The sequence below is a fragment of the Streptomyces sp. cg36 genome (genome assembly GCF_041080675.1).
Taxonomy (GTDB): Bacteria; Actinomycetota; Actinomycetes; order Streptomycetales; family Streptomycetaceae; genus Streptomyces.
This window is the reverse complement of record NZ_CP163520.1, coordinates 1694183-1751652: the sequence shown is the minus strand read 5'-3', so window position 1 is coordinate 1751652 and position 57470 is coordinate 1694183. Positions and strand designations below refer to the sequence as shown.

Genomic DNA, 57470 nt, shown 5'->3' with positions numbered 1-57470 from the left:
ATCCCCACGATCCTCGACACGCCGACCATCCCCGTCGACGTGCTCGAACTCGCCGACGAGCACGCCCCGTACGGGCTGCGCGGCATCGGCGAGGCCCCGACCCTGTCGTCCACCCCGGCCGTCCTCGCGGCGATCCGGAACGCGACGGGTCTGGAGCTCAACAGGACCCCGGTCCGCCCCGAACACCTCACGGGCACCGAGTCGTCCTGACCCCCTGAACCCTCCGGGCGGTGCGCCGCGCCCAGGAACGTCACACTTCCCCGCCCGCACCGCCCGGAGCACAGGAGTACCGCACCGCTCGCGGTCCTTCACCCCCACCACCGGCACCACCCGCACCATCACCGGCACCACCAGGCAGTACCCGAATGACCAGCACCAACCCCGTACCGCGGTACCGCCACCGGTACCCCCGCGCTACGCGGAAACGTTCGTCTCGGGCCGTCCCCCGGGTCGTGCAGCCCACGCACCATCCCAAATCCCGCAGCTTGTCCGACTGAGATCTCAAGTCTTATGCGGGTGCCCCTTTGAACCTTGGGAGTAGGCACCATGACCCAGCAGTCTGTGGAGCCCAAGACCACCGCCGAGGAGGCGGGCCCCGGCTCGCGCGTCCCCGCCGGAAGGTCCTGGCTCGACCGGTACTTTCACATAACGGACAGAGGATCCACGGTCGCGCAGGAGGTGCGCGGCGGCATCACCACCTTCATGGCGATGTGTTACATCCTCCTGCTCAACCCGCTGATCCTCTCGACGCCCGACGTCGACAAGCACACCCTGGGCCACGCCGGCCTGGTCACCGCCACCGCCCTCGCGGCGGCGGCCAGCACGCTCCTGATGGGCTTCATCGGGAAGGTGCCCCTCGCGCTCGCCGCCGGCCTGAACGTCTCCGCGGCCCTGACCACCCAGGTGGTCCCCAACATGACCTGGCCGCAGGCCATGGGCATGTGCGTCATGTACGGCGTGGTCATCATGCTGCTGGTCGTCACCGGCCTCCGCGAGATGATCATGAACGCCATCCCGCTGCCCCTCAAGCACGCGATCACCATGGGCATCGGCATGTTCGTCGCCCTGCTCGGCCTGGTGAAGGCCGGGTTCGTCGGCAAGGGCCAGGGCGGCCCCGTCACCCTCGGCGCCACGGGCGAGCTGGTCGGCTGGCCGGTCCTCTTCTTCGCGGTGACCCTGCTCCTGATCTTCGCCCTCCAGGCGCGCAACATCCCCGGCGCGATCCTGATCGGCATCGTGACCGGCACGGTCCTCTCGCTCGTGGTCACCAAGGCCGCCGGTCTGACCGACAAGGACTGGGGCGGTCTCGCCCCCGGTCTGAAGGGCAGCGCGGTCGCCAAGCCCGACTTCGGCCTCTTCGGGGACGTCGAGTTCGGCGGCTGGGGCCAGATCGGCGCCATCAGCGTCGGCATGATCGTCTTCACCCTGGTGCTGGCCGGTTTCTTCGACGCGATGGCCACCATCATCGGCGTCGGCCAGGAGGCCAAGCTGGCCGACGACAAGGGCCGGATGCCGGGCCTGTCCAAGGCGCTGTTCATCGACGGCGCGGGCGGCGCGATCGGCGGCGTCTCCGGCGCCTCCGGCCAGACCGTCTTCATCGAGTCCGCGACCGGCGCCGGCGAGGGCGCGCGCACCGGCCTCTCCTCGGTCGTCACCGGCCTCTTCTTCGCGGCCTGTCTCTTCTTCACCCCGCTCACCCAGCTGGTTCCGGCCCAGGTGGCCGCCGCCGCGCTGGTCGTGATCGGCTCCATGATGATGAGCGCGGCCAAGCACGTGGACTGGAACGACCGCTCGGTGTCGATCCCGGTGTTCCTCACCGTGGCCCTGATGCCGTTCACGTACAACATCACCGCCGGTGTCGGCGCGGGAGTCATCTCCTACACCGTCATCAAGGCGTCGCAGGGCAAGTGGCGGGAGATCGGCGGGTTCATGTGGGCCCTGTCCGGCATCTTCCTCGTCTACTTCGCGCTCAGCCCCATCGAGAGCTGGCTGGGCGTCAAGTAGGCCACGACAGGGCGTACGACCGGACGCCCTCCATCATCCGCTCGTGAAGGAGACCGAACATGCTGGACATCGCCGAAGAGCTCAACCGGTGGGTCGAGCAGGGCCGTGCCTTCGCCGTCGCCACCGTGGTGGCCGTCGGCGGCAGCGCGCCCCGGCAGCCGGGTGCGGCCCTCGCCGTCGACGACGAGGGCACGGCGATCGGTTCGGTCTCCGGCGGATGCGTGGAGGGCGCGGTCTACGAGCTGTGCCAGCAGGCCCTGGCGGACGGCGAGCCCGTCCTCGAACGCTTCGGCTACAGCGACGAGGACGCCTTCGCGGTCGGTCTGACCTGCGGCGGAATCATCGACATCCTGGTCACCCCGGTGCCCGTCGACTCCCCGTCCCGGGAGGTGTTCGCGGGCGCGCTGCGGGCGGCGGCCAAGGACGGGGCCGCGGCGCTGGCCCGGATCACCGAGGGCCCGGCCGAACTGGTCGGACGCCCGCTCCTGGTCCACCCCGACGGTACGTACGAGGGCGCCCTCGGCGGCCACCCCGAGCTGGACCGGACGGTGGCGGGCGAGGCCGGCGCCATGCTGGACGCGGGCCGCACCGGCACCCTGACGCTCGGCGCCGACGGCCGGCTGTGCGGCCGGCCGATCACGGTCCTGGTCGAGTCGAGCGTCCCGCCCCCGCGCATGATCGTCTTCGGCGCGATCGACTTCGCGTCCGCGCTGGTGCGGGTGGGCAAGTTCCTCGGCTACCGCGTCACGGTCTGCGACGCGCGCCCCGTGTTCGCCACCGCGACCCGCTTCCCCGAGGCGGACGAGATCGTGGTGGAGTGGCCGCACCGCTATCTGGCCTCGACGCAGGTCGACTCCCGTACGGTGCTGTGCGTCCTCACCCACGACGCCAAGTTCGACGTGCCCCTCCTGGAACTCGCCCTGCGGCTGCCGGTCGCCTACGTGGGCGCGATGGGCTCGCGCCGTACGCACGAGGACCGCAACGCACGGCTGCGCGAGACCGGCGTGAGCGAGCTCGAACTGGCCCGCCTGCGCTCCCCGATCGGCCTCGACCTGGGCGCCCGTACGCCGGAGGAGACGGCCCTGTCGATCGCGGCGGAGATCGTGGCGAACCGGCGCGGGGGGAGCGGGGTCTCGCTCACGGGCGCGCACACCCCGATCCACCACGACGGGCCCGAGGGCACGGTCGGGCGCATAGGGTCGGTGGCCTAGCCCGCGGACCGCGCCCGCGGACCGCGCCCGCGGTCCCCGACGGTGGTCACGCCTGCGGGGACGTCGGCGCGTCGCCCAGCCCCGTTCGCGCGTACAGCACCACCCGGCCGCCGGACAGGCGATCGTCGGCGGCTCGTCCGGTCCGACGGGGCTGACGGCGTGCGTGGCGAACGGCGTCGGCACCAGCCAGAACCCGCGCCCCCGCACCGCCGCCCCCAGATGCAGATCGCGGTGGACGAAGAGGGTGAGCTCGCCGTCGCGCCACACCGCCGTCGGATCGAGCGAGGTCAGCAGGGCGGCGGTGCCCTGCTGGGCGAGGAGCCGCGCCCGGTGGACCATGTCGGCCTCCAGGACGGCCCGCATCCTGGGCCAGTGCGGGGCCACCGCCACCTCCCAGTACCCCTCCACCGCCTCCGCGACCGCGTCCCGCAACGCGCGCGGAGCCGGGGCGAGTTCGGCAAGGCGCGGCGGCAGCGCACGGCCCGCGTACGCCGTGCGCACGTCGGACAGGGCCTTCTCCGGCGGGGTTTCGCGCACCCGCCGCAGCTCGTCGCGCACGTCCGGCAGCGGCGAGGCGGGGCGCGGGGTGATGAAGTCCGGTATCCAGCCGGTGTCCTCCACCGCCGGATCGGCCAGGAGCGCGGTGTCCAGGCCGTCGGCCGCGGCCGGCGCGGCCCGCGCCCGCCGCACCCACGGCAGGTGCGGCGCGTACTGGTCGGCGCGCCGCAGCGCCCACAGGCTCGTCGCCGTCTCCAGCAGCGGTGAGCAGGCGAAACGCATGTCGGCGAGGTCGTCCACGCCGAGTCGGTAGCTGAGCGTTGAGCCCCGGCCTAAATGTCTCCCCCCGCGCGCCGGAAGGGCGTTGGCTGGGGACATGTCCTCCACCTCTTCCGGGGTGGCAGCCCTGCTGCCGCCCCGCGGTCCGCTGCGCGCGTACGCCCTCACCACCCTCGTCGACTGGATCGGCAACGGCCTCTTCCACACCGGCGCCGCCCTCTTCTTCACCCGGGTCGTCGGCCTCGGCGCCGCCCAGGTCGGCCTCGGCCTCACCCTCGCCGCCCTGCTCGGCCCGGCCGTCGCGGTACCGGCCGGGCGGCTCGGCGACCGGTTCGGCCACCGCCGGGTGTATCTGGCCACCGTGCTCGTACGGGCCGTCGCCTTCGCGGGCTATCTGCTGGTCGACGGCTTCGCCGCGTTCCTCGCCGTGGTCTGCGCGATCGCCCTGGCCGAGAGCGCCTCGCGGCCGGTGCGCAGCGCCTATCTGGCCCGGATCGCCGACAGCACGGCGCTGGTCGCGGCCAGCGCGTACACCAGGGTGATGCTCAACATCGGCTTCTCGCTGGGCAGTCTGGGCGCGGGCGCCGCCCTCGCCGTCGACTCCCGCGCCGGGTACGCGGCGCTGGTCCTCGGCAACTGCGCCTCGTACGCGATCGTCGCCGCCGTCGTGCTCCGCATGCCCGAAGGGGCCGAGCCGCGGACCGGCCCGGCGGCGCCCGCCCGGCCCGCCGCCCGCCGCGGCGCGCTGCGCGACCGCCGCTTCCTCGCCCTGGCCGCCCTCTCCGGGCTGCTCTACGTCAACGCCGACCTCCTCAACCTCGGCCTGCCGCTGTGGATTTCGGCCCGTACGCAGGCGCCCGCCTGGTCGGTCGCGGCGCTCATGCTGCTCAACACCGCGCTGGCGATCCTGCTCCAGGTGCGGGCCGCGCGCGGCAGCGACACCGTCGCCGGGGCGGCCGGGGCGGGCCGCCGCGCGGGCTGGGCGCTGCTCGCCGCCTGCGCGGTGACCGCCTCCACGGCCGCGCTCCCGCCGGTGGCCGCCGTCCTGGTCCTGGCGGTCGGGGTGGCCCTGCTCACGGCGGGCGAACTGCTCGCCTCGGCGAGCGGCTGGGGCCTGTCGTACGGCCTGGCCGACCCGCGCCGCCAGGGCGAGTACCTGGGCGCCTGGAGCCTCGGCTCCGACCTGGCGCGGGCGGGCGGCCCGCTGCTCGTGGCCACCCTGGTCACCAGCGGGGGCGCGCCGGGCTGGCTGCTCCTGGGCACCCTGTTCCTGGCGGCGGGCACCCTGACGGTCCCGGTGGCGGCCCGGGCGGCGCACCGGCCGGCCGGGGCCGCGGCGGTGGCGGATCCGGTGGGATGAGACGGGGTCGGGGGCCGGACGCGGCGGGCCGTGCGCGGCCCGCCGACCGGCTCGTCCAGCGGCGTTGGTCCTGCTCGAAATAGGGATGACCGCCCGATTCGGCCGGGTTAGTGTCGTGGAATGGATCAACTGCGATTCCGCGATGTTCCCGATGCCCACGTCGACCGCGCCCTCGACCTCGGCTATCTGGCCTTCCACGAGCAGCCCGCCGACGAGGCGATGCGCAAGTACCACCGCGAGGCCCTGCTCGACTGCGACCGGGTCGGCGCCTACGACGGGGAGACCCTCGTCGGCTTCGTCGCCGCCTTCCGCTTCGGCCTCACCGTGCCCGGTGGCGAACTGCCCTGCCCCGGGCTCACGTTCGTCTGCGTCGCCCCCACCCACCGCCGCCGGGGCGTCCTCACCGGCATGGTCCAGGAGCTCTTCCGGCGTCTGGCGGCCCTGGGCCGCCCGATCGCCGCGCTGTGGGCCTCCGAGGCCGTCATCTACGGGCGCTTCGGCTTCGGCGCGGCCACCCACGGCACGGTCGTGGAGATCGACTCCACCCGTCCGCTCGCCCTGCGCATCGACCCCGACGAGGGCCCGCTGCGCCTGGTCGACGCGGCGGACGTGCCCGCGCTGATCGGCCCGTACTACGAGCGGTCCCGCTCCCGCCGGGCCGGGCGGATCGGCCGGGACGAGATCCGCTGGCGCAAGGAGTGGCTGGCCGAAAAGGACGAGGACGACGAGGAGCTGGGCCCGCCCAGAACCGTGGTGCTGGGCGCCGCGGACGGCTCGCCCGCCGGATACGCGATCTACCGCACCAAGGGCGGCGACGGCGTCCCCGGCGTGGTCCGCGTCGACGACCTGGACGCCGACACCCCGGCCGGGGCGGCGGCGCTGTGGCGGTATCTGGCCGCCATCGACCTCACCGGCCGGGTCCGCCGCTGGGGCGGCGCCCCGGACGACCCGCTGCTCCACTTCGCCGCCGACCGCGACCAGGTCAAGGTGGTCCAGCACTACCCGGCGCTGTGGCTGCGCCTGCTCGACGTCCGGGCCGCGCTCACGGCCCGCGCCTGGGCGGCCCCGGTCGACCTGGTGGTCGAGGTGCGGGACGCGACCGTCCCGGCCAACGCGGGCCGCTTCCGGCTCACCGTGGCACCGGGCGCGGACACCGCCTCGTACGAACCGGCCGACGCGCCCGCCGACCTCGCGCTGGACGTGCGCGACCTGGCCGCCTGCTACCTGGGCGGCACCGACCCGGCCGTGCTCGTGGAGGCGGGGCTGGTCACCGAGCACACGCCGGGCGCGGCCGGGGCCCTGGCGGCGGCGCTGCGCACCGGCCGGCTGCCGCACACGGTCGACGGTTTCTGAGGCGGGGCGGCCGGGCCCCGGCCGGCGGGGCTACGCGTCGGGGTCCGGGGGAGTGTCGGACGTCGTCGAGTACGGCTTGATGTCGAGGACCGGGGTGCCGTTCACCAGGTCGACGCCGTCGAAGTGCAGCTCGTTTCCGGTCACTTCGCGGATGCGGACCAGGCTCAGGCCGATGCGGTTGTGCCGGTTGGGCGTACGGGTGGCGTAGACGCCGGTCGTGCGCCCGCTCTTCTCCCAGCCGCGCGGCACCACCTGGAGCGGTGCGGTCTCCTCGTCGGTCTGGTCGTGCAGCCAGGTGAGCAGCCAGACGTACCCGCCCGGGGCGAGACCGTCGAGGCCGCCCGCGTACGGCTCGAACACCGTGACGCGGCCCTGGTCACCGTAGGCCAGGGTCGCCTGCGGGGGTGTCTCCTGGGGGCGGGCGAAACCGGTGACGACATAGCCGATCGGCGACAGCGGCACGACCGCGTCGGCGGCGAGGTGGGCGGGCGGGTGGGACACCGGACATCTCCTCGGACTCGGGACCACGGCGATCCGGGCGGGCCGTGACAACCAATGCTGACCCGGCGCGGGCCGTGCGAAACGCGCCGGTCGTGCGCGAAAGCATCAAGACAGATGCCTGACAATCAATAACGCTGACAATATAGTGGGCAGCCGGGAAGTACGGCCCGGGTCGACGGGCCGGTACGAGGAGGCAGCCCCGTGAGACTGAGCCCGCCGTTACCCGAACCCCCGGGCATAGCCGCCGCCGTGCTGTGGCTGCCCACCCGCCGCCTGGACGCCGAGGAGGCGGTCACGGCCGGGCGCCTCGACCGGGAGACCGCCGACCGGCTCGGCTACCGGTCGCTGACCGAGAGCCCCGACCGGGCGGCCCCCGAGATGGCGGTGCTCGCCGCCCAGAAGGCGCTCGCCGACGCGGGCTGGTCCGCCGACGACCTCGGCCTGGTCGTCCACTCCTGGATCTACCACCAGGGCCACGACTTCTGGTCCGCGCCGCACTACGTGGCCCGGGCCGTCGGCGCCCGCCGCGCCACCCCGCTCGGTGTGCAGCAGACCTCCAACGGGGGCGTGGCCGCCCTGGAGACCGCCGCCGCCCGCCTCGCCCTCGACCCGTCGGTCGACCGCTGTCTGATCACCACCGCCGACCGGTTCGTGGAGCCCGGCTTCGACCGCTGGTCCGGCGACATCGACGTGGCGTACGGGGACGCGGCCACCGCCCTGCTCCTGGACCGCGACGCCGGCCCGTACCGGCTGCTCGCCGTCTCCTCGGTGAGCGCCCCCGAGTACGAGGTGCTCTACCGGGGCGACGACGCCTTCACCCCCGCCCCGCGCAGCGCGTACGGAACGGTCAGCGCCCGCCGCACCAAGCTGGCCTTCCGGGCGGGCGGCGGCTGGCCGAAGTTCGTGGCCGTACTGCGCCGCTCGGTGCAGCGCGTGGTGCTCGACGCCATCGCCGACGCCGGACTCACCCCCGCCGACCCCCGGCTGCGCCACCTCGTCCTGCCGCGCCTGAGCACCGGCGCGCTCACCCAGTTCTACGGGCCCTCCGTCGAGGAGCTGGCCCTGCCGCACGCGGAGATCCTCGACCTGGGCCGCGAGACCGGGCACCTCGGCGCCGGGGACCCGGTGGCCAACCTCGCCGCCCTCCAGGCGGACGACCGGCTCGCACCGGGCGAGGTGGCGCTGTTCCTGAGCGCGGGCAACGGCTTCACCTGGTCGTGCGTCGCGATATCCCACGAGTAGATCGTCCGCGTCACACCTTCCGGGCGCGGAACGTCTTCCTTTTCCGAACGTCTTCCACAGTGAGAGGTGCAGTCGCGTGACGATGCGAAACGAGGCCCTGGTCATCGGCGCCGGAGTGGCCGGGCTGACCACGGCCGTATGCCTGGCGGAGCAGGGGTACACGGTCCGGGTCGTCGCCGAGCGGGCGCCCCGGCAGACGACCTCGGCGGTGGCCGGGGCCATCATCGGCGGCCCGGCGATCGCCGACGCGGCCGAGGCCGAGGCCAAGTTCGCCCCCACGGCGATCACCCGGCCCTGGCACCTGGCGAGCCTGGCCGAGTTCACGGCGCTGGCCAAGCAGCCGGACACCGGCGTGCACCTCACCCGGGGCCGCCTGGTCAACCGGCGCCCCGAGGGCGGCCACGAGTGGGCCGCGCACCTGCCCGGGTACGAGCCGTGCGGGGAGGCGGACAGCGCGGGCTTCCCGGTGGCCTTCCGGGTCGACCTGCCGACCGTCGACATGCCCGTCTACCTGGAGTACCTGGCCGCCCGGGTGATCGCCGCCGGGGGCAGCGTCGAGACGGGCCAGGTGGCCTCCCTGGAGGCCGCCGCCGCCGAGGCGCCGCTGGTGGTCAACTGCACCGGCGTGGGGGCGCGCGCGCTCGCCAACGACCCGAAGGTCTTCCCGGTCCGGGGCCAGCACGTGATCGTGGAGAACCCGGGCATCGAGGAGTTCTTCTTCGAGCAGAACCCGGGCCCCGACTCGACCGGCTTCTTCCCGCACGGGCGGCGCCTGGTGTGCGGCGGCACGGCCGAGCGCGAGGTGTGGAGCATGGACCCGGACCCCGCGCAGACCGAGGAGATCCTGGCGCGCTGCATCGCCGTGGAGCCCCGGATCGCCGGGGCCGAGGTCACCGGCGTCGAGATCGGCCTGCGCGCCTCCCGGCCGCAGACCCGCCTCGAAGTGGAGCCGCTCGGCTCCGCCCGAGTGATCCACAACTACGGGCACGGCGGCATCGCCGTCGGCCTGTCCTGGGGCTGCGCCCAGGACGTCCTGCGGCTGGCGGTCGGCGGTGCCACCGCGGAAGTCGTGTCATGAAACCGGCCCCGGCCGACGGCCCCGGCCTGGAGACCCTCTCCCCGGGCGCGACGGCCCTGCTGCGGAAGCTGGACGCCCTCTTCGAGGGCTGGGGGACGGACACCGGCGCGGCGCCCATGATCATGCCACCGCTGCTGCCGGTCGCCGCGCTCGCCCGCCTCGACGTGTACGACAACTTCCCGCACCAGGCGCTGGTGGTCAGCACGCTCGACCTGACGGACCATCAAGAAGGCTTGCGTCCGGAGGAGTTCGGCCCAAAGCGGCTGGAGCCCGCGCGCTTCGGTCTGCCGTCCGCCGCCTGCTTCGCGGTCTATCTGCACCACGAGGGCCGCGCGCTGCCCGACGGCACCACGGTGACCGTGCTGGGCCGCTGCTTCCGCAAGGAGGAGCGGTACGAGGGGCTGCGCCGGCTGCTCGGCTTCCACATGCGCGAGGTCGTGGCGCTCGGCTCGCAGGAGTTCACCCAGGAGCACCTGCTCCGGTTCGAGGAGCGCGTCCTGGAGCTGGCGCGCGGGCTCGGTCTGAAGATGACCAAGGAGGCGGCCACCGACCCGTTCTACGACCGGGGCGGCCAGCGGGCGCTGCTCCAGCGGCTCTCGCCGGTCAAGCACGAGTTCCTGGTCGACGGCCTCGCCGTCGCCTCGGTCAACGTCCACCGCAACTTCTTCGGCGAGCGCTGCCGCATCACCCTGGCCGACACCGGGCAGGCCGTGCACACCAGTTGCGCCGCGTTCGGCCTGGAGCGCTGGCTGTCGGTCCTGTACGCGCGCCACGGCGGCTGGGACGCGGCGGTGGAGGCCGTGGCCGAGGCGGGCGCGGCGCTGGGCGGGGGAGTCCGGTGAGCGCCCGGTCCGCGGGGCTCGCGGAGGTCGTCGCCTGGATCGGCAGGCGGCACCCGGAGGCGGCCGGGATCGGCCCGGAGGACGACCTCATCGAGAGCCGGCTGATCGACTCCCTGGGGTTCTTGGAGTTCATCGTCCTGATCGAGCGGCTCAGCGGGCGGCCCGTCGACATCGAGACCCTCGACCTCGACGACTTCCGCTCGCTGAACCAGATCGACCAGGTCTTCTTCAGCGGGCCGTCGGGTCGTAGCTCGGCGGACTGATCAGCGGGTACACCTCGAAGTCCAGATGCAGCCCGGCGGGGCTGCGGTAGAGCAGCTGCATCAGCTGCTCGTGCGACTCCACGTCGTAGACGTTGAGCCCCGCCGAGGCGCCCACCAGGATCCAGCGGTGTTTGATCAGCCCCTTCTCCTCCAGCTCCTGGGTGTACTGGAAGCCCTCGGCCAGCTTCTGCTGGAACTCCTCGATGCTGATCCCGACCGGGGCGCGCTTGGCTATCACCGCGAACAGTGCCATCGACATCTCCTTGGACGTGGAACCTTGAACGGGCAACGGATGACGGACATCGGGGTGGTGGCGGCGCTCGACCGGCCTGTCGGACAGGTCAGTTGAGCGAGTGGGGCGCTTCCTGGTCCACCGGCGGCCCCGGCATCCGCATGGCCCGGTCGGAGCGGGCGAACCGGGCCCGCGCCACGGTGCCGACGAGGGCCACCGGCACGGTCGCCGCCGCCGCGATGCCGAACAGCAGCCCGAAGTCGCCGCGCCCCGCGAGCGGGCCGACGGCGGCCGTGCTGATGGCCGCGCCGGTGAACACCGAGCAGGCGATGAGCGCGGTGGCGCTGCCGCGCACCTCGGGCGCCGCCGCCTCCAGGATCCACGCCTGGAGCGCCGACTGGCCGACCGCCAGGGCGAGTCCGGCGAGCGCGCTGGCGACCAGGATGCCCGCCACCGACTGGGTGAACGCGGCCGTGAGATAGCCGACGAAGAGCAGCCCGGTGCCCCAGCCGAACATGCCGGCGCCCGTCGCCCGCGCGTCGACGGCCCGCACCACCACACTGCCGCCGATGGCCGCCACGCCGTACGCACTGGTCACCAGGCCCGACATCAGGACGCTGGAACCGTGCTTCTGCAGGGCCGCGTTGAAGAAGTTGAACAGGCCCATCATCGCCGCGCCCTCGACGAAGGTGAACGGGATGAAGAAGCGGAACCAGCCGTCGCCGAGCACCTGCGCGAACCGCTCGCGCACGCTCGGGCCCGCCGCCGCCTTCACCCGGCGCTCCTCCGGCAGGCGGGCGTACACCAGCGACAGCAGTGGCGCCGCCACGGCCGGGATCAGCAGGGGGGAGCGCCAGTTCAGCAGATCGGCGAGGATGCCGGCGACGACGGTCGCCGAGGCCGCGCCGACCGCGCTGGAGGACATCAGGGCCGCCATCGTGCGCTGGCGGCGCTCCATCGGGATGTGGTCGCCCACATAGGCGACGGTCACCGGGATGAGGGCCGCGGCGAAGCCGCCCGCGAGCGCGCGGCCCGCGATCAGCAGGGCGGCGTTGGGGGCGAGGGCCGCCGCCAGGTCCGCGAGGCCGAGGCCGAGCAGCGCGGTGCGCAGCACCCGCACCCGGCCCACCCGGTCCGAGACGGTCCCGTGCACCGGCTGCATGATGCCGACCATCGCCAGATAGCCGGTGAGGGCGAACGTGACGGTGCCCAGGCCGACGCCGAAGTCCTTGGAGACCGGGACGAGCACGGGGTTGATGACGACGAGGTCGAAGTCGAGCAGGAAGAACCCGGTGCACAGGACGGCCACCACGCCCCGGTCCGAGAGTCCGTGCCGCCCGGCCGCCGAGAGGCCGCGGCCCGTCACCGGGCGACCGCCCGCACGGCCACGCACGACCAGCTGAACCCGCCGCCCAGGCTGAGCAGCAGGGCCACCTCGCCCTCGGCGAGCCGCTTGTCGGCGTCGAGGACGGCGAGGTTGGCGGCGGAGTCCCCGGCGCCCAGATGGCCGGTGCCGCCGCCCAGGTTGAGGATCTCGGCGTGGCGCAGCCCGAGCCGCTCGACCGCCGGGTGGAAGAACTCCTCCAGCGGGCCCGCGCCCAGCCGGGGCAGCGCCAGGAACCGCACGCGGGGGTCGTCGGGGGCCAGCCCGGCCTCGGTGAGCGCGGTGTGCACGGCTTCCAGGACCGCCTCCACGAGCGTCGCGGCGAACCGGGGCTCGGCGCCCGAGGCGACGAACGCCCGCTTGGTGCGCCGTACGTCCACCCGCGGCAGGGTGCGCGGCATGCTGCTGAACTCGTCGTCGCCGCGGTGCATCGTCTCGTACTCCGAGCGGGCGACCGTCGCGACCGAGAGCAGCTCGTACGGGCCGTGCTCGCGGTCGAGGAGCAGGGCCGTGCCCGCGTCGCCGTAGACCAGCTCGTAGTCGCCGAGCCAGCGGTCGAAGGCGGGCGGCAGGAAGCGGTCCGCGGTGGTGACGGCGGCCCGTGCCACGCCGGGGTCCGCGATCATCCGGGCGGCGGCCACTTCGAGTGCGGCGGCTCCGCCGTTGCACATCTGCTGGATGCCGATGGCGGTGGCGGTGGAGGCCCCGATGTGGTGGGCCACGTAGTTGGCGGGGGACCAGAAGTCGTGGCCCTGGTGGTAGGTCCAGGCGTGCGTCACCAGATCGACGTCCGCGCCGCTCCAGCCCGCCGCCGCCAGCGCGTCGGCGGCCGCGAGGACGGCCATCTCCGGCGGCGCGTGGTCGGGGCTGACGGTGACCTCGCGGTAGCCGAGCCGGGTGGCCGTCTCCTCGTCGACCCGCCCGGCCGCGAGCGCGGCCTCGGTGGTGTCGCGCCGGTCCGGGAGCCAGAGCGCCGCGGCCGAGATCCGCAGGGGCGTGGATAAGGGTGGGGACAGACGCACGGGTCCTCCCGGATGGGCCCCGGAGGGCATCGTCAGTGATGCGGATTATCAGCGTGAGTCTTCTCCACCCCGGGATGCCGCGTCAAGGGCCGAAAGGCGCAAGTCGCGCCCGGTTCCGGCGCCGCCGCGCGCCCCCGTCCCGGCCCGTCCGGGCGGTACGGGCGCCCGCCGTGAGCGGAGTGCGAGCGGCCCGGCGGGCGCGGCGTACATCATGGGCCCGTCATCTCCGGTTATGGACGGGTATGCCGGAACCCCGCGCCGGCGGCCGATTGTGCGCGGTCCCGGCGGCGGCCCCCGCCCCGGACCGGCCGCCCCCGCCCCGTGATCGGGTCGGCCGCCCCGGCGCGCCCAGGGCCTCCCACCCGCACGGGGGCCGCCGCCCGGCGGGCAAGTGTGCAACTCCGGGGAATAGGAGCTTCCGGCGGGACTCCTGTGTTACACAGGTCACAACTCGCCCCGTACTGGCGAGAGTTGACCGGAACAGCACGCATTTACCCGTCCGCCGCCACGGCGGAGTGTCGATTACACAGAGGTGATGCATGGAAGACCTGGCCGGCACCAAGAAGACCGACTTCGCCCTGAGCGCCCAGGAGATCGAACAGTTCCACCGGGACGGCTACATCGGCCCGTTCGACCTGTACGAGCCCGGCGAGATGGAACAGAACCTGCGCGCCCTGCGCCCCAAGCTGCTCAACACCCGGCGTGCGATCTACGGCCAGGAGAAGGCCGTCTCGGGCGTCACCAACCTCGCCAACTACGACCGCCACCTCGACGTCGACTTCCTGGCCGGCCACATCACCCGCCCCGAGATCGTCCACCGGGTCGCCAGTCTGCTCGGGCCCGACGTGCTCTGCTGGCGCACCGAGTTCTTCCCCAAGTACCCCGGCGACGAGGGCACCGACTGGCACCAGGCCGACAACTTCTCCAACGTCGCGGGCTCCAAGCACCCCCAGATCGTCTGGCCCGAGGACTCCGAGTTCGGCGGCACCATCACCGTCTGGTCGGCGTTCACCGACGCCAGCGTGGAGATGGGCTGCCTCCAGTTCATCCCCGGCTCGCACCGGACCATGAACTACGACGAGTCCAAGGTCATGACGTACGACGCGGACTCCATCGGCAAACTGGAGAAGTCCGGAGTGCGCCGCGGCTTCTTCGGCTACGACTACCGCCAGCTCCAGAAGGACCCGAACTGGAGCCCCGACGAGTCCAAGGCCAAGTCGATGGTGCTCAAGCAGGGCCAGTTCATCGTCTTCTGGTCCACGCTGATGCACGCCTCGCACCCGCACGCGGGCCTCACCGACGACATGCGCCTCGGCTACGCGGCCCGCTATCTGCCCACCCAGGTGCAGGTCTACCCGTTCTCCGACGCCCTCCAGGAGTTCGGCGGCGAGGCCAGCCTCGACAAGTTCGGCTGCGTCATGGTCAGCGGCGAGGACACCCACGGGCACAACCGCTTCGTCGACCGGACCGTCAACGGCACCCCCTTCCTGGCCGACCGCTGACCGCCGCCGCGGCCCGGCCGCGCACGGCGCCGACCCGCACCGAGGGGTGGCTGTGCTGGAACGACCGACCAGGATCCGACTCACCGGCACCGACGAGGCCCTGGCCCTGCACCGCCGGATCAACCGCACGGCCGACGCGTATCCGCGCGACGCCTCCGTGCCCGCGCTCTTCGCCGAGAGCGTGGCGCGCGCACCGGACGCGCCCGCCGTGGCGCAGGGCGGACGCACGTACACCTACCGCGAGCTCGATCTGCTCTCCAACGGGCTCGCCCGGCGGCTCCTCGCCGAGGGCTTCGCCCCGGGCGCGGCCGTCGGGGTGTGCGTGGCGCGCTCGCCCGAGCTGATCGTCACCCTGCTGGCGGTGCTGAAGTGCGGCGGGGTCTATCTGCCGTTCGACGCGGGCTGGCCCGACGAGCGGCTGCGCACCCTGTTCACCGACGCCGACTGCCGCTGGGTGCTGACCGACCGTCACGATCTGTTGTCCCGGCGGCTCGACCACTGCCAAGTGCTTTCGGTGGAAGCGGAGTTGACGCCGTACGCGTTCGCGCCCGCCATCCAGGTGACGGGTGATCAACTCGCGTACATCAACTTCACCTCGGGCTCCACCGGCAGGCCCAAGGGGGTGCCCATCCGGCACCGGGGCATCGCCCGGCTGGTCCTGGGCGCCCGGTTCGCGCCCCTGGACGCCCACAGCCGGCTGCTCCAGCTCGCACCCGTCACCTTCGACGCGGCGACCTTCGAGATCTGGGGCGCGCTGCTCAACGGCGGTACGTGCGTGCTCTACCCGGAGGGACTGGTACGGCTCTCCCGGCTCGGCCGGGTCCTGCACGAACACGGCGTGACGGTCGTCTTCCTCACCACCGCCCTGTTCAACGCGGTGATCGACGAGGCACCCGACGCGCTCGCCGGCACCCGGACCGTCCTCATGGGCGGCGAGCTCCACTCGATGCCGCACGTGGCCGCCGCGCTGCGGGCGTACGGACCGGGCCGCCTGGTCCACGTCTACGGCCCGACCGAGGCCACCACCTTCGCCACCCACCACCCCGTCGACCACCTGGACGAGGGCTCCGGGCTGCTGCCCATCGGCCGCCCGATCCAGAACACCCGGCTCTACGTGGTCGACGGCGACACCCTGTGCGAGCCGGGCCGCACCGGCGAGATCTGGCTGGCGGGCGACGGCCTCTCGCCCGGCTACCTGGGCGATCCCCGGCTGACCGCCGACCGGTTCGTCGAGCGCGTGATCGACGGGACGGCCGAACGGCTCTACCGCACCGGCGACCACGGCTACCTGCTCCCCGACGGCTCGCTGGTCTTCCAGGGCCGCGAGGACGACCAGGTCAAGATCAACGGGTTCCGGGTGGAGCTCGGCGAGGTCGCCCACCACCTCGACCGCCACCCCGGCGTCCGGCGCAGCCACGTCACCGTGAGCACCGCGCGCGGCGAGAAGGCGCTGGTCGCGTTCGTGGTCACCGACGACCCGGCCGTCACCCCGCTCGCCCTGCGCCACCACCTGCGGACCCGGCTCCCCGCGTACCTGGTCCCGGCCCGCATCCATCTGTGCGAGGCGCTGCCGCTGACCGCCACCGGAAAGGTCGACGGCCGCGCGCTGCTCATCGCGTACGACAGCCACACCCCACCGCCCGCCACCCCGGCCGCACCGCGGCCGGTGGGCTCGCGGGACTGACCAGAGGAGAAGAGGACGATGAGTTCCCAGGACGTGCAGGCGGCGCCGGGCACCCCGCCCATGACCGCGACCGAGGAGGCGATCGCCGAGATCTGGCGCGGTCTGTTCGGCATCACCGAGGTCGGTGTCGGCGACGACTTCTTCGAGCTCGGCGGCAACTCGCTCACCGCCATCAAGTTCCTGTCCCGGGTCGAGGAGCGCTTCGCCGTGGACGTGCTCCTGCCCGAGACGCTGTACGAGGACGCCAGGCTGAGCAGTCTGGCCAAGGCCGTCGACGAGGCGATGGCGTAGGCCCGGCGTGCGCCCCCCGCCCCGCTCCGCCGCGCCGCCCGGCAGCGGCCGGCCCCCGGGCCCGCTGTTCGCCCGGTTCTCCGGCGCGGCCCCGGACGGCACCCGGCTCTACTGCTTCCCGTACGCGGGCGGCGGCACCCAGATGTTCCGGGGCTGGAGCTCGCGCGTGCCGCCCGGCGTTGGGGTGACCGGCATCCGGCTGCCCGGCCGCGAACAGCGCTTCCGGGAACCGGCGCTGGACTCCTGGCCCGACGCGCTCGCCGTGCTGGTCGAGGCGCTGGCCCAGGAGACTGGCGACGGGCCGTACGCCTTCTTCGGCCACAGCCTGGGCGCCCGCCTCGCCTACGAGGTCGCCCACCGGCTGGCCGGAGCCGGGCGGCGCCCGCCCGAACTGCTGGTCGTCTCGGCCTGCCGGGCGCCGGGCGTGGAGCCGCGCACCGCGCCCATGCACACCATGGACGGCCCGACCCTGCGCCGACGGCTGCGCGAGATGGACGGCGTGCCCGCCGAAGTCCTGGCCGACCGCGCCCTGATGGCCGTACTCGAACCGACCCTGCGCGCCGATCTCCGGCTCGCCGAGACCTGGCGGCCGTCACCGGGCCGGATCGACGCGCCGATCCTCGCCCTGTGCGGGGACGACGACGACATCGACCCGTACGAGGACATGATCCCCTGGAAGAACCACACCACCGCGGGCTTCACCATCCAGGCGTTCCCCGCCGGGCACTTCTTCCCGCGCGACGAGGAGGAGGCCGTCCTCGCGGCGATCTCCGCCGGGCTCACGGCGAAAGGCGCGCGATGACCGGTCCGCTGGACGGCGCTTCCCCCTACTTCACCCCCGAGCACGAGGCGTTCCGCGCGTCCGTGCGGCTCTTCCTCCACAAGGAGGTCGTGCCGTACGCGGCGGAGTGGGAGCGGCGGCGCTCGATGCCCCGCTCGGCCTGGCACGCCTTCGCCGCCGAGGGCCTGCTCGGCCTCAACCACCCCGTCTCGGCGGGCGGTTCGGGCCTCGACTTCTTCCACTCGGTCGTCTTCCTGGAGGAACTGGGCCGGATCGGCTTCGGCGGGGTGCGCTTCGCCGTCGCGCTCCACGCCTACATGGGCACCAGCTACCTCGCCACCAACGGCTCGCCCGAACTGCGCGAGCGCTATCTGCGTCCGGCCGTCGCCGGTGACCTGATCGCCGGACTGGCGATCACCGAACCGCAGGCGGGCTCGGACCTCTCCCGCCTGGCGGCGACGGCCGTGGACGACGGCGACGAGCTGGTGGTCGACGGCGAGAAGCGGTTCGTCGTCAACGGCTCCTTCGCCGACTTCTTCGTCACGGCCGTCCGCACGCCCGGACCCCAAGTCCGCTCCAGCCAGGGAGACTTGAGCCTGGTCGTGATCGACCGCTCGGCCGCGGGCGTCCACGTACGGCCCAACGACTCGATCGCCTGGCGCGCCTGCGGCATGGCCGACGTCGGTCTGCGCCAGGTGCGCGTACCGAAGGCCAACGTGATCGGGCGCCGCAACTCCGGCTTCGTCCAGATCATGCGGAACATGCAGCTCGAACGGCTCGCGGCGGGCATCTCGGCGGTCGGCGACGCGGCCCACTGCCTGGAGCTCACCTGGCGCCACCTCAAGGGCCGGGGCATGTTCGAGTCGACGCTCAGCGCCAAACAGGCGGTCCGCCACACCATGGCCGACCTGCTCACCGAGGTGGAGGCCACCCGCCGGCTCACCCACCACGCGGCCTGGAGCTACGCCCGCGACCCGCTGGCCATCACGGAGTGCTCGATGGCCAAGCTGAAGGCCACCGAAGTCGCCCGGACCGTCGCCGAGGAGTGCCGCCATCTGCACGGCTCCGAAGGCTTCCGCGAGGGTTCGGCCATCGTCCAGATCGTGCACGACGCCCAGGCCGCGACCGTCGCCGCCGGGGCGAGCGAGGTCATGCGCGACATCGTCGTACAGAGCGGATACGAGGAGTTCTCTTGACCACTTCGGAGGCCGAGGCGGAGAGCGCGGGCAATCCGCCGAAGGGGCCGGAGCCCGGCGCCGCCCCCGATCTGCTGCGGGCCGGGACGGCGGGCCTGATCGCCGCGTTCGTGGGCTTCTCCAGCTCCTTCGCGATCGTCCTCGAAGGGCTCACCCGCGTCGGGGCGAGCCGCGCCGAGGCCGCCTCCGGCCTGATGGCGCTCTCGGTCTCCATGGGCCTGTGCGCGATCTTCCTCAGCTTCCGGCTGCGGATGCCGATCAGCATCGCCTGGTCCACGCCCGGCGCGGCCCTCCTCGCCGGCGCGGCCGGGACCGACGGCGGTTTCGCCGCGGCGGTCGGGGCGTTCCTGGTGACGGGCGCGCTGATCGTGCTGACCGGGCTGTGGAAGCCGCTCGGCCGCTGGGTCTCGGCCATCCCGAAACCGCTGGCCAACGCCATGCTCGCGGGAATCCTGCTGCCCCTCTGCCTGGCCCCCGCCAAGGCCGTCCAGGAGAGACCGGCGGTGGGTCTCGCGATCGTCGGCGTCTGGGCGGTGGTCGGCGCCTTCAAGAAGCTGTACGCGGTACCGGCCGCGGTCGTCGTGGCGATCGTCCTGATCACCGCGACCACCCACCTCTCCGCCGCCGACCTCGGCCCGCTGTGGCCCCGGCCGGTCCTGGTCGCCCCCGAGTTCACCGCCGCGGCCGTGATCGGCATCGCCCTGCCGCTGTACGTGGTGACGATGGCCTCCCAGAACATCCCCGGCATCGCCGTCCTCAACGTCAACGGCTACGAGCCCGAGCCGGGCCCGCTCTTCGGCTGGACCGGGGCGTTCGGCCTCGCCTCGGCGCCCTTCGGCGGCCACGCCGTCAACCTCGCGGCGATCACCGCGGCCCTGTGCGCGGACGAGAACGCCGGACCCGACCCGCGCAAGCGGTACCGGGCGGCGGCCGTCGGCGGCGCCACCTATGTGCTGCTCGGCCTGGGCGCGGGCGCGGCGGTCGCCTTCGTCGGCGCGGCCCCGCCCACCCTGATCGAGGCGGTCGCGGGGCTCGCGCTGCTGGGCGCGCTGGGGAACTCGCTGGTGGGCGCGGTGGCCGATCCCGGCGACCGGGAGGCGGCGGTGGTGACCTTGGTGGTGGCGGTCTCGGGGGTGGAGTTCTTCGGGATCAGCGGGGCGTTCTGGGGCCTGGTCGCGGGCGGCGCGCTGTACGCGGGCAAGCGGTGGCGCGAGTCGCACCGGGCCGCACCGGCCGAGGTCACTCCTCCCCGGTGAAGAGGTGCGCCTCGATGGCCTCGTTGTACTTCTGGAGCGCGAACTCCTGCGTACCGAAGCAGTGTTCGTCGTTGGCGCCGCTGGTCAGCCCGAGCTGGATCTCCCGGTAGATCTCCAGGTCCTCGTACTGCACCTGATAGGTCAGTTTCCGGTTCTCCTCCCACTGCTCGACGCTGCCCTCGCCGACCGAGCCCTTCGGCACGATCAGCCGCAGCTTCACCAGGGTCCGGGTGGGGCCGAGCGGATGGCTGGTGATCCACAGGAAGTGGTCCGACTGGTGCAGCACGGTCTCATTGGGAAAGATCGTGTGGATCACATTGGCCACGGAAAGCAGCCGCCGCTCGCTGCGCTCGGTCTTCGCAATGAAGTTAATCGACCGCTTCGGCAGGATCGACCGCAGATGCGGCCCGAACGTGTCGAAGAAGAACGTGCTGTTCTCAAAGAGCGGGTTCGCGCTCTTCGCGTGCAGGAACGGGAAGTGGTAACCCTCCAGAGTGCCTTCCACGACCAGCTTCCAATTGATCTCCCACTCCTGGCTCTCGGCCCCGTAGATCTCGTACGAGGAAAGATCCAGATCGGCGATGTCCGGCTGGAAGTCACCGAGAAAGGAATTGAGCCCGGCAAGGCCCGGCCGGTCCCTGGGCATCAGCCACACGAAGCCGTACGCCTCCACCGAGGGAAGCTCCACCAGATTGCGCCCGCCCCGCTCGACACCGGGGAAGCAGTGCGGGCTGGGAATGGCGGCGAGCGTGCCGTCCAGGTCATAGCGCCAGGCGTGATAACCGCAGGTGAACTGCTTGCGCTGCCCCGAGGGCGCACTCTCGACCCGGGCCCCGCGGTGCCGGCAGGCGTTCAGGAACACATGCGCCGCGCCCCGGTCGTCCCGGCTCACCAGCAGGGGCCGCCCGAAATGCTCCAGCGTGGCGAACGAACCCGGCTCCGGAATCTCCGAGCCGTGCACGAGCATCGACGGCAACTTGCTGAAAATTCGGTCGAGTTCCGCCCGGTACCACTCCGTCGAGCGGTACCGTTCCACACCCACGCGGGTGTCCTTGTCGGTCAGCGGGAGTCGCTTGTCGCGAAGGTGTTCCAAGGCGCGGTCCAAGAGTCGGAGTTCCTCGTCGCGATCCATTCGCCAACTCCCTCCAGACAAAGGTGATCGCATCGATTCTAGAACGCCCGCGATCCCTCTTCAATGCTTGTTCAATGTCAAATAAGGCGCGGTTGAACGCGGTTGTGGCATTCGGGGAATGCGCGCTAGAACAGCGGGACACCCTGCGGCGCGGACGGGAGTGAGGCGGAAGTGGCGACACATCTCCTACGGGCGGCGCCCACCGCGCCGGACGCGCTGGCCGCAGCCGCCGCTCCCTCCACGGGCCGCTTCCTCCTCGCCCTCGCCCTGATCGTGACCGTGGCCTTCGCCCTGGCCCGACTGGCCCGCAAGGTGCGCCAGCCCGCGGTGATGGGCGAGATCATCGGCGGCATCCTCCTCGGACCGAGCCTGCTCTCCCTCTTCCCGGGGAACGTGCAGGACCACCTGATCCCACCGTCGTCGCTCCCGTACCTCCAGCTGCTCTCCCAACTGGGCCTGGTCCTCTTCATGTTCGGCGTCGGCTACCAGTTCGACGTGGGTCATCTGCGCACCCCCACCGCGAAACGCCAGGTGGCGGCGGTCTCGCTCAGCTCGGTGGCGCTGCCGTTCGGCCTCGGCGCGGGCCTCGCGGTCTGGCTCCACCCCTGGCTCAGCAGATCCGAACTGAAGGTGGACGGGCGGCTCGGCCCGGCGCTCTTCCTCGGCACGGCCATGTCCATCACCGCCTTCCCGGTGCTCGCCCGCATTCTGGCCGAACGCGGTCTGTACAAGGACAGGCTGGGCTCGATCTCCCTCGCCTGCGCGGCCGTCCAGGACTTCCTCGCCTGGTGCGTCCTGGCCGCCGTGGTCGTCGTGGTCCGCGCGAGCGGTCCCTGGCCGCTGGCCCGGATGGCCCTGGAGTCCGCGCTGCTGCTGGCCGCGCTGGTCCTCCTCGTACGGCCGGGTCTGACCTGGCTGCTCGACCCGGCCCGGCCGTGGGCGGGCGGCTCGGCGCTCAGCCACGCCGTACTGGTCGTCGGGGTCCTGCTGAGCGCGGCGGCCACCGACGCCATCGGCCTGCACGCGGTCTTCGGCGCGTTCGCCTTCGGCGCGGTCGTGCCGCACCGCCCCATCGACGAGTTCGCCCCCGAGGTCCCCGAACGCATCGAACAGACCAGCCTGCTCCTGCTCCCCGTCTTCTTCACGGTGACCGGACTGTCGGTGGACGTCTCGGGCCTCGGCGGCCGGGGCCTGCTGATGACGGCGGCGGTCCTGCTGGTCGCGTGCACGGGCAAGTTCGTCGGCGCGTACACCGCGGCCCGACTGACCGCCGCACCCCCGCGCGAGGCCGCGGCCCTCGGCGTCCTCCTCAACGCCCGGGGCCTGACGGAACTGGTCATCCTCAACGTCGGCCTGGGCCTGGGAGTCATCGACACGAGACTCTTCACGGCGATGGTGCTGATGGCGGTGGGCACGACACTGATGACGGGCCCACTGCTGGAACGCTGGTGGAATCCGCCGGCTTCGGTGGAGCGGGTGGGGGCGGGGGCGCGGGGGACGGGGACGGCGTAACCGGCTCTGGGGGGCCTGCGCGGGGCGGGCCCCAAGGTTGTCCGCCCCGGCCCGACCAGTGCCGCCGTACGGGTGGACGCATCCTCGCACTGCGTGCGCGGCCTGCGAACCCGCCACGGGCGACGTGACGGTCGGGAGTTCGGCCGGGGGCGTGGCTTTGAGGATCATGGCTGTGCGAGCGACGAGCGAAGGGCTTGGACACCATGGCAGAGAAGACTTCCCGCACCCCTGACGGCGACGGCGTCACCGGCCCGGCCGACGCACATGACGCCCCGGTCATCTTGGGCAACCGGCCCGGCTCGTTCGCCCGGGGCGTTCTGGCCAAGCGGCATCCCGCCCTGATCCAGCAGGTGCGGGACGCCTTCCCGTACGGCCGTCGCCAGCATGAGGCCCTGGACGCCCTGCTGGAAGAGATCATCCACGGTGTCGTCGAACCGCTGGCTCCGTCGGAGCACGATCACGTGCGGTGGGCGGACTGGGGGCGGGAGTATGTCGGGCGACCGTGGTTCGACGCCCCGTTCCTGTGGGCGGAGAGCTACTTCTACCGCAGGCTCCTCGGCGCTGTTGAGTACTTCGGTACGGGCCCGTGGCAGGGTGTCGATCCCTTCGCCCCCTTCAAGCGGGCCGAACTGCGCGGCGCGGCGGTGGACGAGGAACTGCGGGCGCTGGACGCGCTCGCCGATGCGCCGGCCGAGGAGCGGGCCAGGGCTCTGCTCCTCGCCTCGCTCTGGGGCAACCGCGCGGACCTAGGCTTCCGCGTCACGGAGGGGGAGCAGGCAACCGGCGACGTTACCGGCGGCCTGGTGGCCGATGACAGCGCCGTGCTGTGGCAGTTGCTGCCCGCCGGAGCCGGTACGACGGTCGCCGTGGTGGCGGACAACGCGGGGCGGGAGCTGATCCCGGACCTGATCCTCATCGACCACCTCCTCCTGCACCGGCACGCCGAACGGGTCGTGCTCCACGTCAAGCCGCACCCGTACTTCGTCTCCGACGCGATGACGGCGGACGTCGTCGACTGCCTCCGCCGCCTGGCCGAGGCACCCGGCGAGGCCGGCCGGATCGGCGGGCGCCTGTGGGATGCCATGGCGGCCGGGCGCCTGGAGGTCCGCACCCATCCGTTCTTCTGCGCCCCACTCCCGTACGAGGAGATGCCGGAGGACCTGCGGGAGGAGTTCGCGGCCGTCTCGCTGACCATCCTGAAGGGCGACCTCAACTACCGTCGGCTGGTGGGCGATTGCATGTGGTATCCGACGACGCCGTTCGCTGCCGTGACGGCGTACTTCCCCGGTGCTGTCGCGGCGCTGCGCACGTTGAAGTGCGATGTGATCGTGGGGCTGGAGCGGAAGGTGCTGGACGCTTTGGAAGAAGAGGGCGACGGGGCTTGGCGTACGAGCGGTACGCATGCTCTGGTCCAGGTGCGACGGTAGACCTGGGCTCCGCGCAGTACCTCGCGCATCGCGGCATCCTCGCCCCGGCCCGATGCCGGCCCGCGGTGGCGAGGTCGCGGGCGGCGCGGCGCAGGCGTCCGTTGGAGTTGGAGGGCGTTTGTGCGAGCGGGAGCCGGTCACGCGCCCTGAACGTGACGCCTACAGCCAATCCCGCCGCTTGAAGATGAAGTACAGGCTCACGCACACCCCTGCCATCAGCAGGATCGCGAACGGGTACCCGTACGCCCACCCCAGCTCGGGCATCCGCTCGAAGTTCATCCCGTAGATCGTCCCCACCAACGTGGGAGCAAACAGAATCGCCGCCCACGACGAGATCTTCTTGAAGTTGTCGCTCTCGGGGCGCTGACCTGCCACAATCTGATGGTTGGACACCCTGACCTGCGCCGATGATCGTTTCCGGTGCTTTCGTCGTCATGCCGGTTTGCGCGGTCGAGTCTCCCCAGACGCTCCCCCAGCGGGTCGCGTTCTCCCCAGATTCTCCCCAGGGGAGCGGCGGCCAGTGGGACCGGGAGAGCGATACGGAGGCCGCTCGGAGAGAGCTCAGCCGTCCCCCAATGTATCGGCGATGCTGTCGAGTCACGGGGGCGAGAAAGGCTCGACGCGCGGCTGGTCCGGGGGAGAGCGGGAGCCCGTAGTAGCTGAACGTGCAGCCGAGCGTTTGACGCAATGTTGGCGCATGCAGGACGCGGTGTCAGTAGGGTGCCAGTAGTCGTCGGCGACCTGGGCGGGGGATCCGTGATCGAGCTGTCGGAGATGATTCGCGAGCTGCGTCGTGAGTTCACGACGGCCCTCTCCGAGGGGAACAGAGAGCAGGTGCGGTTCGAGCTGGGTCCCGTCGAGGTGGAGGCATCCGTGACGGTGTCTAAGGAGGCGAGTGGCAACGCGCGGCTGCGCTTTCTGGTGGTCGAGGGTGGAGGCACGGCCAAGGTGGCACAGGCCGAGACGCAGCGGATCACCTTTACCCTGCAACCGCGCATCGCGGATTCTGGTGCGGCCGTTCTGATCTCCGGCGATGATGTGGCCGGCGAGCGCTGACGCTCTCACGAGGGTGTCCATCGGTTTAGAGGTGTGCCGGGCGGCGGAAGTCATCGTCTCCGTAGACGATGGAAAGGGGCGGCGGGGGTCCGGCTATCTGGTCGCCGTCGGGCGGGTGCTCACCGCCGCACATGTGGTGCGGGGCGCCTGCACGGTCACAGTGAGATTCGACGCTGACCTGGCAACTGAGAGTATTCATCGTGCTGAGGTTCTCTGGGAAGACCAGGCCATCGATGTCGCCGTACTCGCCATCGAAGGCGATCAACAGGCCGTCGTATGGACCGATTTCGGCTCTGTACCTGACCGGGATGTCGTGCTGCCATGCAGCTCCGTCGGCTTCCCGAGCTTCAAGATGCGTACGGATCGGGATGGTTCGCGGTATCGGGACTCGTGTCACGTGCACGGCTCGTGTGCGGTGTGGTCCAACCGCCGTGAAGGGACGCTGGATCTCAGGGTCGCGGCGAGCCCCACGAAGGCGGCCGCGGATGAATCTCCGTGGGACGGGATGTCCGGTGCCGCCGTCTTCAGTGGTGCGGGCCTCATCGGCATCGTGGGACGCCACCATCTGTCTGATGGCTCTGATCACTTGGCTGTTCTCCGCGTGGACGGCTGGCACAGTCGATTGCCGCCTGAAGCCGCGCGGTGCTTGGAGGACGCGATCGGTGCCCCGCTGTCGGCAAGCCGGCTCATCAAGGTACGTCCCGAATTCGAGAGCGCGGGGATGGACAAGGGCGAGCCACCGTTGGGCCGTCGGCTGAGTTCCTTGCCGCCCGAGCATGCGCTGGCGCTGGAGGTCCACCCGGCCATCGAGCTACGCGAACCTGGTCAGCCGCTCGAAGTCCTGCCCCCGTACCTCCGGCGCGCGTCAGTGGACGACGAGTTACGGAGAGTTGTGGCCAATGCCGAAAACGGCAGCAGACTGCTGATGCTTGTCGGAGGATCCTCCACGGGGAAGACTCGGGCTGCTTGGGAGTCGGTGCGTGCCTGCCTGTCGGACGGCTGGCGGCTGTGGCACCCCCTCGCCCCGGAGCGCCCCATCTCGGTGCTGGAGGCGCTGAGCTCGCGCCGTATCGCTCCGCGCACCGTTCTATGGCTGAACGAAACACAGCTCTACCTGACCCCGAGTCCTCACGGTGAGCGCGTTGCCGCAGCGCTCCATGAGCTGCTAGCCGACGAGCGCGCCGGGCCGCTGCTCGTCCTGGGGTCCCTCTGGCCCAGGTACTGGGACGAGCTCACGGCGGAGCCTGCGAGAGGTAGATCCGCGTCGGACCCCCGTGCTGCCGCGCGCTCACTGCTCCAGCTCGCCACGGTGGTACATGTCCCTGATAGCTTCAGCGAGTACGAGCTGCTGTGCCACAAGCAGGTGCTCGACGCAGATCCGCGACTCGTGCAGGCCGCTGACTCTGCCGGTGGGCGAGTCACTCAATTCCTTGCCGGAGCACCAGAGTTGATTCGTCGCTACAGGCGGGCCTCGCCGGCCGCTCGCGCGGTTCTCTGGGCGGCTATGGACGCACGGAGGCTCGGGCACGGTGCATTACTGCCCCGGGCATTTCTGGAACGGGCCGCACCGGGATATCTCAGCGACGACGAATGGGACGTGCTGGAAGACGACTGGTTCGACCGGGCGCTCACGTATCTTGCCGAGCCATGCCGTGGCGCGCGAGGACCGCTAAGCCGGGCCCGCCCCCGCCCCGGTTCCTCCGATGGCGGCGGTAGACGTGGATACCGGCTCGCCGACTATCTCGAACAACATGGCAGTACCGAACGCTGGCAAATTAGTCCTCCGGCCGGTTTCTGGGAGGCGGCAGCTCATGCGGCAACACCGCGGGACATCTCGCTGCTCGCCCACGCCGCCCGGCAGCGCTGGAGGCTTCGACACGCGGCCAGGCTGTATCAGCAGGCCGCCGCGCAGCAGGACGCCGCAGCCCTTAAGGGCTTTGCACTGCTGTGCAGCCACACCGGCAACGCCTCGGGGAACCTGAACGCAGTCGATGCGGCAGACCCCGGAGGCGTGGTGGTTGCCGAGTCCGACATTCGCTGGAGTCTGCGGCAGAGCGTCGTGCGTGAACGGCTGGCTGAAAGATACGAGGTGGCGCGGCTGAAGCAGGGGGAGGAAGGCGAGTTCGCACCTCCTTGGGAACGTAGCGAGACGGCCGATGCTCGGTTGTGGCGTGAGATGGCTCCGCTGAGAGAGGCCGCCCCGCATATGGGCGCCACCGAGGACCTGATGACTCAGGCAGTGGCGCAGGGGAACACTCGGCTCCTGTTCAGCCTGGCCTTGATCAGAGAGCTGGCCGGTGACTGTGATGGAGCGGAAGTAGCCCTGCAACAGGCTGCTCGGGCCGGTCATCCACGGGCACTGAGCGACCTTGGACGGCTGCGGGAACTGGCCGGCGACCGTGAGGCTGCTAGTCGTTATGCGCTCGATGCAGCCGCACAGGGAGACACCGGGTTTCTCACGTCCTTGGTCGAGTACCGCGAACAGCACGACCTGCGGCCTGCACGACAACTGGCGCACCGTGCGGCCGACGCCGGACATGCGGACATCTTGACGGGCTTGGCAATCCGCCGCACGTTGGCAGAGGGCTTGGAGAGTCCTTGGGTGCGGCTCTGGCGGTATGGGCTGACAGCTGAGGGGGAAATCAGTTGCCCGTGGTAACACCAGCTGTGCGGGGCCGCGTCATGCCTTCCCCTCTTGCCGCCTCCCTTCGAGGCGAGATCAGGGACAGCCCGTTGGACCTCTGCGGCCGTCGACAAAGCCCTCGACGGCATCGCGCGGACCCCTTCCATGAAGTTGACGAACCACGCGGACAGGGGTTGTTTTGCGGGCCCCGCGTTCAGCCCTGCTGCGGCCAGCGGTTGCGACTCTGGAAATACTCAAGAGCCGTGGGTTCCTCTGTGAACTCGAGTAGGCCGCCCACCTTGTCCGCCAGGAGTGCCCGGACTTCGGACGGTGTGGCGAAGAAGAACTCGCGCCGCTGGTTGACGAAGTTGACGCGTCGGCTGGCGAACGCCTTGTGGAGTTGCGACTCCAGAGTCACGGCGTCCTCGGAGAAGAACAAGGCGTGGACGTCGTATCGGAACGGTACGGAAGCGTCGCCGAGTTCCCGGACGCGGTCCATCGGATCAAGGCGGCGGGTCATGCCGATCTTGACGATGTTCGGGCCAAACGCACCGATGTTGGAGATGACGTACACGTAACCGGCACGGATGTTCGCGATGCGGTAGTCGTTGGCTGCGATGGCCTTCTCGATGTCAGCTAGGCGGCTGGAGAGTTCCGTGACGGCGGCGTCGTCACCCTTGGCGCGGAGTGATGCCAGGGCGCTGACGTAGTGCACTCGTTCCTTCTCAAGCCGCTCCTTCTCGGCGGCCAACTCCTGCGCGGCGCGGCGCTGTTCACGGAGAAGCTGACGTTCGTGGCGGGCATGTTCACGCTCTTCCTGCATCTTTATCTGGAAATCGGCGGTCAGTTCGAGCTCAGTGACACGCAACGCGTGATACTCGGGGTTGATCCGCATCTCCATGATCGCCCCGAGTCTCTCGATCGCGGTGACCGCTGACTCCAGCCGCTTCAGCGCAGTGCGCACGTTCCCCGACCGCAGCGAGCGAACGCAGTTGTCGGCTTCGGCGTTGTAGGCCCGCAGCATCAGCTTGGACAGATCGCTGACCAGTTTCCGTCCCCGTGCCAGAGAACCGTCGAAGGTGAACATGTCGGCTGCGAGGATCGCGCGACTGCTCTTGACGACTTCGTCGATCTTCCCTTCGAGACTATGCAACCGGTCCTTGTAGGCCGCCGCGGTCTCCAAGGGGTGGTGGTAGCGATAGATGCCGACATCTTGGAGGGCACGCTGATCGCTGAGATCGATCAGGTCGGCGCCACCTTGCGCGGCGGCGAGCGCTGCTTCGAGGTCGGCGATACGGGCCAGCAGCGGCGCGGGGTCGACTTCTCGGAGCAGTGGCGGAGCCGGTGGGACGGCTGATGTGGTGTCCTGCCGCGTTCCCGGTGACCCCTGCGCCGGGTCTGTGGGAGGAGCCCCGGTGGTCTGTCCGGTGACGGACTTGTCGGGGTTGACGTCCGGTTCGGACCCGTCGTCGGGCACAAAGAGGTGCCAGCCAGGTGGTAGGGCCGGCCAGGACGGGTCAGGGTTCCATCCGGGCGGGGGCATCCAGCCCTCGGGCGGTGTGGGCCACCCTGGCGGTGGGTTGAACCGCATGGTCACTGCCCCCGAACGCGGACACCGCGACTGGTGTCCGCCGGGAGCAAGTCAAATGGCGACTTCGACATCGCGGCACCGAGGTGCTGCAACGTGGCCTGAGGGACCACTTTGGCCAGATCGAAGCTGTTGAAGGTCTCACGGTCCGCCGCCACGATAACCAGCGGAACGGTGGTCGGGCGGCCGGTGGCAGGGTCGTCCGTCTCGACGCCGACCGCCAGCGCGATCGAATGGATTTTGCCGGCACGGTCGGCTTCGAAGACCTCGTGCAGACTGCGAACCGCTACCTGCCAGACCGCGTTCGCGTACCGCTCCTTCTTTTCGCGAACGGGCAGGTTGGTCGAAGCGATCTCATCCTTCACCTTCACGTATCGGTACGCCTTCACCGAGGGTACGGATGAAGGCTCCGGAACGCTGACTTCGAGCGAGAGTTCGCGGGACGCGAGGTTGAACACATGATCGTGCTCGACCGGGAAGACCTCGGGGTAGACCGACTTGGACAGGACGATGCCGACGTACTCCTGGATGGCGGATTCGACATCGAAGGCAAGAGCGTTGATGAGCTTGTCGACCTCAGCGTTGTGAGCCGATGCCTCAGCCTCGCGCTTCTCGCATTCCAGCTCGTACTTCTTCTCGGCAGCCGACAGTTCCGCCACGCGCTTGGCTTCTGACTCCTCGCGCTGGGCCGCCTTCTTGACGTAGCTGCTGTGGGCGGCGTCCCTGGCGCGCTCCCAGTGACGATGCGCGTCCGCAAAGGCGGTCCGAGCCGCCTCAACAGCCTGTTGGTGCCGTTTCTTGCCGCCGAGTACGGCGGAAAGCCCGCTGGGTGCGGCTGGCTCCTCGTACACGGGCTCAGGCGCGTAGTCCGGCTGCGCAACTATGGGGATCGAGATGGCCATGCGACCAGGTGCGAACGGAGGATGCTCGACCGTCGAGATCTTCAGGGATTCGAGATCGACGTAGTCGTCCATGTCCAGAGTCCACGCGAGCAGACCGCCGATGTCGGCGAGATCGCCGGCCAGACTGGCGTTCATCGACTCGACCTCGGCGAGTCTGGACTCCACGTGGAGCCGCGCGGCCTCACGCTCTGCGGCCTTTCTCTCCGCGGCAGAGGATCGCGCCGCTTCCTTCTGCGCGCGCTCGTACGCCTTCGTGGCTCGTTCTGCTTGGCGCTGCGCCGCAAGATGAGCACGATGGGCGGCGGCCTCCTGCTGGCGTCGGCGCTTCTCCGCTTGCTGCGTCTGGTAGGTCAGCTCTGCGAAAAAGCCGCGACGTTTCCCCATGACATCCCCCACAGAAGCCGGAACCCGAGGATCTGAGCGTAGGATGTTAACGGTATCCATGATCGTTGTCGCTGGCAGGGTGAACCCGGTATTACGGGCGTAGGTTCTCGCCGGTCCCAGGCGGGTAACCAGGCGAACGAAGTCGGTGCTGTGGCACCGGCCGTGCGCCCGGTGGTACCCGTCGCCGGCGCGGTGCCTCTCGCGAAGGACCGTCTGCCCTCGGTTTACGGGCACGGGTGCCGGGAGGCGGCCCCCGTGAGGGGCGTGCCCGGACGTACGACGAAGCGCATGACGGTCGGCTCCAGGATGCCGGACATGCCCACCGTCCCGGTTGCGGCCGGTCCTCGGTACCCCGCATGGTCATGGACGTGATCGGGAGCCGGGGACCGGGATTCCTGGCGGGGGGCCGTGTCGCCTGTTGAGAGGCTGGCGGAGGACACGAGATTCGAATTCGTGAGGGGTTGCCCCCAACACGCTTTCCAAATGTTCGTCCAGGGGTACGTGGAAAGTCGGGAACGTTCTGACCTGGGGTAGAGCCGTCGACCGGTGGGCTCCTGAACGGTCCCGGACGTACGTGAATGGGACCAGAACTGAGACTACGACGCGGTTGATCAGGATGCGCCGAGCTTCACGCTGAGGCAGTCATTCGAGTCCACCGCCATCCCGAATGGGGTGAATGCGATGACGCCATGCTTGGGCCCGGCCAGAGCCCTCATGGCTATGCAGTGCTGACCGGCGTCGCCGGTGGTGAACTCGATCACCACTGAGTCCCTGCGGTCGGCTGAGTCTGCTTCCTCGGGGTTGCCAGCCTGGATGTACGCCGCCTTCACATCCTGGAGGCGTTCCACCCATGCGGGCACTCCGGCCCCATAGCTGGGGGTCACGGTTGGAGCGGAGCCGGTACTCGACCGTGGGGGCGCTGCAGTGGGTGGTGCGACCTCTGAAGGGCTCAGCGGCGCCGTGGGTGCTGACGACTCCTGCGGGGCAGCCGGAGCGGCCTCGCTGGAGGGTTTGCTGTCAGGGTCGAGGAGGAATACCAAGGCAATTACGGCAACAAACCCGGCCCCGGCGAACAGTACGGCTCGGGGGAACCGTCGCTCCGCCACGGCGGGCGTGAGAGAGGTCAGTTTGTCCAGAGGGACGGATAACTCGCTCCCTGTGTTGAGCATTCGTATCTCAGCGTTGCCGTTGGCTGCGTAGCCAGTCACATTGGCACGGTTCCCGAGGTAGAAGACGATCGAGCCGATCGGAATCCTCTGAGGCGCTGGTGTCAAAGCGGAACCTTTCACAAGTGATCTTGTACGGGTGATCTGGTCCGTCAGCGGCACGCCACGGTTCCCCTACTCGACCTCACGGACGGTCGGCACCCTGGCTTCGGGTCAGCAGGTGGCCGAGGCATCGACCGATTCTGACCGGCCGTGGTGCAGCCCGAGTGCTACTTGCCACAGGGGGATGCAAGGCGGCCAGACGTCAGGTACGGGGTGAACCTCCAGTCCGGAGTGCGTGCTCCACAGTGGTGGCAGTGCTGTTGAGTGACTCGCGCAGTTGCCGGAGTTCTTTCGCTCTGCCGCACCTGAGGTCCACGCGAGCGTGGAGCTGGTGCGGATGATGGTGAACGAACTGGGCTTGGTGCTCTGACCTTCTTATCCCAGGTAGGGGTATGCGCCTGCGACGAAGTCGCCGATTTGTTGGCGCATGCTTGGGTGGATGTCGTAGTCGTCGAGATTGGCGGGCTGGACGAAGCGGACGCCGTCGGCTTCGTCGTTGATGGTGGGCTCGCCGCCGATGGGGCGGCCGATGTAGGTGGTTTCGTACTGCTGGCGGATCTCGCCGTCGGTGTAAGCGACGATGTGGTGCGGGTTGGTGTAGACGCCGAGGAATCCGGTGATCTCTGCGACGATTCCGGTCTCTTCCACGCATTCGCGGACGGCGCACTGAGCGGCGGTCTCGCCAATGTCCTGGGCGCCTCCGGGCAGGGCCCACTGGCCGGTGTCGCGGCGTCGTTGCAGGAGGATTGCGCCCTCCTTGTCCACGACGAGCAAGTTGCTGGCGGGGATCAGGGTGTTGGCCTTGGGGGCCTTGGGGTCGTTGTAGTACTCAGTCCTGCCCACTGCAGTGCTGCTCCTGCCTGTTGGGCGCTCGGGGGAGCGTTGTCATCCAGACTGCTTCGAGGTTCTCCTCGTGCCGGGCGAATCATGCGGCTTTGGCGAAGTCCATGTTCGCCCCACGCGCGGACAGACTCGAACTCGGTCATGACCTCACAGTCGATCGTCGTCGCGCAGCCCATCGTGGCACCCGTGTTGCCTGCTGAGGGGCGTACTCGGTCTCGATGCGCAGCGCGTTCCCTGGCGCGCTGGCGACGGGCCATGCTGCCCTCGCTTTCGGTGGTGGTTGTGCGCGTCTGGGACACACGATCTTCGAGTTGTCCTAGGGTTGGGCGGGTTCCCGGTGGCGGTCTGCTGCTGGGGATTTCGTGTTTTCTGGGCGGAGAAGGATCTTGCGGTTCGTACGCCAGCCCGCGCGGCGCGGTACCACCGACCGGTCTGCCCGCCTCCGTGATGCTGTCGCGCCCCTCGGTGTGCGGCAGTTCCGGCTCCACTTCATGGCCCGCCTGTTGTCGTGGACAGGGTCGGCCGTAGCCCCGATCGCATTGGCGTTCGCGACGCTCCACCTGGGTGGTGGCGCGGGAAGTCTCGGCTTGGTGCTGGCGGCCGGGATGGGCCCGCAGATCGTGTTGTTGCTGGTGGGTGGGGTGGTCGCGGACCGGTGGTCCAGGGCCCGTGTGATGGTGTGGACGAACGTGGTGTCGGCGGCGGCCGAGGGCCTGGCCGCGCTGCTGCTGTGGTTCGGGTCGGCCACGGTGTGGCACCTGGTGGTCATGTCAGCGGTGTGCGGGGCCGCGTCGGCGTTCTTCACCCCGGCCGCCGGAGGCGTCGTTGTGGAGGTGGTCCCCAAGCCGTGGCGGCACTCGGCGAACGCTTTGCTGAAGATCGGGCAGAACACAGTAAAGGTCGCGGGCCCCGCGCTGGGCGGAGTCTTGGTGGCCGCTATCGGCCCGGCCTGGGTGATCGGCTGGGACGCGGCCACGTTCGCGGCGGCGGCCTTCCTGTGCGCCCGGATAGACCTCAATGCGGCCCGGGTGAAGGTCCGTACCGGGTTCCTGGCCGACCTGCGCGAGGGCTGGGTGGACTTCCGTTCCCGGCGCTGGCTGTGGGTCATGGTCGTCCAGGCGTCCGTGGTGGTGCCGGTATGGCTGGTCGGCTACCAACTGCTCGGCCCGGTCTACGGCCTGGAAGTTCTGGGCGGCGCTGCGCCGTGGGGCTGGGTCGTCTCCGGTTTCACCGCCGGGCTGGTGGCCGGGGCCGCGCTCGCGCTGCTGTGGAAGCCCCGACTGGTCGGGGTCGTGGTGTGCATGGGTACCGGCTCGCTGGGCCTGCCGCTGGCGGCGATGGCGGCCACCGCCCCGCTGCCGGTCCTGGTCGTCGCCACGGCGGCGGCCGGCACGGGGCTGGCTGTCAGCATGACCACGTGGGCCTCCCTGGTCCAGGAACGCATCCCGGCCCAGAAGTTGAGCCGGACGATGTCGTACTCGACGCTGGGACAGATCCTCCCGGTCCCGGTCGGATACTTGATCGCCGGTCCGCTGTCGCGGCACCTTGGGCTGCGGCCGACTCTCGCCGCCGGGGCCGTGGTGATCGCGGCAGCTGCGGTCGTGCCGCTCGCCATCGGTCAGGTGCGGCGGCTGTCGCTGGCAGAGGAGGTGACTCCGGCTGCGGAGACGGCGGCCAGGTAGTACGCGCGGGCGACCTCCACGGCCCCCGCGAAGTCCCGGAAGGCTCGGTCGCGCGCCGCCGCGTCACGCTCGGCCTGATCGGCGCTCGGCGGGAGCTTCCACTGCTCGGCGAGGTGTCGGGAGATCCGGCGAGTGTCCAGGTGGGCGATGGAGTGACGGGCGTCGGCCGCCTCGGCCCGCGCGTTCACCTTGAATGCGGCCGTCACGGATTCCGCCGCAGCTACCGGGTCACTGAGGAGGCCGGCGGCTTCTTCCCACGTGGAGGGCCACACGGTCCAGGCGCCGTCCCAGCGGGCGCAGCGGACCATGATCCGTGCCAGGGTGTCCGCACGGGTGAGATCTCTTTGTTCGGCCGGAGTGAGCCAGAACGCCAGTTGCTCGGGCGTCATGTCGGCAGTGTTGACGCCGCAGGCTTGGGCCACCGCGAGGGCGCCCGCCTTGGGCGTCGCTGCCCGCCCGGCAATCGCCGTAAGGACACGGTGGCGCCAACGGGCTGGGAAGCCGGGGTCGTAGAGCTGCTGGTGGTTCAGGGCCGCGAGCAGCGGCACTCGGCCGGGTCCGGGCCGGAACGCGGCGTCCCAGTACCGCACGAAGCTCGTCGACCACGGCTGCCCAGTCCAGTCTTCGGCGTCCGCCGGGCCGGTCCGCTCGGCCGCGCTGTCGATGGTGGCGTGCAATATCGGGTTGGCCCAGGTGCTGGCGGTGACCTGGGCGGGGTCGGCGGCGATCAGGGTGAGAGCCTCTTCGGCGTCCTCACGCTTCAGGTCGTACGGGTGGGTGCGCCGCCACTGGTCCAGGCGGCCGAGCGCGTCCGCCAGGGTCTCGTCCTGGGTGGCAGCCCGGCGGAGCCTGGTCCAGGTGCGGCGGGCGTACGGGATGGCGCGGGCGAGCCGTAGCAGCGCCACCGCCTCGGCATGGGTGACCTGCTGGTCGGCGTGGGCGCGTTCCAGTGCGGCCCGCACGTTGACCAGAGCCAACGTCAGCGCTCGGCCGTCGCTGTCCTGGAGGATGGCCACTTCGTCGTCGGCGTCCAGGGTGCCGGTCCGGTAGGCGTCGAAGATCCGGCCGACGCCGGTCATCCCGTACGGGGCGAGTTCGGCGGCCCGGAGGGCGCCCATGCTGGCGGCGCCGATCACGCGCACGCCGTCGGCGAGCAGCGCCAGGATCTCCTTATGCCTGATGGGGGCGCTCTGGTGCCACAGTCCGTCGATGATCAGCACCGTGTCGCCGGGCTTCGGGTCGAGACGGAGGAGATCTCCGTGGCGGACAGGCGGATGTGCGACCGCATGCGGGCACAGCTCGCGGATGCGGGACTGGGGCAGGGTGGGCCCGGCGAAGACGTGGACGCTCATGCCGCGACTCCTGGGCCGCCAGGGCGGGCGATGGTGTGGCGGGAGTTGTACCGCAGGTGCGGTGCGAGGATCTTGACGACAGTGAACTCCTCGCGGGCGTAGGGCCCGTGGGTGAGGTCGACGGCCAGGGGAGGGATGCCGGTCACGGTGGTGACGGTGGTGGCCAGGTGCGCGGCTTCCTCGTCATCCTTGTCGAACGCGGCCTCGTACTGTTGGGTGACCGCCGCCCATGCCACCCTCTCGCCCGGAGTAGGGGCGGGACCCTTGTGGGGGCCGGTCCGGTAGACGGCTGGCGGAGTGTCCTCGCGCGATCCGGTGATGTGGGTGAGTCGCGACTGCGCGGCCTCTGTGATCGCCCGGGACAAGGCGATGCACGGGTCCAGGTGGGCGCCGGAGCCGGAGACCAGGAGCGCGGGCTGGTCCTCGCGCCACAGGTAGCAGGCCGCCACGGGCACCCGGAACCGATTGGGCAGATGCCACAGCTCCGTCCAGGCCCCGGCTGCCGACAGTCGGCTGATCAGCTCCGCGCAGTGCGGATCGTCGATGCTCTGTGCGTCGAGCCGTTCGGCGTCGGACGGGAGGTCGCTGAGGACGTCCCGCTCGATGATCTCGCACAGGCCGTGTGCCATGGCCTCCGCGCGGGTGTTGCCGGAGGCGAGGCCGTTGGTGGAGGCGCTGGGCAGGTGCAGCCGCCATTCGTGGTGTGTCTCCCGTCCGAGCGCCACGCAGGCTGCGGGTACCGGGACCGGCGTGCCGTCCATGGTGCACTCCGCGGTGATCCAGTCCAGGCGGGTCTGGTCGGTCACCAGATGGCCGGGGTGCAGCTCCAGTGCCGTCACTGGATACGGCAGCGCCATCTCCCGCGCCGGCACGTGGATCGCCGTGGCAGCGGGAACGGCGTGCTCGGCGTGCCATGCCTCGATGGCTTCCATGGCACCGGAGACGCGGGCCGCGTCCAGGCTCGCTCCCTTGCCCTGCGCGACCGACAGGGTGCGGGCGAGTGGGCGCACGGCCATGGTCACTGGGATACCGAGATCGTCCAGGCCGGTCACGTCTGCGACCCGCGTGATCCCGTAGGTGGGGAGCAACGGGCGGAGGGCCTGCCAGGTCTGGGCAGGGTGACGGGTGCGGTGCGTGCCGTCGAAGTAGACCTTGTGCACGGGGACCCTCCTGGTCGAGGTGGCGTCGTGGGGCACACCCGCCGGCCAGGCCCCTTTTGGGCACCTGCTGCGGCGAGCTGGTGTGGGGGCGCCCGGCCGCCGAACCCTGAGGAGGGCGAGCGGCCGGACGCCTTGATACCCGGATCCGGTCAGACCGCAGCGAGAGCGGGCTGCTCGTACACATGGGTGTCAGGGAACGCGGAGTCAGGCACGGCCGGGTCGCCGCCGACGTTCTGCGGCAGCGAGCCCTCGGCGTGCAGCTCGGCCACGAACTCGGCCGGGTCCACTACCAGCGTCTCCACCGGGCTGACGGGCTCGGTCGGCGTCTCCACCTTGATCTCTGCGGGCATGGTTCCTCCTTTGATCGAGAGGGGCTGCTACGCCGAGAGGTCGGCGAAGCAGATGGTGATCAGTACCTCGCGCGACACGGAGCCGAGCGGGGTACGCCAGTGGGGGATGCGACGCCCGTCGAATCCCGTGAGCTGCCGCGAAAGGATCGGGAACCCGTCCCCGCAGGTGGGGAACGGAGTGTCGGCGAACTGTTCGGCGACTTGGTCGCTGGTCAGCCATCGCAGGCGTGGCAGCCAGCCCATCGGGGCCAGGCCCTCCCGGAGTCCACACGAGAACGTGATGTCGCACTTTCCGTCGTCGCGGTGTACGTGCATGAAGTCGCCGGGACCGTAGAACTTGAACCCGAACCGGATCGGCGTCATCCGACCGTGGCCGGTGGCCTCGCCCGCGATCTCGGCAAGGCCCTTGGACAGGGCGAGCTCCTTCAGGGCCGCCCCGCCGGGGTGGACGGTGCAGCGCTGCGGCGAGGTGATCGACCCGTCTCGCATCACCAGCAGCCCCGGCCGCTGGTTGTGCCGCACGACCGCGTGCTGTTGGCAACGCCCGGCCTCCTCGGCGAGGTCGTCCCACAGCCCCGCCTCAACCACATCGGCCGGGACATCCACCCGGCCCTCCGCAAGCCACGCCTGGCGCAGCATCACGGCCTCACAGGTCGAGGTAGGAGAACGTCGCCAGCAAGCCCAGCTCGCCCGGATACGGGGGCCGCCAGTGCGGGATGTTGTAGCCGGCGAACGCCCGCAGCGAACCGCTGCCGAACTCGTGGTTCAGCGTCTGGAAGGCGTCTCCCTCGGGGAACAGGCCCTGGTCGGCGCACAGCAGTGCGAGGGCGTCGGGGTGGGCATCGCGCAGGTGCGGTGCCCACCCCATCGGCGGCAGGCCCTCGGTGAGCGCGACGCCGATCGTCACCGAGGCCCGCACGCTGTCGAAGTGGACGCCCTGGAAGTCGCCCTTGCGGTAGACGACGACCGCGCCGCCACGCGGCACCAGTCGCGGCAGGCCGGTGGCCTCCCGTACTGCAGCCCACAGCGTCCTGTCGTACGCCAGGGCCTCCAGGACCGGTCCCGCCGGAACGAACGCGCAGTGGAACGGCGCCGCGAACGAGCCGTCGCGATGGGCGCTCATCTCGTCGCGCACGTGCGGGGTCGCCAGGCCGATCCGGTCGTGGGCCTCCTTCACCAGCTCTTCGAACCGGGCCGGCTCCAGGGCGTCGGGGACGAGGACGGTTCCGGTCTCCTCCCACGCCGTGCGGGCCGCTGAACGCTCGATGACGGGCTGTCCGGTATTCATGTTGATCTCCTGTTCCACGAAGGGGCCTCACCGGGGTGGAGCCGTTCCCGCCCCGCGGCCCGAGCCGATGGGCGCGGGGGCGGGAACGGCGGGGCGGCCGGGCAGGGGCCGCCCGCGCCGCCCGCAAGGGCGGCGGTGTGTGCTCCGGCGCCCGGGGGCACATCCCCAGGGCCGGGCGCCGGAGCGGTCTAGGTGCCGGTGCCGCCGCCACCGTCCGGGGCGGGGACCGCGTCCGGGACGGTCACAGCGGCCCGTCCGTCGGACAGGTCATGGCGAAGCTCATGGTCGGCGGAGAGGCCGACCAGCACGAGGCCGGTGAGGATCGCGCCCCACCAGCCGACAGCGGCCACCACGTCGCTGTCGACCTGTAACCGGTGTCGGCCCATCACCGACTGCCGACCGAGCGGGCGGCCTCGCGAGCCCGGACGGCCCGGTCCAACCGCGCGGATGCCGCGTACATCTGGGGCGGGTTCAGGACGAGTTCGGCCCGCTGGCTGTCACCGTCGGCGAGTACGATATCCACTCCGATCCGGGCCTGCCCCGCCCCGTGGTCGTAGGCGATGTCCCGCTCCAGCAAGACCACCATGGCCACGGGCACTCGCATCACCCGACCCGAGGTGACCTGGACCGCCGGGCAGGCGGCGGTGCTCTCGATCACTTTCGGGGCGACGTTGGTGCTTCCTGTTCCTGCGGCGTGCATCGCGGGGTCACCGGCTCTCGGTTTCGGGACGGCCGAACAAGGCAACGAGGGGTTTTCGGCCGCCTGACCAACAGGGCACCCAGATCTAGACGTTCGACGTCGTGTAGACCGGGCAAGCACGTTCAGTTAAGGACGGCACCAGAGGCGCGGTAACCCCATGTAAGGGCCCCCGCGATGGGTACATTCCGTGGGGGTGTCGCCAACCGAAGGGGTAGGCATGGCACTTCGGAACCCGCCGGGAGCACTGCCCGCAGCCCTGCGACGTGATCCCCGGTTCGCCGAGGCCCTGGCACGGCGCGACATCAGCATGGTCTTCGCCCTGGCCCACAGCGAGGGCGGGCTCAGCTTCAACAAGATCAGCGAAGCGTGCGGCATCCGCGCCGAGCGGGTCAGCCAGATCGCGCGCGGAAACGCCGACGTCATGTCCCTGCCGGTGCTGGAGCGGATCGCGGACGGACTCAGGATTCCGGGTGCGGACTTAGGCTTGGCCGCAAGACCATGGGAGTCCGGGAACCGGGTAACTCCCGTACAAGATCATGGAGATGGAGACGATCCGATGAAGCGCCGCGATGTGATGCGCGGCGCGCTCGCTGCCGGTCTGGCAGGTACCGGGCTCGCCGCTTTAACGTCCACCCGCACCGACATCGACGCAGCCCTTGCCGCCGACCACACCCATCCCGATCTCGGCTACTGGGAGTCGACCGCCGAGCGATACGGCTACGGCTATCACGGCCAAGCCCCGGCCGACGTTCTGGCGAACCTCCAGGACGACCTGGAGGAGATGAAGCCCCTCCTCTTCCAAGCCCAGACCGACAAGAGCCGCAGCCAGCTGTGCCACGTCACCGGGCAGATGGCTGGCATGCTCGCCATCGTCCTGCACGATCTCGGCAACCACCGCGAAGCCCACCGCTGGTTCGCCACCGCCGGACGGGCCGCCCAGCAGTCCGGAGACCAGCTCCTGCACGCCTGGGTTCTGGGCCGCGAGGCCATGGTGCCGCTGAACTACGGCGCCCCGGCCGCCGCCGCGAAACTCGCCGACCAGGCCCGGCACCTGGCCGGCGAGAGCCCCAGCGCGGCTGCCGCCCTCGCGGCCGCCGTCGCCTCACGCGCGTACGCGATCGGCGGCGACCGCGACAAGGCCCTCGGCGCCGTCGCGGATGTCGAGCGCCTCGCCGACCGGCTCAGCCCCCAGCAACGTGCCGACACCTGGTTCGGCTACCCGATGCAGAAGCATCAGGTCCACATGAGTCAGGCCCTGACCCACTTGGGCGAGACCCGCCGCGCGTACGAAGCACAGGCCGCCGCCCTGCACCTTTCACGAGCGCCCTCACTGATGACACGGGCACTGATCGCGATCGACCAGGCTTCCTGCCTCGTTCATGACGGCGACCGGGAAGCCGCTGCTCACGTCGCTGCCCAGGCATACGGCGGGCTCCCAACCTCCTACCGCAACGGACTGACCCAAACCCGGGCCTTGGCCTTGTGCCGGGCACTCCCGGACGACACCCCCGGCCGTGACGGTCTGGCCGAACTCCTGAACGTCGCCTGAGCGGCTCCCACCCTGGTCGCTTTGGGGATGCCCTCGCTGCCACGAGTAGCGAGGGCATCCGGGTGCGCCGCCATTGTGGAGAAGTTCAGCGCCGTCGGGCCTGCGGCGGCTGTTGAACCGGTGTGACCGGCAGCGGGTGGATCGGGGCGTCGGCTCGTGGTGCGGTGCTGCGGGCCTTGGCTGCCTGGGCGCGGGGGCCGGGTGCGTGGCGTTGGCCGAGGCGGTGGATGCGCCAGGTCAGCGCGCGGGCGGGGTGGCGGGCGTCGTTCAGGGAACGCTGGCCGAGTGCCTGGTCGAGGATGGTGGCGGCGTTGTGGCCGGTCGCTTCTGCCTCGGCGAGGACGGTGGCGAGGGCGTCGAAGGCGGGGTCCTGGAGGATGCGTTCGGCGTGTTCCGGGGCGGCCTGCTGGAGGTGGCGGGCGTAGCGCTGCTTGGTCTGGATGCCGGGGGTACGGCGGGCGAGGTCGTTCAGAGCCGGAGCGGCGACGTGGGCGTACGCGGCCTGGAGGTGAACGAGGGCCTGTTCGGCTGCCGCTTCCTGTTGGGCGTGCTGGTGTTGGCGGTGCCAGTGCCTGGCGAACGCCACGGCGATGAGGGCGGCGTCCAGCAGCATCGCCAGCCCGGCCCCGTCGCCGGTCGCGGAGGGGGTGCGCAGGATCGTCTGGACGCTGTGGCGCAGGACGCGGGCGCTGTCGAGGTCGGCGGTGATGCGGGAACGGGTGGCGCGTTCGAAGGCGGCGGCGGCCTGTTCGAGTTCGGTCCTTGCCGCAGCTGGTGCGGTGAGCGTTAGCAAGTCGAGGGTTCCGCCGAGCGCGACGAGCTGGCCTTGGGCCATGTGCTCGTCGCCGTGGGTGAGGTGGTCCGGGATACGCTCGGTGGCGGCGGTGGCCTGGTGCCAGGGGTTGGCCGACCGGGCGACGACCGGCTCGGGTCCGTAGCCGTCGAGGCGCCGGCGAATCTTGGGCAGGGAGAGGTCGCCGGCAAGGGTGGAGCCGGAGAACCACACCGGCTCGTCGTGCCGGTTGAGGTCGCCGGGCAGGGCGACGCTGTACCCGAGTACGTCGCCGGACGGCCCGGTCTTGGGCCGCACGCTCACGCCGGTCGCCTCCAGCAGCGCGAAGAACTCAGGTTCGCTGGACGCTGCGGCCACCGCGCGGCGCACGCGCATGCGCAGGATCTCGCGGGCTGTGGTGTCCTGGCCCTGGCGCTTGGCCTTGAAGTGCTCCTTGCTGGTGGGGCGTTTGGCGGCGGTGCCGTCGCCGGGCTTGAGCCGCCGGAGTCCGAGGTCGGCCTCGATCTTGCGGGCTTCGCGCTGGACGGCGCGCATGTCGTGGTCGCGGCGCGGTCGACGGCCGTCCTGGCGTACGAGAGTGGCGGCGATGTGGATGTGGTCGTCCGCGTGCCGGACCGCCACCCACCGGCACGCTTCCTCATCGCCTTCGGGAGCGATGCCGGCGGCGGCCACGATCCGGCGGGCGATGTCAGCCCACTGGGCATCGGTGAGGATCGGGTCCTCGGGCGCGGCCCGGACCGGGCAGTGCCACACCGTGGTCTCCGGGGCCTTGTCGCCCAGCATCTTCATGGGCTGATCCAGCTGCGCGGCGAGCTGGTCCTCGACGTCTTTCGGGTTGCGGTGGGGGCTGCGGCCCGGGTCGGGGGCGAAGCCGTTCCAGGACGACACGAGGTGGGGGTCGGTGTGCTCGTTGGCGCTGCCCGGCCCGTAGAGATAGCCGATCAGACGACGCGTGGCGCGCTGACCCTTGCCAAGGATGATCTTTGGTATCAACAGGTCACCGCTCCGAGGTCACCTGGGCGACGGCCACGTCCACGTCGTCGATCGACGCCTCGACCCGGCTCAGCAGCCGCCACACCACGTCCGGTGCGGGCCAGGCGCCGTCCTTGTTGAGGTGCCAGGTGAGCTGGTTGAGGTTGTTGCCGATCTGGGCGAGCCGTCCGTTGGCAGCCATCAGTGCCTTGACCATGGCGCGGTAGTCGGCGACGGCCGCCGTGGGGTCGTCGGCGCGGGCGGCAGCGAGGGAGCATTCGGCGACGTAGCCGCCTGGCGCCATATCGCTCAGGGCAGCGGCGTTCTTGACGAGGGCGAACTCATCGTCGTTGTAGCGAGGGTGGAAGCGGCGCTTACGGAGCTGCTTGTCACGCAGACGGCGGCGCTGCACACGCTTCTGCGGCACGGTTGACGACGGCTTGCTGGTCCCCGTCCCGGTCGGCTCCCCAGGGCCGGCCGACCCCGGTGCCCCCTGGCGGCCGGGTGCCTCCGGCCCCTGTGGGGCGGGGGCCGGGTAAGGACTCCTTACCCGACAACTTGCTGCGCCTGGGGCTGGAGTGGTGTTGATCTTCTGCTGGGTAGTGGGGGATCCGTGGTGCGGGTGTGTCATCGATCAGCGGACCTCGGGGTGTGGGTGGGGTCGGTGTGAGTGTTGAGGCGCTGAAGGACCGTTGCCATGCGGTCATTGCGCAGGGGGATGTTGTGGGCGCGTAGGAGTTCGCGGAGTTGGGCGCGGGTGAGGTGCGGATTGCCGTCACGGGTCAGGCGGGCCTGCGCATGGGGACGCAGCCGCTCGGCGATCTCGTCGTCGCTCAGCCGTGGTCGGGGCCTGGCCGGTCCGCCAGGGCTATGAGGGGACTGGTTCTCGGGGACATCCGTCCCCATCGGCTGGTCCCCGAGGGGGAGAGGGTGGGGGCGGGGACCGTCGGCGGGGTCCCCGCCGGAGTGGGTTGGGGACCGGTCCCCGCTTGATCTGACTCCCGGCCGCGCACTGGGACCGTCCCCGTCATCGCGGTCCCCATTGCTGGTGCGGTCCCACTGGGAGTTGTGGGGTTCATCGATTCTGGTGGGGGCGGTCCCTGATTCGGCGGTCGGGACCGTTCCTGGGTTTGCTGCCGGGGTTTCGGGGACCACGGCCTGTTCGCCTTCGGGACTGCCCGTCCCTGGGGCACGGTCCCCGCTGGTGTGCGGAGGGGTGGGGACGGGCGGTTGGTGCGGGGTCGGTCCGGGAGCGTTGTGGCCGGTAGTGGACTGGACGGTGTTCGCGCCGGCGGGGTGGTGGCGGGTGATGAGGATGTACAGGTGGACGGCGCCTGCCAGGGCGAGTGGGGCGAGGGTGGACAGGGTGGCGACGACGGTGTCACCCAGGTGCAGCCCGCTGTCGGGTGTCTGCTGGTTGAGGCGGACGGCGTGCAGAGCGTTGGCCCAGATGCTGGCGGCGGTGGCGGTGCCGAAGAGGGTCCACACGTACAGGCGGGCTGGCAACGGGGCGGTGGACAAGACGAGCAGCGCGCGGACGCCGTAGGCGATGAACCCGTCGATGACGAGGGGGAAGAGGTAGGTGAGCGGGCCGCGGACGTGGATGGCGACGGCCATCTGCTGCAGGGCGTCGTAGGACAGGGCGCAGCCGGCACTGCCGAGCGCGATGACGGCGGCGCGGTCCCAGCCGGTGACGGACCGGGCAGACGTCGAGAGGGTGCGTGCGGGCAGGGAGGGGTGGGGCATGCAGGGCTCTCCGGAGGGTCCGCCGCGCCTGTGGGCAGGGGCGGGCGCGGACGGAAGGGGGAAGCGGAAGGGGTGCCGAAGGCCGTAGGGCCTGTTACTACGCGGCGGGGCGTCGCCTGCGGTCGGGGCCGTCGAGGATGACGCGGTGGGTCATCTCTGCGAGGCGGGAGGCGACGCGGTCGCCGACGGCGGTGCGCAGGTCGGCGATGGGGACGTTGGTAGTGATGAGGGTGGGGAGCTCGTGGACGTACCGGTGGTCGATGAGCCGGTAGGTCAGCTCCTCGGTCCACTCCGATGCTTTGGCGGCGCCGAGGTCGTCGAGGAGCAGCAGCGGACTGCGGGCCAGTTCCTGGAAGCGGCGTTCGCCGTCGTGGCCCTGGCGGGGGCGCAGGTTGGCGTGCAGTTCGGCGGTGGTGGTGGCCGCCCAGCGCAGTCGGACCCCGGCGGCGAGGAGTGAGCGTATGGCGCCGTACGCCTGGTAGGTCTTGCCGGTGCCGGTGGGACCCGCGATCAGCAGCGAGGGACCGTGGGCGATGCCCGGTGCGCCGCCCGGTCCGGGGCGTCCGGCAGCCGCGATCTCCTCGGCCCAGGCCGATACGTGGGGGTGGCCGGCCAGGGCGTCGCGGTAGCGGCGCGGGATGCGGGCGTCGGCCAGCTCCAGCGCGGTGACGGGTTCCGGCGGCGGTTCGGCGGCGAGCACGGTGGTGAGGTCCAGGTTGTGGTCGGCCATGATCGCTCCCAACCTGGCCATCAAGCGGCCGTCCCGTTGGCGTGGTTCGCGGGCAGGGGCCTGTGTGGTCACAGGTCACCCCCGTAGGCGGCTTCGACGTCGGCGGGGTTCGTCCACGGCCGGTGGGCAGCGGCACCGGTGGCAGTCCGGGGGGTGTTCATGGCTTCGTTGACCAGGCTCGGCAGCAGGCCCACGGACAGGCCCTTGGCGCGCATGCGGTCCATTCCGGCGCGGATGTGGTCGGGGGCGATGCCTTCGGCCAGCAGCTTGCTGACCTGTCGGCCGAGGTGGCCGAGTACGTCGTTGGGCGGGCGGTGTTCGCATGCGGCGATGTACTCGCCCACCAGGTCCTTGGCCGAGACCGAAGCTGTGGCGGTCTGGGGCGCGGGGGCGCTTGCGCCCCCCACCAGAGGTGATCCTAGATCCAGGATCCTAGGTCCTAGATCCGGACACGGAGGGCTCACCGAGTCCTCCGTGAGCCCTCCTGGAATCCTCCGTGATGCCTCATTGAAACGCCCCTGAGCTGCAGGTTCTCCGTCCGTCACCGAAGGCTCCCGTGCAGGGCGGGAGTCCTCGGTGAGGACTCCGGGAGGGCTCACTGAAAGCTCCGTGAGTCCTCCGCGATGGCTCCCGGCGGGCTGCGCGGGGCGTCCGCCCTGGTGGTGGGGGCAGGCCGGGCAGCGGCTGCCGCTGGGCCGGTTGATCTTCTGGTGCCGGGCGAAGGAGACGATGTGCAGGTACCGCTTGCCGTCCTCGCCCTCGTAGCGGCAGAGCAGACCGGCCGTGTGGAGCTGGTTGAGGTCGTCCTCGACGTCCATGGGGCCGTGTTCGGGGCGCAGCGACCACAGCAGTCCGGCGATGACGGCGGCCTGGTCGCGGAAGCGGCCGTGGTCGTCGGCCTGGGTGAGCAGCCCGAAGAAGGTCCGCTCGGCGGACAGGGAGACCGCAGCGAGGGACTCGGACGCGAACGCCTCGGGCTTGATGGTGCGGATTCGGGCGATGTCGATCGACCGCCTTTCGGAAACGGTGGCAGGGAAACCGGCGGGGCCGGGGTGGATGGACAACACAGCCACACCCGGTGCGCGAAAGTCCAGACCTAGCTCTGGAATTCAGTAAAAGCCGTTCGCCGGTCCGGTGACTGTAGACCCGAAACCCCGGTCGCCGAAATCACCCCGAAAACCGCCGAGGTTCGGGTCATCGCTCACGGCAGACAGGAATGCCTTCCCAAGCGTCCGGCGCGCAAGCTACAACACACCCATGCCGCCACGCCCCCTCGAAATCGGACCCGCCGGAAAGGCCGCCGCCCAGGCCATCGAACGCACCCGCGTCGCCTGTGGCTACTCCCAGCGCCAGCTCGCCACCCGCGTCACCGCACTCGGCCGACCCATGACCTTCACCGCACTGTCCCGCATCGAACGCACGGTCCGACGCTGCGACATTGACGACCTCGTTGCCATCGCCGCCGCCCTCGGAACCCCTCCGCAAACCCTCCTCGCGGAGCTTCCCGTACGGCCCGAGTCGGTCGGGGTGGGCGCAACATAGCCGACGATCCCCGGTTTCCCAAACCGGGGATTCTCCGCAGCATTGGTGGTCCCCGACAGTGGCCACGCCCCGTGCGTGGTGGGCTGCTTCCTATCCCCTCTTCTGCTTAAGGATCCTCGCTTGTCTGCAGTTCCCTCGATTTCCTCCGGTGGTCACTCCGCATTCCGAGGCGGCGGCCTCGCCGTCGACCGCGCGTTCCTTGGAGTGAAAGAAGCGGCCGCATATCTCGGCCTTTCGCCCAGGACGCTGTACGTCTGGCGTCACCGGCGGCAGGGGCCTCCCAGTTTCCGCATGGGTGCCCACGGGCGCGTGACCTACCGCCTCGATGCCCTTGAAGCCTGGATACGCGAACAGGAGCAGGCGGACTCCCGCTCCAACCCCGCCCTCGCCCCCGTGAACGCCGCCCCGCAGCGGCGTGCCGCGTACTCGGCAACCGTCTGACGCCTCCCGGCCGACCGTCCCCACCCCCTACCTGCAAGGAAGCACTTGGCCGGCTACATCGAAGACCGCTGGATCAACAAGAAGAAGGACCCCGCCAGCGGCAAGCGGGAGCGCACCACCCGCTATGGGAAGGGCTCGCGGTACCGCGTCGCTGGGATCCCGGGCGTACGGAACATGTCGTTCGACACGCTGGAGGACGCGAAGGCGTGGCTGCGCAGGGCCGGGACCGACAGCGAACGCGGCGAGTTCGTCGACCCGCGCGACGGCTCCATCCCGCTGGCCGACTACGTCACGCGCTTCTGGAAGGAGGGCGTACGGGGGGCGCCGGGCACGGTCAAGCGTGTCGACGAGCGCGTACGCCTCCATATCCTTCCGCACCTCGGCACGGTGGGGCTGAGGGACATCTCCGCGACCGTCCTGCGTGGCTACGTCGCCACGCTCGAAGGTGAGTGCGCGCCGCGCTACGCCCGGCAGATCCTGACGACCCTCTCGAACATCTTCGAGACGGCCATCGACGACAAGCGCCTGGTACGCAACCCGATGCGCGCGAAGTCGGTGCGCTGGCCCAAGGTGCCGGAGGACCAGCGCGAAGCATGGCCACTGGAGACCGCGCAGCGCGTACGGGACTCGATCAAAGCGCGGTACCGCATCGCGGTCGTGGTCGCGCTCGGCTGCGGACTGCGGCAGGGGGAAGCCTTCGGTCTCTCGCCGGAAGACATCGACTTCCAGCGCGGGATCATCCGCGTACGCAGGCAGGTCCAGCTGCTCAACGGCCGCTTGTACTTCACCCTGCCCAAGGGCGGGAAGACGCGTATCGTCGACATGCCCCGGTCCGTCGCCGCCGAACTGGCCGCGCACTTCCTCCAGCACCCTGCCGTCGAGGTCGAGTTGCCGTGGGGCGGGCCGGAGCCGGAGCGGGAGAAGCGGACGTTCCCGCTCGTGCTGACGACGACGTACGGCAACGCGCTGCGGGCGAACATCTTCAACGACGAGGTCTGGAAGCCCGCCCTCGCGGCAGCCGGGGTCATCCCCATGCGGGAGAAGGGAAAGCGCTGGAAGGCGTCCCGCAAGGACGGATTCCACGTGCTCCGGCATACCTTCGCCTCGGTCATCCTCGAAGCGGGCGAGTCGGTCGTCACCCTGGCCCGCTGGCTCGGCCACTCCAGCCCGACGATCACCCTCGACCACTACGCCCACTTCATGCCGGAGGCAGGTGGTAAGGGGCGTGCCGCAGTCGACGTACTGCTCGGCCCGGTGGCCGAGTACGTCTCTGAGGACTTGGCCGTGGCCTGAACAACGGGTGGCACAGCGCGCGCCGTGCCACCCGTTCTGGTGTGCGGGTACTAGGCCGCAGGGGTTGCCCGATGGAGGGCGTCGTGAGTGTCGTGAGTGACGGTGCTGAGAGAGAGAACTGGGTGGGGCAGCTGAGGGCGACGTCGGGCACTGGGGCGGCGGGCGACGGCTGGACAGTAAGGACGTATGTGGTGTCGAGCAGCGTCGACGCATGGCACTGGGCGTGGATGTGGGTCCTTGCCCAGACTGTCGGCGGCACCTAGCGGAGGCTGTTTGGCGGTGGGAGCTGGAAGAGTTGAGGGTTGCACTTGGAGCGCTGTGACGTCATTGCCGCCTTTTGCGAACCAGTTGCCTTGTGCTAGCCGATCAGCGACACGATGTACCGACGCGTATCGGGACGGGGACGGGCGGGGATAGGGTCGCGCTAGTTGTTGGGCTCCCTGAGAGCCCGGGAGTCTACTGTCGTGTCCTGGGGGAAGTGGTGTGCGATGGGACTGCCGGGCGGAACAGCCGACAAGGCAGGCAACCGGTACGAGAACTGGTGGACTGCGCTGAGAGTGGCAGAAATTCTGCGCGGCGAAGCTTCCCGGATTCGCCTTGAGCCTCCAGGGCAGGCTGGCGAGGGCATTGAGTTTGAGCTCGAGGCCAACGACGGCACCTGGTGCGATCAGGTGAAGGACGTACCTTCCCGAGGACCGTGGAATCTGCGTGCGGTGGGTAGGATCCTCCAAGCGGTCGCCGGTCACCTTGCGGACGGCAAGAAGATGCGTCTCGTTCTCTCGACTGGATCGCCCGAACTGCAAGGACTCGCCGAGCGCGCCAGGGCTGCTGTCACGCTTGCCGAGTTCGAGGAGATCCTCACCCAGGCCCAGGAGCCTCACTTCACAACAATACTCGGGCACTGGACTGTGGACGGCGAACCCGTCACCCGGGAAGTTGCCTGGCGGTATTTGCAGGCTGTGTATGTGGAGCAGTATTCGCCGGAGAACCTGCAGCGGCTGGTACACCTCACCTATGAGCACTTGTTCGTAGGCTCGCCCGAAGCCATCGTCAGACAGCTGAGTGGATACCTGGATAGCCGCCTGCACCAGTGGCTCACGGCTTCGGAGATCCGTAGTTACCTGCTGTCTCTGGACGGAGTCCGGCCCCGTTTGCTGGCGGGAGACAGTAACACCCTGACTGCCTTGGCAGACACTGCCAACAGGTTCTTGCGACGCGTCCACCGCAGCAGGCCCGCCGTCGGGATGGCCGCGCGCCCCCATGCTGAGCAACTGTACGACCGGCTGGCGGCAGATGATGGTCCGCAAATCGTGCTGTGTGAGGGGCGGGCTGGCTCGGGCAAGTCGACAGTCGTTGCGGATGTACTGGTGCGCTTTACAGAACGGGGATGGCCGGCCGCTGCTGTCCGCATGGACGGAGCCGACCCGACAGTACAGACTGCGGGTGACCTCGGAGCCAGGATGAATCTGCCGGATTCCCCGGGGGTTCTGCTGCCCGGAGTCGCGAGCGGAGGGCCAGCGCTCCTCCTCATCGATCAACTGGATGCCGTCAGCCTGTACAGCGGCCGGATGTCCGACGCCTTTGAGGCTGTGGAGGACCTTCTCGCGCAACTATCTGTCACGCCGAACGTCAAAGTGCTCCTAGTCGCCCGCACCGTTGACATCGACCAAGACAGCAGACTCACGCGACTGGCTGCCGACACTGCCCGGGTGTTGAGGTTTCCCATCGGAGAACTGGCCGAGGAGACGGTGCGGACGGTCCTCGCTGCCGGTGGGAATGATCCTGAGCGTCTGGGCCCCATGACCCTGGAGCTGCTGCGCACCCCCCTGCACCTTGCCGTCTTCGGCAGCCTTTCACCTGTAGCCCGAGCAGTGTCCTACCGGACGTTGCAGCAGCTCTACGACCGGTACACCAAGGACCTGCGTGAACGCATCGAGCTGCAGCTCGGAAGCCTCGACTGGAAGGGGATCACGGGCACCCTGTGTGCCTTCATGAGTGAGCGCGAGACCCTGCAGGCACCCTTCGCCCTCCTTGACGGCTTCGCCAGCAAGGAGATTCGGGCCCTGGAGTCACACGGTGTCCTGGTGGGCGACGAAGAAGGCACCGGATTCTTCCACGAGACCTACTTCGACTATCTCTTCGCCCGGTCTTTCCTAACCACGGGAAAGGACGTCCACGACTTCCTGGCCGACTCCGGACAGCACTTGTTCAGGAGAGCCCAGACCCGTCAGATTCTCGAGCACCTTGCCGGGACAGACCGTGACCGCTTCCGTACCACCACAGTGCAGCTGCTCGATTCTACCCGGATCCGCTCACACCTACACGACGTGATCACGGCCGTACTCGGGCAGCTTGACGCCACCCGTGCGGACTGGCATGCCGTCGAACCGATCGCCTGGGGCCCGACCTCAGCAGCCACTAAGGTACGTCGCCTACTGGCGCGACCCGCTTGGTTCGATGCCGCCGACCACGACGGCAGGTGGGAACGCTGGCTGGGCGCCGCCGAGACCGTCGACGCCGCGTTTGCCGAACTGCTAGTTGCGGCACGGCACAGGTCGCAAAGAGCCACAGAACTGGTGCGTCCTCACATCGGCACCACGCCCCAGTGGCGACAGCGCCTGCTGGCGCTGGTGGAGTGGTCACTCACTTCTGAACTCGCGGACTTGACTGTCGAATTGATCCATAGCGGTCACGTCGATGAGGTCCGTGGCCGTATCGCAGTCAACAGTGACTTCTGGTCTCTGCTCTACACCCTTGCCGAGACGGATCCCGCTTCATCAGCCCGACTCGTCGGCGCCTACCTCGATCGGCAACTGACCCGAGCACACGACGACGGCCTCGACGATCCGTTCACCGGTCCGTACCTGTCGAATCATTCGCAGACCGCCTCCACTGTTCTGTCCAAGATCGCCGGAGGTGCACCCAAGGCGTACGTGGACCACGTCCTGCCCTTCGTCATTGGCATCGCCGAACCCGGCAACGTCCCTGACCGGCAGCCGGGCAGACCTTGGGGATATCGCCGCTTGGGTGGCAGTAGTGTCGATGCTGAGCTCCTCTCCGCCCTCGACGCCGCATTGCGCGCATTGCCCGCCGCAGACCCGGCCGCGGCCGCCAGCATCCTTCGGAAGCTGAGCGACTCCACGACTGAGATCTCACGCTTCCTCACCTGCCGCCTACTCACCGTCGATGGCGTAGCCGACGAGGCGATCACCTGGCTGTGTGACGATGAACGGAACCTCAGCCTGGGCTGGGTGGACAGCCCCCGCTGGGCCTCCCGTGAACTCATCGAGGCCGCTACACCCCACTGCAGCGCCGGCGCACTCGACCGTCTGACAGCCACGCTGCTTGCCTACTACCCTCCATGGGAGCACCGGAGGGGGAAGGGCCAGCCCAGCCGGTGGGGCTTGGCCCAGTACGAGCTACTGTCAGCGGTCTGCTCTCCGCGCCACAGCGACGAGGTCCGACGGAGGCTTGCTGAGCTGAAACGGAAGTTCCCCGGATTCACTGCATCCCCACCTTCTGAGATCTTCACCGCATGGGTCGCTTCTCCGATCAGCGACCACGCAGCCCAACACATGACCGATGAGCAATGGCACCGGGCCCTCGACAAGTACGCTCGCCCCCAGCCCGATCGGTTCTGGCCGCCGCAGGGCGGTGTACACGAGCTCGCCGGCACACTCGGCTCACGCGCACAACAAGAGCCCTCCCGCTTCGCCGCCTTCGGTCTTACCCTCGGCCCCGACGCGCCCGGAGCGTATCTGTGCGCGATCGTGGACGCAGTCGCAACCCACCTGGACACTGACCAATGGGAGCAGCTGGTCGTCCATGCTCACCGGAACCTCGGCCAAGAAGCTGCCTTCACGCTCTGCCGGGCCCTGCAATCGGCCCCGGATCACTGCACGCCCGCCCTGCTTCCCATCCTCGAGACCTACACGACGGCCGCCCAACCCGAGAGGGAAACATGCGAGCTGGACGAGGAAGGCACGCGCACTGATCTGCTGACGGCCGGCCTCAATTCCACCCGTGGCCAAGCCGCCCTCACCTGCGCAGCCCTTCTCTTCCGCGATGCTCGGCACCTGTCCGCGCTCAGACCACTCCTCCTCCGGCTGGCGACCGACCCCGTAATCGCCGTCCGTGTCTGCGCCGCCGAGGCCGTACGCGCCCTGATGAACCACGATCCGCAAGCTGCCCTGGAGACAGCAAGCCAGCTGATGACACATCAGGACCTCAACGTCCACAACGCACAGACCACCCAGCAGTTGCTCATCCACGCTTTGGCCCGCGACCCAGCTCGATTCGCCCCCCACCTTGCCCAGGCGCTCGATGGTCCTCGACAGACCGCGGAACTCGCAGGTCAAACCTGGGCTGTGGCCGCCCTCCAAGGCAACCTCACGGCAGATCTGCCCGTCACCGCACAACAACTGAACACCATCGCCCGGCGTGGTGCTGCCGCTGTCCTCGCCCGCAACCCCGAGCACTACCCGCGTCTGCTGCCCCTGTTCAACGACTCCGACGAAGGCGTCCGCAACAACGCTTCCGCCGTCATGAGGTACGCCTTCGATTTGCTTCCGTCCCAGGCCGAGGAGCTCGTGCAGACCTTCCTCACCAGTCAGGCGTTCCCAGACAACCTCGGGCACCTTGCCTTCGCGCTCCACGATCCGGCCGGCCCACTGCCGCAGACGGCATTGGACGCTTGCGAGCACATCATCTGGCAGGCGGGTAGTAGCCTGTCCGACATCCGGAACAGTCATGCAGCTTACGGGCACTACGTGGTCACGGCGGTCCTGCGCCTGTACCGACAGAGTCCACCCGCCATGCGTACCCGCTGTCTTGACATCATTGACAGCCTCTCCCGAGCTGATGCTCCAGGTCTCGACACGGCTTTGGAAGGCGAACGCTGATACTCCTTCCCGCAGACTCGGTACCTCTAGGCTGTCTGCACCGGTTGACCGCGTTCAGGAGAAGTGCTACCTGCGAACCACGGTTCGTACAGTCGTCTCCCCCGTCGTGGTGTAGCCGATCACGGTCTGCCACCTCCGCTTCGGAGCCGTTCGGTACGTGCTGCTGCGGGCAGCCTGGCGATCACTACTGGTCCCGGCTCGGTGAGTCCCAACGGTGCCACCGGCGAAGGCGATTGGGAACGGGACCTGGGCTTTCGCCAGCTTGATCGGCTACACCACGAGAAGGGACGCCATCGTTCGTACGGCAGAGCAGAAGGAGCAAGGCCGTGCAGTAGACGTCGAGCGCCGGAGCCAGCGCGACGACCCGCTCCCCAGTGCAGCGCATTCTCCCCAGATTCTCCCCAGGCCGTCGAAGCAGGCCACAAGAGTAGTTCGCCACTGCGAACTTCAATGACCTGAGCGACTTGCTCTCTATAGCCAGTCCCGCCGCTTGAAAATGAAGTACAAGCTCACACAAACCCCCGCCATCAGCAGAATTGCGAACGGATACCCAGCCGCCCACTGCAACTCCGGCATGTTCTCGAAGTTCATCCCATAGATCGTTCCCACCAACGTGGGAGCAAACAAAATGGCCGCCCAAGACGAGATCTTCTTGATCTCCTCGTTCTGTTCGAAGCCCGCCTCCGCCAGTGCTCGCATCTCCGCGTTCTGTTGCTGGGTGACCAGGGTCGCGTTGACCGTGAGGATTTCCGTCAGGGCCTGGCGGAAGCCGTCCACGCGTTCGCTGGTGTGGGTGACGTGGTCGGCCACGTCGCGGAGGTAGCGCTGGAGTTCCTCGTCCGTGCCGTACTTCGCGAAGCCCGCCATCAGGGCGTGGAGCATGCCCACCAGGGGGCGGGTCGCGCGTTGGAACTCGACCATCTCGCGGGAGAGTTCGTAGATGCGGCGCGAGACCTCGGGGTCGCCCCGGAACACCTCGGTCTCGATCTCGTCGATGTCGTTCTGGACGCCGGAGACGACCGGGACGTAGCCGTCGACCACCGCGTCCAGGATCGCGTACAGCACCGCCTCCGGGCCCAGTGCCAGGAGCTCCGGGGACTCCTCCATGCGGCGGCGCACGGCCGACAGGTCGGGGGCGGCGCCGTGGCGGACGGTGATGAGGAAGTCGCGGCCGACGAATACGTGGAGTTCGCCGAAGTCGACCTCCTCCGGCGCGTCGAGGTAGCGGGCCGCGCGCAGGACCACGAAGAGGGTCTCCCCGTACCGTTCCAGCTTGGGGCGCTGGTGGGCCTCCAGCGCGTCCTCCACCGCGAGCGGGTGGAGGTCGAACTCCTCGGCCAGGGAGTGCAGTTCGTCCTCGGTCGGCCGGTGCAGGCCGATCCACGCCATGCCGTCGGGCGTCTCGCGCAGCCTGCGGAACGTCTCCGCGAGCGTGTCGGGGGAGGAGACGCGGCGGCCGTCGCGGTACAGCGCGCTCTCCACGACGCTGCGGTGGTCGTGGGGTACGGGCCCGGGCGCCGTCGGCGCGTTCGTCGCCCGGGGCGTGGGCGCCGGGGGGTCCGGCGGCGCCCCGGGCTGGCGTCGCCAGGCGTGCTTCCTCGCCGGCTGTGCCGGGCGGTCGGGACGCGCCCCGCGTTCGGACATTGACCTCACCTCCCGCTCCCGCAGATCGTTCGTCGCCGGGCCGTTCGTCGCCGGGCCGTTCGTCGCCGGGCCGTTCGTGGGGGCCGCCCTCGGCCCTCCGGTGGGACAGCCCGCCGGGTGGCCGCTGGATGCTGTCGGGCAGCCAGCCGCCGGGCGGCCCGCCACTCGGACGACGCCGTGGCAGCCGCCTGACGCCGATGAGCGGTGGCCCGGACACCCGCCCAGCCACTCGCCGGGCAGCCGCCGAACGCCCATGAACGGTGGCCCGGGCACCTGCCCAGCCGCTCGCCGGGCAGTGGCCCGGACAGCCGCCGGCCGCCGGTGAGCGGCAACCCGGGCACCCGCCCAGCCACTCGCCGGGCAGTGGCCCGGACAGCCGCCGGCCGCCATGAGCCGCACTCCGGACACCCGCCCAGCCACTCGCCGGACAGCCGCCGAACGCCGCCTCCGCCCGTACTCGTACAGTCCCGCAGCAGGATATACGCCCCAAATGCCCCCGGCTCGGTGTCCGGCGACCGGGGCATGGGCGGACCTCGCCCCCCCCGGAGCCCCGGGACTGCCGACCCGCCTCCCCAACGGCACCGGTCGGCATCCGGCCAGGGGCGCATGGACGGCCCCTCCCATGAATTTCCGGACCGCCCCCAACCCCCCCCACCCCGCTACCGTGCCCCCATGGCCCCGCACCCCACTTCCAGCCCCACCCCCACCCTCCTCCACCCCCGTGACCTCAACCGCGCCACCCTTGCCCGACAGCTCCTGCTGCGGCGGGCATCCGGGTTTGCGCCGGGGGAGGCCGTCGCGTGGCTGGTGGGGTTGCAGGGGCAGAACGTGAAGCCGCCCTACTTCGCGCTCTGGTCCCGGCTCGAAGGGTTCCGGCCGCAGGCGCTCTCCGCGCTCATCGAGGCGCGCGAGCTCGTACGGATCGTGACCATGCGCTCCACCCTCCACCTTCACACCGCCGACGACGCGCTGACCCTGCGGCCCCTGGTGCAGGCCGCCCGGGACCGGGAGCTCAAGCAGTTCCGGGCGCAGCTGGCGGGGGTGGACCTGGACCGGCTCGGTACGGCCGTACGGGCGATGGTCGAGGAGCGGCCGTACACCATGGGGGAGCTCCGCGAGGCGCTGAGCCGTGAGTGGCCCGGGGCCACCCCCGCCGCGCTGGCCGTCGCCGCCCGCTGCCGCCTGCCGCTGGTGCAGGTGACCCCGCGCGGGCTGTGGGGGCGGTCCGGGCAGGTCGCGCTCACCACCGTCGAGCAGTGGCTGGGGCGGGCGCCGGGGCCGGTTCCCGCGCCCGACGCCACCGTGCTGCGCTATCTCGGCGCGTTCGGGCCCGCCTCGGTCAAGGACATGCAGACCTGGGCGGGACTGACCCGACTGGGTGAGGTCTTCGAGCGGCTGCGGCCGGAGCTCGTCACCTTCCGTGACGAGAACGGGGCCGAACTCTTCGACCTGCCCGACGCCCCGCGCCCCGCCCCCGACACCCCGGCCCCGCCGCGCTTCCTGCCCGAGTTCGACAACCTGCTCCTGTCGCACGCCGACCGCGGCCGGGTGGTCCCGCCCGCCCACCGGGGCCGCGCCTGGAAGGGCAACCAGGCGTTCCGCACCCTCCTCGTGGACGGCTTCCTCGCCGGGGTCTGGCGGATCGACGAGGGGGAGGGAGGGAAGGCGGGGAAGGATCGGAAGGGTGGCAAAGCGGGCGGGGGCACGACGTCGGGCGCCGGCGGGGCCGCCGTCCTCACCGTCGAGCCCTTCGGTCCCCTCACCCCCGGCGTACGCGACCAGATCGTCGCCGAGGGCGAGCGGCTGCTCGTCGAGATGGCCGGTGCCACCTCGTACGACATCCGGTTCGGGAACGTGACGAGTTGACGCCCGGGGAGCGTCTCCCGGCGGACGGGCGACCCCCGGCCTCCCCGGCGGCCTCACCCCCCTACAACCCCACGTCCCGCCCCCTCTGATCCTCGAACGTCTCGCGTCGCAGCAGCAGCCGTGACCGGCCGTCCGCCACCGCCACCACCGGCGGGCGGCCCGTCATGTTGTAGCCGGACGCCATCGAGACCTGGTACGCGCCGGACGCCGGTACGGCGAGGATGTCCCCGGGGCGTACGTCCTGGGGGAGTTCGACGTCCTGCGCCAGCACGTCGCCCGCCTCGCAGTGGCGTCCGACCACCGTCGCCGTGCGCATCGGGGCCGCCGTCGCGCGCCCGACCATGCGGACCGTGTAGCGGGCCCCGTACAGCGCGGGCCGGGGGTTGTCGCTCATGCCGCCGTCGACCGCGACGAACACCCGCTCGCCGGTCCGCTTGACCGCCAGCACCCGGTACAGTGCGACCCCGGCGGGAGCCGCCACCGCGCGGCCCGGCTCGACGGTGAGGCGCGGCGCCGGGTAGCCGAACTCGGCGCAGGCGCGGGCCAGTTCGGCCGTGATGCGGCGGCCGTAGGCGTCCGGTTGCGGCGCGGTGTCGCCCGGCAGGTAGGCCGCCGCGAAGCCACCGCCGAGGTCGAGCTCGGGCAGGGTCACGCCGTGGCGGTCGCGGAGCCGGGCGAGGAACGCCACCATCGTGCGCACGGCCCGCGCGTACGGCTCGGTGGAGGCGATCTGGGAGCCCAGGTGGC

General features: G+C 70.4%; 50 protein-coding genes and 1 pseudogene (2 of these 51 running past the window's edge). 27 read left to right on the top strand and 24 right to left on the bottom strand.

What is annotated here, in order from left to right:
- The 6 genes from AB5J87_RS07840 to AB5J87_RS07815 all read left to right on the top strand — a co-directional run.
- Positions 1-210 carry the end of a xanthine dehydrogenase family protein molybdopterin-binding subunit gene (locus tag AB5J87_RS07840; RefSeq protein WP_369375442.1) on the top strand. It extends 2184 nt beyond the left edge of the window, so 210 of the gene's 2394 nt are visible here — the last part of the coding sequence; its start codon lies beyond the left edge, outside the window; the stop codon is at positions 208-210.
- 336 nt (positions 211-546) lie between these two features.
- Positions 547-2004, top strand: a complete 1458-nt coding sequence (locus AB5J87_RS07835; protein WP_369375440.1) for an NCS2 family permease — start codon at positions 547-549, stop codon at positions 2002-2004.
- A 59-nt stretch (positions 2005-2063) separates the two neighbouring features.
- Positions 2064-3215, top strand: a complete 1152-nt coding sequence (locus tag AB5J87_RS07830; RefSeq protein WP_369375438.1) for an XdhC family protein — start codon at positions 2064-2066, stop codon at positions 3213-3215.
- 244 nt (positions 3216-3459) lie between these two features.
- Positions 3460-4026: a hypothetical protein gene (locus AB5J87_RS07825; RefSeq protein WP_369375436.1), complete on the top strand. Its 567-nt coding sequence runs from the start codon at positions 3460-3462 to the stop codon at positions 4024-4026.
- 63 nt (positions 4027-4089) lie between these two features.
- The gene (locus AB5J87_RS07820) at positions 4090-5352 is read left to right on the top strand and encodes an MFS transporter (RefSeq protein ID WP_369375434.1); all 1263 of its coding nucleotides are present in this window, start codon (positions 4090-4092) and stop codon (positions 5350-5352) included.
- Between the two features lie 120 nt (positions 5353-5472).
- The gene (locus tag AB5J87_RS07815) at positions 5473-6705 is read left to right on the top strand and encodes a GNAT family N-acetyltransferase (protein WP_369375432.1); all 1233 of its coding nucleotides are present in this window, start codon (positions 5473-5475) and stop codon (positions 6703-6705) included.
- Positions 6706-6735: 30 nt separating this feature from the next.
- Here AB5J87_RS07815 and tsaA read toward each other — a convergent pair whose 3' ends face one another.
- Positions 6736-7206 carry a tRNA (N6-threonylcarbamoyladenosine(37)-N6)-methyltransferase TrmO gene (gene tsaA, locus AB5J87_RS07810; protein ID WP_369375430.1) on the bottom strand — a complete coding sequence of 157 codons (471 nt, stop codon included), beginning with the start codon at positions 7204-7206 and terminating at the stop codon, positions 6736-6738.
- A 201-nt stretch (positions 7207-7407) separates the two neighbouring features.
- Between tsaA and AB5J87_RS07805 the strand changes: the two genes are divergently transcribed.
- The 4 genes from AB5J87_RS07805 (at position 7408) to AB5J87_RS07790 (ending at position 10631) form a co-directional block, all read left to right on the top strand.
- Complete coding sequence (locus tag AB5J87_RS07805) at positions 7408-8448, top strand: ketoacyl-ACP synthase III family protein (RefSeq protein ID WP_369375428.1); 1041 nt, start codon at positions 7408-7410, stop codon at positions 8446-8448.
- A gap of 82 nt (positions 8449-8530) precedes the next feature.
- The gene (locus AB5J87_RS07800) at positions 8531-9526 is read left to right on the top strand and encodes an FAD-dependent oxidoreductase (protein WP_369383428.1); all 996 of its coding nucleotides are present in this window, start codon (positions 8531-8533) and stop codon (positions 9524-9526) included.
- Positions 9523-10368 (top strand): hypothetical protein, encoded by an 846-nt coding sequence (locus AB5J87_RS07795; RefSeq protein ID WP_369375426.1) that lies wholly within the window; start codon positions 9523-9525, stop codon positions 10366-10368. The genes AB5J87_RS07800 and AB5J87_RS07795 overlap by 4 nt, the downstream gene beginning before the upstream one ends.
- Positions 10365-10631 (top strand): acyl carrier protein, encoded by a 267-nt coding sequence (locus AB5J87_RS07790; protein ID WP_369375424.1) that lies wholly within the window; start codon positions 10365-10367, stop codon positions 10629-10631. Before AB5J87_RS07795 ends, AB5J87_RS07790 begins: the two co-directional genes overlap by 4 nt.
- Here the strand turns inward: AB5J87_RS07790 and AB5J87_RS07785 are convergent.
- The 3 genes from AB5J87_RS07785 to AB5J87_RS07775 form a co-directional block, all read right to left on the bottom strand.
- A complete protein-coding gene (locus AB5J87_RS07785) occupies positions 10597-10884 on the bottom strand; it encodes a muconolactone Delta-isomerase family protein (protein WP_369375422.1) in 288 nt (95 codons plus the stop codon). The two genes, AB5J87_RS07790 and AB5J87_RS07785, sit on opposite strands and share 35 nt — an antisense overlap.
- Before the next feature lie 88 nt (positions 10885-10972).
- Complete coding sequence (locus AB5J87_RS07780; protein WP_369375420.1) at positions 10973-12229, bottom strand: MFS transporter; 1257 nt, start codon at positions 12227-12229, stop codon at positions 10973-10975.
- Positions 12226-13269, bottom strand: a complete 1044-nt coding sequence (locus AB5J87_RS07775) for a 3-oxoacyl-[acyl-carrier-protein] synthase III C-terminal domain-containing protein (RefSeq protein WP_369375418.1) — start codon at positions 13267-13269, stop codon at positions 12226-12228. Before AB5J87_RS07775 ends, AB5J87_RS07780 begins: the two co-directional genes overlap by 4 nt.
- Positions 13270-13808: 539 nt before the next feature.
- On the opposite strand from AB5J87_RS07775, the gene AB5J87_RS07770 reads away from it, so the two are divergent.
- The 6 genes from AB5J87_RS07770 to AB5J87_RS07745 are packed head-to-tail and all read left to right on the top strand — an operon-like array spanning position 13809 to position 19979.
- Positions 13809-14771 carry a chlorinating enzyme gene (locus AB5J87_RS07770; protein WP_369375416.1) on the top strand — a complete coding sequence of 321 codons (963 nt, stop codon included), beginning with the start codon at positions 13809-13811 and terminating at the stop codon, positions 14769-14771.
- A gap of 52 nt (positions 14772-14823) precedes the next feature.
- A complete protein-coding gene (locus AB5J87_RS07765) occupies positions 14824-16455 on the top strand; it encodes an amino acid adenylation domain-containing protein (protein ID WP_369375414.1) in 1632 nt (543 codons plus the stop codon).
- Positions 16456-16473: 18 nt separating this feature from the next.
- Positions 16474-16746: a phosphopantetheine-binding protein gene (locus AB5J87_RS07760; protein WP_369375412.1), complete on the top strand. Its 273-nt coding sequence runs from the start codon at positions 16474-16476 to the stop codon at positions 16744-16746.
- A gap of 7 nt (positions 16747-16753) precedes the next feature.
- Positions 16754-17548 (top strand): thioesterase II family protein, encoded by a 795-nt coding sequence (locus tag AB5J87_RS07755; protein ID WP_369375410.1) that lies wholly within the window; start codon positions 16754-16756, stop codon positions 17546-17548.
- Positions 17545-18723, top strand: a complete 1179-nt coding sequence (locus AB5J87_RS07750) for an acyl-CoA dehydrogenase family protein (protein ID WP_369375408.1) — start codon at positions 17545-17547, stop codon at positions 18721-18723. The genes AB5J87_RS07755 and AB5J87_RS07750 overlap by 4 nt, the downstream gene beginning before the upstream one ends.
- The gene (locus AB5J87_RS07745) at positions 18720-19979 is read left to right on the top strand and encodes a benzoate/H(+) symporter BenE family transporter (protein ID WP_369375406.1); all 1260 of its coding nucleotides are present in this window, start codon (positions 18720-18722) and stop codon (positions 19977-19979) included. Before AB5J87_RS07750 ends, AB5J87_RS07745 begins: the two co-directional genes overlap by 4 nt.
- Here AB5J87_RS07745 and AB5J87_RS07740 read toward each other — a convergent pair.
- The gene (locus AB5J87_RS07740) at positions 19963-21111 is read right to left on the bottom strand and encodes an aromatic ring-hydroxylating dioxygenase subunit alpha (protein ID WP_369375404.1); all 1149 of its coding nucleotides are present in this window, start codon (positions 21109-21111) and stop codon (positions 19963-19965) included. The genes AB5J87_RS07745 and AB5J87_RS07740 overlap by 17 nt on opposite strands.
- A 171-nt stretch (positions 21112-21282) precedes the next feature.
- Here AB5J87_RS07740 and AB5J87_RS07735 point away from each other — a divergent pair, with 171 nt between their 5' ends.
- Both AB5J87_RS07735 and AB5J87_RS07730 read left to right on the top strand, forming a co-directional pair.
- Positions 21283-22623: a cation:proton antiporter gene (locus AB5J87_RS07735; protein ID WP_369375402.1), complete on the top strand. Its 1341-nt coding sequence runs from the start codon at positions 21283-21285 to the stop codon at positions 22621-22623.
- Positions 22624-22826: 203 nt separating this feature from the next.
- Complete coding sequence (locus AB5J87_RS07730; protein WP_369375400.1) at positions 22827-24050, top strand: damage-control phosphatase ARMT1 family protein; 1224 nt, start codon at positions 22827-22829, stop codon at positions 24048-24050.
- Between the two features lie 159 nt (positions 24051-24209).
- Here the strand turns inward: AB5J87_RS07730 and AB5J87_RS07725 are convergent.
- A pseudogene (locus tag AB5J87_RS07725) lies at positions 24210-24407 on the bottom strand (CorA family divalent cation transporter); the annotation flags it as partial.
- Positions 24408-24806: 399 nt separating this feature from the next.
- On the opposite strand from AB5J87_RS07725, the gene AB5J87_RS07720 reads away from it, so the two are divergent.
- Entirely contained in the window at positions 24807-25106 is a 300-nt protein-coding gene (locus AB5J87_RS07720; RefSeq protein ID WP_369375398.1) for a trypco2 family protein, read from the top strand.
- A gap of 13 nt (positions 25107-25119) precedes the next feature.
- The gene (locus AB5J87_RS07715) at positions 25120-27765 is read left to right on the top strand and encodes a trypsin-like peptidase domain-containing protein (RefSeq protein WP_369375396.1); all 2646 of its coding nucleotides are present in this window, start codon (positions 25120-25122) and stop codon (positions 27763-27765) included.
- Between the two features lie 178 nt (positions 27766-27943).
- Here the strand turns inward: AB5J87_RS07715 and AB5J87_RS07710 are convergent, their stop codons facing one another.
- The 4 genes from AB5J87_RS07710 to AB5J87_RS07695 all read right to left on the bottom strand — a co-directional run bounded on the left by AB5J87_RS07710 (position 27944) and on the right by AB5J87_RS07695 (position 32714).
- A complete protein-coding gene (locus AB5J87_RS07710; RefSeq protein ID WP_369375394.1) occupies positions 27944-29206 on the bottom strand; it encodes a DUF4041 domain-containing protein in 1263 nt (420 codons plus the stop codon).
- A 116-nt stretch (positions 29207-29322) separates the two neighbouring features.
- Entirely contained in the window at positions 29323-30603 is a 1281-nt protein-coding gene (locus AB5J87_RS07705) for a hypothetical protein (RefSeq protein ID WP_369375392.1), read from the bottom strand.
- Positions 30604-31214: 611 nt separating this feature from the next.
- Positions 31215-31931 (bottom strand): hypothetical protein, encoded by a 717-nt coding sequence (locus AB5J87_RS07700; protein WP_369375390.1) that lies wholly within the window; start codon positions 31929-31931, stop codon positions 31215-31217.
- Between the two features lie 315 nt (positions 31932-32246).
- Positions 32247-32714, bottom strand: coding sequence for an NUDIX hydrolase (locus AB5J87_RS07695; protein ID WP_369375388.1), 468 nt, complete (start codon positions 32712-32714; stop codon positions 32247-32249).
- Between the two features lie 386 nt (positions 32715-33100).
- On the opposite strand from AB5J87_RS07695, the gene AB5J87_RS07690 reads away from it, so the two are divergent.
- Positions 33101-34396, top strand: coding sequence for an MFS transporter (locus AB5J87_RS07690; RefSeq protein WP_369375386.1), 1296 nt, complete (start codon positions 33101-33103; stop codon positions 34394-34396).
- Here the strand turns inward: AB5J87_RS07690 and AB5J87_RS07685 are convergent.
- The 7 genes from AB5J87_RS07685 to AB5J87_RS07655 form a co-directional block, all read right to left on the bottom strand.
- Complete coding sequence (locus AB5J87_RS07685; protein ID WP_369375384.1) at positions 34333-35748, bottom strand: TfuA-like protein; 1416 nt, start codon at positions 35746-35748, stop codon at positions 34333-34335. The two genes, AB5J87_RS07690 and AB5J87_RS07685, sit on opposite strands and share 64 nt — an antisense overlap.
- Positions 35745-36908 (bottom strand): YcaO-like family protein, encoded by a 1164-nt coding sequence (locus tag AB5J87_RS07680; RefSeq protein WP_369375382.1) that lies wholly within the window; start codon positions 36906-36908, stop codon positions 35745-35747. The genes AB5J87_RS07685 and AB5J87_RS07680 overlap by 4 nt, the downstream gene beginning before the upstream one ends.
- Positions 36909-37057: 149 nt before the next feature.
- Entirely contained in the window at positions 37058-37258 is a 201-nt protein-coding gene (locus tag AB5J87_RS07675) for a hypothetical protein (RefSeq protein WP_369375380.1), read from the bottom strand.
- Positions 37259-37285: 27 nt separating this feature from the next.
- Positions 37286-37897 (bottom strand): hypothetical protein, encoded by a 612-nt coding sequence (locus tag AB5J87_RS07670; RefSeq protein ID WP_369375378.1) that lies wholly within the window; start codon positions 37895-37897, stop codon positions 37286-37288.
- A gap of 7 nt (positions 37898-37904) precedes the next feature.
- Positions 37905-38546: a hypothetical protein gene (locus AB5J87_RS07665; RefSeq protein ID WP_369375376.1), complete on the bottom strand. Its 642-nt coding sequence runs from the start codon at positions 38544-38546 to the stop codon at positions 37905-37907.
- A gap of 188 nt (positions 38547-38734) precedes the next feature.
- Positions 38735-38932, bottom strand: a complete 198-nt coding sequence (locus AB5J87_RS07660) for a hypothetical protein (protein WP_369375374.1) — start codon at positions 38930-38932, stop codon at positions 38735-38737.
- Positions 38932-39204: a hypothetical protein gene (locus AB5J87_RS07655; RefSeq protein ID WP_369375372.1), complete on the bottom strand. Its 273-nt coding sequence runs from the start codon at positions 39202-39204 to the stop codon at positions 38932-38934. The genes AB5J87_RS07660 and AB5J87_RS07655 overlap by 1 nt, the downstream gene beginning before the upstream one ends.
- A gap of 259 nt (positions 39205-39463) precedes the next feature.
- Here AB5J87_RS07655 and AB5J87_RS07650 point away from each other — a divergent pair, with 259 nt between their 5' ends.
- A complete protein-coding gene (locus tag AB5J87_RS07650; protein WP_369375370.1) occupies positions 39464-40795 on the top strand; it encodes a helix-turn-helix domain-containing protein in 1332 nt (443 codons plus the stop codon).
- Positions 40796-40880: 85 nt separating this feature from the next.
- Here the strand turns inward: AB5J87_RS07650 and AB5J87_RS07645 are convergent, their stop codons facing one another.
- The 5 genes from AB5J87_RS07645 to AB5J87_RS07625 all read right to left on the bottom strand — a co-directional run bounded on the left by AB5J87_RS07645 (position 40881) and on the right by AB5J87_RS07625 (position 46037).
- Positions 40881-42581: a relaxase/mobilization nuclease domain-containing protein gene (locus tag AB5J87_RS07645; protein ID WP_369375368.1), complete on the bottom strand. Its 1701-nt coding sequence runs from the start codon at positions 42579-42581 to the stop codon at positions 40881-40883.
- Positions 42582-42585: 4 nt separating this feature from the next.
- Positions 42586-42987, bottom strand: a complete 402-nt coding sequence (locus AB5J87_RS07640) for a plasmid mobilization relaxosome protein MobC (RefSeq protein WP_369375366.1) — start codon at positions 42985-42987, stop codon at positions 42586-42588.
- Positions 42988-43187: 200 nt separating this feature from the next.
- The gene (locus AB5J87_RS07635) at positions 43188-44306 is read right to left on the bottom strand and encodes a DUF2637 domain-containing protein (RefSeq protein ID WP_369375364.1); all 1119 of its coding nucleotides are present in this window, start codon (positions 44304-44306) and stop codon (positions 43188-43190) included.
- Between the two features lie 97 nt (positions 44307-44403).
- A complete protein-coding gene (locus tag AB5J87_RS07630) occupies positions 44404-45036 on the bottom strand; it encodes an ATP-binding protein (protein ID WP_369375362.1) in 633 nt (210 codons plus the stop codon).
- Between the two features lie 68 nt (positions 45037-45104).
- Positions 45105-46037: a hypothetical protein gene (locus AB5J87_RS07625; protein WP_369383427.1), complete on the bottom strand. Its 933-nt coding sequence runs from the start codon at positions 46035-46037 to the stop codon at positions 45105-45107.
- 256 nt (positions 46038-46293) lie between these two features.
- Between AB5J87_RS07625 and AB5J87_RS07620 the strand changes: the two genes are divergently transcribed.
- The 4 genes from AB5J87_RS07620 (at position 46294) to AB5J87_RS07605 (ending at position 53213) form a co-directional block, all read left to right on the top strand.
- Positions 46294-46578 carry a helix-turn-helix domain-containing protein gene (locus tag AB5J87_RS07620; protein ID WP_369375360.1) on the top strand — a complete coding sequence of 95 codons (285 nt, stop codon included), beginning with the start codon at positions 46294-46296 and terminating at the stop codon, positions 46576-46578.
- Between the two features lie 45 nt (positions 46579-46623).
- Positions 46624-47019: a helix-turn-helix transcriptional regulator gene (locus AB5J87_RS07615; protein WP_369383426.1), complete on the top strand. Its 396-nt coding sequence runs from the start codon at positions 46624-46626 to the stop codon at positions 47017-47019.
- A 45-nt stretch (positions 47020-47064) separates the two neighbouring features.
- A complete protein-coding gene (locus AB5J87_RS07610; RefSeq protein WP_369375358.1) occupies positions 47065-48312 on the top strand; it encodes a tyrosine-type recombinase/integrase in 1248 nt (415 codons plus the stop codon).
- Positions 48313-48800: 488 nt separating this feature from the next.
- Positions 48801-53213: a hypothetical protein gene (locus AB5J87_RS07605; RefSeq protein ID WP_369375356.1), complete on the top strand. Its 4413-nt coding sequence runs from the start codon at positions 48801-48803 to the stop codon at positions 53211-53213.
- Between the two features lie 471 nt (positions 53214-53684).
- Here the strand turns inward: AB5J87_RS07605 and AB5J87_RS07600 are convergent, their stop codons facing one another.
- Positions 53685-54857, bottom strand: coding sequence for a magnesium and cobalt transport protein CorA (locus AB5J87_RS07600; RefSeq protein ID WP_369375354.1), 1173 nt, complete (start codon positions 54855-54857; stop codon positions 53685-53687).
- A 672-nt stretch (positions 54858-55529) separates the two neighbouring features.
- Here AB5J87_RS07600 and AB5J87_RS07595 point away from each other — a divergent pair.
- Complete coding sequence (locus AB5J87_RS07595) at positions 55530-56723, top strand: winged helix DNA-binding domain-containing protein (RefSeq protein WP_369375352.1); 1194 nt, start codon at positions 55530-55532, stop codon at positions 56721-56723.
- 61 nt (positions 56724-56784) lie between these two features.
- On the opposite strand, the gene lysA is transcribed toward AB5J87_RS07595, so the two are convergent.
- Positions 56785-57470, bottom strand: partial view of a diaminopimelate decarboxylase gene (gene lysA / locus AB5J87_RS07590; protein ID WP_369375350.1) — the 3' portion only. 649 nt of this gene lie beyond the right edge of the window; the window shows 686 of its 1335 coding nt (coding positions 650-1335); its start codon lies off the right edge, out of view; its stop codon occupies positions 56785-56787.

What these genes read in the sequence shown, in the direction of transcription:
- AB5J87_RS07660 (WP_369375374.1), bottom strand. Translation starts at nt 38,932, where the DNA reads ATGGGCCGACACCGGTTACAGGTCGACAGCGACGTGGTGGCCGCTGTC.
- AB5J87_RS07795 (WP_369375426.1), top strand. Translation starts at nt 9,523, where the DNA reads ATGAAACCGGCCCCGGCCGACGGCCCCGGCCTGGAGACCCTCTCCCCG.
- AB5J87_RS07600 (WP_369375354.1), bottom strand. Translation starts at nt 54,857, where the DNA reads ATGTCCGAACGCGGGGCGCGTCCCGACCGCCCGGCACAGCCGGCGAGG.
- AB5J87_RS07830 (WP_369375438.1), top strand. Translation starts at nt 2,064, where the DNA reads ATGCTGGACATCGCCGAAGAGCTCAACCGGTGGGTCGAGCAGGGCCGT.
- AB5J87_RS07630 (WP_369375362.1), bottom strand. Translation starts at nt 45,036, where the DNA reads ATGGCCGACCACAACCTGGACCTCACCACCGTGCTCGCCGCCGAACCG.
- AB5J87_RS07820 (WP_369375434.1), top strand. Translation starts at nt 4,090, where the DNA reads ATGTCCTCCACCTCTTCCGGGGTGGCAGCCCTGCTGCCGCCCCGCGGT.
- AB5J87_RS07835 (WP_369375440.1), top strand. Translation starts at nt 547, where the DNA reads ATGACCCAGCAGTCTGTGGAGCCCAAGACCACCGCCGAGGAGGCGGGC.
- AB5J87_RS07800 (WP_369383428.1), top strand. Translation starts at nt 8,531, where the DNA reads ATGCGAAACGAGGCCCTGGTCATCGGCGCCGGAGTGGCCGGGCTGACC.
- AB5J87_RS07740 (WP_369375404.1), bottom strand. Translation starts at nt 21,111, where the DNA reads ATGGATCGCGACGAGGAACTCCGACTCTTGGACCGCGCCTTGGAACAC.
- AB5J87_RS07705 (WP_369375392.1), bottom strand. Translation starts at nt 30,603, where the DNA reads ATGGGGAAACGTCGCGGCTTTTTCGCAGAGCTGACCTACCAGACGCAG.
- AB5J87_RS07815 (WP_369375432.1), top strand. Translation starts at nt 5,473, where the DNA reads ATGGATCAACTGCGATTCCGCGATGTTCCCGATGCCCACGTCGACCGC.
- AB5J87_RS07670 (WP_369375378.1), bottom strand. Translation starts at nt 37,897, where the DNA reads ATGCTGCGCCAGGCGTGGCTTGCGGAGGGCCGGGTGGATGTCCCGGCC.
- AB5J87_RS07620 (WP_369375360.1), top strand. Translation starts at nt 46,294, where the DNA reads ATGCCGCCACGCCCCCTCGAAATCGGACCCGCCGGAAAGGCCGCCGCC.
- AB5J87_RS07750 (WP_369375408.1), top strand. Translation starts at nt 17,545, where the DNA reads ATGACCGGTCCGCTGGACGGCGCTTCCCCCTACTTCACCCCCGAGCAC.
- AB5J87_RS07785 (WP_369375422.1), bottom strand. Translation starts at nt 10,884, where the DNA reads ATGGCACTGTTCGCGGTGATAGCCAAGCGCGCCCCGGTCGGGATCAGC.
- AB5J87_RS07665 (WP_369375376.1), bottom strand. Translation starts at nt 38,546, where the DNA reads ATGAATACCGGACAGCCCGTCATCGAGCGTTCAGCGGCCCGCACGGCG.
- AB5J87_RS07675 (WP_369375380.1), bottom strand. Translation starts at nt 37,258, where the DNA reads ATGCCCGCAGAGATCAAGGTGGAGACGCCGACCGAGCCCGTCAGCCCG.
- AB5J87_RS07605 (WP_369375356.1), top strand. Translation starts at nt 48,801, where the DNA reads ATGGGACTGCCGGGCGGAACAGCCGACAAGGCAGGCAACCGGTACGAG.
- AB5J87_RS07650 (WP_369375370.1), top strand. Translation starts at nt 39,464, where the DNA reads ATGGCACTTCGGAACCCGCCGGGAGCACTGCCCGCAGCCCTGCGACGT.
- AB5J87_RS07635 (WP_369375364.1), bottom strand. Translation starts at nt 44,306, where the DNA reads ATGCCCCACCCCTCCCTGCCCGCACGCACCCTCTCGACGTCTGCCCGG.
- AB5J87_RS07770 (WP_369375416.1), top strand. Translation starts at nt 13,809, where the DNA reads ATGGAAGACCTGGCCGGCACCAAGAAGACCGACTTCGCCCTGAGCGCC.
- AB5J87_RS07685 (WP_369375384.1), bottom strand. Translation starts at nt 35,748, where the DNA reads ATGAGCGTCCACGTCTTCGCCGGGCCCACCCTGCCCCAGTCCCGCATC.
- AB5J87_RS07760 (WP_369375412.1), top strand. Translation starts at nt 16,474, where the DNA reads ATGAGTTCCCAGGACGTGCAGGCGGCGCCGGGCACCCCGCCCATGACC.
- AB5J87_RS07595 (WP_369375352.1), top strand. Translation starts at nt 55,530, where the DNA reads ATGGCCCCGCACCCCACTTCCAGCCCCACCCCCACCCTCCTCCACCCC.
- AB5J87_RS07730 (WP_369375400.1), top strand. Translation starts at nt 22,827, where the DNA reads ATGGCAGAGAAGACTTCCCGCACCCCTGACGGCGACGGCGTCACCGGC.